Genomic DNA, 42,276 nt, shown 5'->3' with positions numbered 1-42,276 from the left:
GTTCAGAACGTCGTGAGACAGTTCGGTCCCTATCCGTCGCGGGCGTAGGAAATTTGAGAGGAGCTGTCCTTAGTACGAGAGGACCGGGATGGACTGACCTATGGTGTACCAGTTGTTTCGCCAGAAGCATAGCTGGGTAGCTAAGTCGGGAAGGGATAAACGCTGAAAGCATCTAAGTGTGAAGCCCACCTCAAGATGAGATTTCCCATAGCATAAGCTAGTAAGACCCCTTGAAGACTACAAGGTTGATAGGTCAGAGGTGTAAGTATGGTAACATATTTAGCTGACTGATACTAATAGGTCGAGGGCTTGACCAATATAGTCAAGTTGTAAATACATTAAAGAAACTGTGCGCAATTTTGAAAGAATAAAATCTTTCAAAGATATAATTACAGTAATAGATTCATGTAAATATAGTATAAGCGTAAACTAAGGGTCTTTTTTCAAAGGAAACTCGACTCACATTCGTTCGCTGAGTGCTAATTTACACGAAATCGAAGATTTCTGTAAATTATGCATCTCGTGATGATGGCATAGAGGTAACACTCCTTTCCATTCCGAACAGGAAAGTTAAGGTCTATAGCGCCGAGGGTACTGCATGGAAGACTGTGTGGCAGAGTAGGACGTTGCGAGGTAAGATGGCTCGATAGCTCAGTCGGTAGAGCAGAGGACTGAAAATCCTCGTGTCACTGGTTCGATTCCAGTTCGAGCCACCATAATAAGGCTCAGTAGCTCAGTTGGTTAGAGTGCCGGCCTGTCACGCCGGAGGTCGAGGGTTCGAGCCCCTTCTGAGTCGCCAATTTAATTTAAATATGCTGGCATGGCTCAACGGTAGAGCAGCTGACTTGTAATCAGCAGGTTGTAGGTTCGATTCCTATTGCCAGCTCCATTTTAAATAAACACAATAAAACTTAATATGGCTCCTTGGTCAAGCGGTTAAGACACCACCCTTTCACGGTGGTAACAGGGGTTCGATTCCCCTAGGAGTCACCAAGTTGAAAAATAAGTTCTAGTTTAAACTAGGGCTTATTTTTTATTCTCTAGGAAATTATATCGCTTGACAATTTGTGAATGAATTATGAAACTGGCTGACTCAGAAAGCTACGTTTTGATAGAGAATAAAAGAGAGAGTGTGAGAATTATTAAATTCTATATTATTTTTAGAAAAAAAAAATTTAGAAACTTATCAATGGAATGCTGATTGGTAAATTCATTTTGATGCAGGGTTGGAATGGTAGGGTTCACATTATTGGTCAATATATGATTTAAAATATATTCATTAATAATTAGGATTAATCAGCTTATTAATAGAGATGTTTATTAGCTTTTTCAAACAACTAAAAACTAAAAATAAAAAAATCCTCGATAGTAATTTCAAGGATTTTTTTGTTTCACTCAACATTCAATTTCAAGTTTTTTGCTGTATATGGTAAATTGATTTTTTCCATTTTCTTTAGAACTATATAATGCTATATCTGACTTATGAATTAAAGATTCTAGAGTATCACCATGTTTTGGATAAAAGGCAACACCGATGCTCGCAGATACGGCTATTTCAGTATTCTTGCCAATGTATGTAGCATTGAGATTATCGCATAAAATGCTAATTTTATCCTTTATAAATGATATAGAATGACTTGGTTTAAAGACACAAAATTCATCCCCACCAAATCGTGAAATGATAACATCTGTACCGTTAAAGACGTCACAAATTTTATTTGCAGTATCCTTTAGAACTTCATCACCAACCATATGCCCCAAATTATCATTTATAGCTTTAAAATTATCCAGGTCTATAAAAATTAACATGCAGTTATCATTTTTGTTATCTATAATATAACTTTTAACTTTTTCATAAAATGTTGATTTGTTATATACTTGTGTAAGCTGATCATACTCGGATCTTAGCTTTAGCAAAGAATGTTCTTTAACAATATGATCAATATCAGTAATTTTACCTATTACTCTGACAATCTTGTTATCTCTTTGTATATAATTTAGTTTTAGCTCACACCAAAGATAATCCCCATTGCTTTTCATTAGTCGTATTTGTTTTATAATAGACTGCTTGTTTAAGGCTTTCATGTCATCGGTAATTTTATTAATCAATATCTTATCATCAGGATGTATTTTTAACTCATTCAAAAAACTTTTATTATAATCTTGAATATTTAATGTCCATCCAAAGGTTTCTTCAAACTTAGAAGAACTTAAGATTTTTTTCTCAGTTATATCAAAATCAAAGATAATATCATTTAACTGTTCAACGACTATAGAATACCTTTCGCGTTCTAAATCTAAGTCTCTTAAATATTTTGTTTGTTCTCTTGCTTTTACAACAAGACAGTAAAAGGCATCCAATAATGATATACCAATAATACCTAAAATAATGAATATGAAAGTTTTGTAATTATTATAAATATAACTAGTAAAATTTATAAAAGTGTATAAAGGAGCATCTTCACTTATGCTATTTTTAACTGCAGCAAGAACCTTAGTATTGAAAGTGAAATTAATCAATATTATTAAACTAAATACAAGAAATAGTTTATTTTCCCCTTTCTTCAAATCGTTCACCTCTTAATTCTTAATTGAATATTGTTATCAATTAGTTTACTAATTCATTTTATATAATATTTCTATAAAAATCAATAAAAATCCAAATTATATTTAACTTGGTTTTTTGTGTAAACATATGATCTTCATCAATTATAATACATATATTGCAATTAAGTTCCTAATTTATGATTATAATTAACTGCATGGTTCAACAGCATTTTGAGTGTAAACTCATTATTGCAATCAATATGGGCGCTAAATAATATAAATCATTCTCCTATCTTTAATTTGTTTGCTATAATAATCCTATAAATAATAAAAGATTGAGTGAAAATAATATATATTTGTGTAAAAATAAGAGAAAACTAGTAATTGCCTTAAAGGGTAGTAAGAAAGATATTTTAGGCAATGCGTAGAAGAGAAGGAGGAGTTATTATGTCAGAAGAACATCTTGTATGGTTAAAAGGCTATTTAGAGGAAAATTATCATAAACCTATACTTGAAAATTTTCTTGATCCTCAAATTGTTGAAGTTACAGAGGGAAAAGTTATATATGAAATGAAAATAATTGATAGACATTGTAATATATATGGATATATACACGGAGGGACTTTGGCTTCAATTGCAGATGTGGTGATGGGAGTTTCGTGTACAACTTTAGGAAAACGTATAGTAACGACAGATTTAAGTATTAGTTATATAAAAAATGTTAATGCAGGAAGCACAGTTTCGGCAGTAGGTGAGGTTATCAGTGATGGTGAAAATATAATGAGGTGTGTATGTAAAATATTTGATGAGCATGAAAAGCTCCTTGTACAGGCTCAGGCTTCATATTTTGTTATTGGAAGTTTTGATAATATAAACCCCACCAAAAGTTAAATGATTATCTTTAATAAGCTAAATAAGAATGCTAGTTACGAAATTTTTGTTAAGTAACTAGCAGTTTTGCTTTTGTTCTTTTTTAAATACCACCTATTTCTACAGAAGTATTTATATCTGATAAATTAGGGGAAGCATTAATGAATTAAGCTTTCCATAACTTATATATAGCTAAAAAATATAAATTTGAAAGAAGTAAGAAAGTTAAACTGATTTCAATAAACATTTTTTAGAATTAAAAAAGAAAAAAAGTAAGAAATTAAAAAAGTTAAGAATATAAAAAGTTACATTGTTACCTTTTTATATTCTTAACTTTTTGTGAGAGGAATTTTAAGTTGTACGGTTGCTTGATAGTAAAATAATGGAATATAATATATGTATTAAGTTAAAATAATAAGGCACAATCAAATAAATAAAAAGCTCATTTGCAGCCTATTTTCCATCAGATGAAGCTCGACTCGAATTCGCTCGCTGAGTAAGCGAATTCACACAAAAGCATAGATTGCACTGTGTGAAAGTTCAAAGAACGAAGTATAAAATTTCGATTCTCACTTTTGGTTCACTGCTTATCGCCAAATTACTCTAATAGCCCCGCTATGAGAGTAATTGGTCGCCTTGCCTGGCGAAAAGTATTCATGGCAACTTTGGACTTGTTATTTATTTTCATGTGCCTAAAGAGTGGTGAAATTATAAATAATGAAATTTTTTAACAATATTACGAATACAATTAGATATTTTTTGAATTGGAAACGTTATAGTATAAAAGCAAAATTGTTAAGCATATTTATAATTATTTCAATTATACCAATGGTTCTTAGTCAAGTGTTTTTATATAAGCTGTCACAGCATTACTTGGAAAAGAAGATAACAAATCTTACGGATAGGAATTTATTTTACATAAAAACTAATATAGAAACTGATATGAATTATTATAAGGATATTTTATATAGGATTGCAGCAGATAATGATTGTTTGGAATTAGAGAAAATGTTTAATGATGGAAATGAGTTTGAAAAGGCATCTTCTATCAATAAAATCAGAGATGCTTTTGGATCTTATTCTTATTCAAGAAATCAAATTAGAGCTATAACCTTTGTTGGGAACAATGGAAGAAATGTATATTATGATAAAGGTAATCAAGGAATTAATAATAGAATATGGGAAGAATACAGCAATTCTGATAAAACTAAAATTTATTCTGAAATCTTAAATAGTAATACTCCTGTAATATTACCTACAACTTGTAATAGCTTTATTCATGGAAAATCTGAGTATATGTTTCATATGGGACTAAAAGTTAGAGATATCAGAACTAAAAACGAAATTGGCATAATTATTATGAGTTTTGATGAACAAATTCTATTTGATGTTTGCAATGTGCAGATGGATAAAGAAGAATTTGAAGAAGACAAGCTTAATATGTGTTCTGTAATAATTGATAATCATGGGAGAGTTATATCATTTCAAGATAAGAAGTACATTGGAACCTATGTAAAAGATTATTCTAGCAACGAGATTAATGATACGGATAACATGGAAACCCTAAATCAATTAATATATTCAATACCGAGTTTTAAGAATAGAAATATATCTGTTAGCAGTATTCCTATAGATAGTGTTGGCTGGAAGGTAATTAATGTTGTTGATAAGGATAATTTATTTTATGAGGTCAAGCTATTAAGAAATTTAACCTTTGTGTTTTTAGGACTGATACTTATAATCTTAACCTTAGTTATTATAATATTTTCAAATAAATTATATGAGTCAGTTAAAATTATTGTCAGTGGAATGAAGGAAGCTAAAAAGGGAAACTTTAATGTAAAAATAAAGCTAAGCACAGAAGATGAAATGTCATTTATAGGAGATGAGTTTAATGAAATGTTGTCTACAATAAATATTTTGATAAGTGATATAAAAGATCAAAGTAATTTTATTGTTGAATTATCAAACAAAAGAAGAGAAGCTGAAATAAAGGCAATTGTTGCTCAAATTAATCCTCACTTTTTGTATAATACTTTAGATTGCATAAACTGGATGGCGATTAAAAATGAGAATTATGAAGTTAGTGATACTATTGGAAATTTTGCGCAAATACTAAGATATAGCATAGGAGATATTAATAAGGAAGTGACTATTTATGATGAAGTTGAATGGTTGAAAAAATATGTATACTTGCAGCAACTTAGATTTAATAATAGTTTCGAATTGGATTTAGATGTAGATGAAAATGTCCTAGGGGCTAGAATCCATAAGTTAATATTACAGCCTTTAATTGAAAATTCAATTATCCATGGATTTAAAGGATATGATAGTGAAAGAATATTGAAAGTTAGTATAAATAGATTTAAAAATAATTATATGAAGATCATGGTAAAAGATAATGGATTGGGAATTGAGGATAGAAAGATTCAAGAGATAATTAATAATATAAAATCAGGAAAAGATGAAGATGAAAATATAGGTATAAAAAATGTATATGACAGGATAAAAATTTATTATGGTGAAGATGCTAAATTTAAAATTGAAAGTGCTAAAGGGCAAGGAACTACAATAACTTTGATTATTTCATTAATATTTTAGGGAGTGATATTTATGAAAATTTTAATTGTAGAAGATGAAATTAATGCCAGAGAAGGGCTGGGAAACTTATTAGGAAAGATTAATGAAAATTACATCGTTTGTGGAAAAGCATCTGACGGAGAGCAAGGATTCCTTTTAGCTAAAGAGCATATGCCGGATCTTATTTTTACAGATATTGAAATGCCGAAAATAAATGGATTAGATATGCTCCAAAAAATTAAAGATTGTGGTCAAGATCCATATATTATTATACTCAGTGGATATTCAGACTTTAAGTATGCACAAAAAGGGATAAAACTTGGAGTGAAAGAGTACTTGTTGAAACCTATAACTTACACTGCTTTAAAAAATACCATGGAGGATATTGAAAAAAAGCTTAATTTAAGTAAGGAAAAAGATGCACTTCTAGAAGAAGGGATACTTAAGGAAGAAATATTAGGACAAGTACTATTAAATAAAGGACAAAATTTAGAGCATTTTTATAAAATAATTGAAAGTAAAGTAAAGCAAAATGAAAATATATATGTTGTCAATTTACATCTTAGAGATAAATATGAAGATAAGATTGAACTTATAATAAAAGAGATTTATGAAGCTATGAAGAATTACAATATCGGAAATTTCTATTACTCTATTTTAAAAGAGTATAATTATTTTCCTATTCTAGTAATTACTAAAACAGCTTATTTAGAATTTATAAAAATGTTAAAGCATAATCTATTATTTTCACTTAGGAGGAAGGGATTCTTAAGTACTACGATTAGTATTATTAATCTAAACGAACTAGCTGAAATTAAAAGTTCGTTTAAAAAGCTACAGAGATTGTCTAAATGGCCCATTTCATTTGGAAATGATGAAGTGATTTATGAAGAACTAATATCTAAATTAAAAATAAATCATTGTAATTATCCAAGAGAGATTGAAACGGAAGTATTAAGAGCCATAAAAAACAATGATCAGAAAAAATTAGATGATATCAATAAAAAATTTGTTTCATACTTGAAAGAAAACATCTATGACCCATGCGAGATAATTAATGTTAGCTGCAAGTATATTTTTTCAATCTTAACTGTGGCTAAAAGTTGCAACAGTAATCTTTATACAGAGTTCAATAATGAAGGGGTTTTAGATTCAATTAGAAACAGCTTTACATTTGATGAGTTAAAAGAGAGGCTAAATTATATAATCAGTAAGATGTGTGAAAGAAATGATGAGGGAACTAAAGTAAATTCATTGATTGTAAGAAAAGCTATAAATTATATAAAAGAGTATTATAGTGATAAAATTTCTCTTGAGGAAATAGCAAGTGGTATGAATATAACCCCAGAATATTTAAGCAGGTTATTTACAAAGGAACTTGGAAAAAGTTTTTCGGATTATTTAAAGGAATTTAGAATTCATAAAGCAAAGGAATTATTAGGAAGTAATAAGCTAAAAATTTATGAAATTGCAGAGAAGGTCGGGTATAGTGACTCTAAATACTTTTGCAAAGTTTTTAAAGAATCAACAGGTATGTCCCCAAAGGAATATATGAAATTTTATTGAGGGATGATAAAGAAAGAATAAGTCAGTATGCTTGCTATTTTATTTAATAAGCTTAAATGCAAAGTGTAAAATTAATATCATGATTTTACACTTTTTTCATGATAATAGAATATTAGAAGTAATTTAGAAGATGTAATATTAAGTTATAGAAAACGTTATTATTCATAAGAATTTAGGAGGTAAATAAAATGAAAAAAACTAAAAAGTTACTGGCTTGTTTGACAGCTATTGCAATGTCGGCAACTATATTTATTGGATGTGGAAGCAGTGGTGGGGGCACAACTCAAACTAAAGCTGATCCGTCAGGAAAGACAACGGTTACAGTATGGCACTATTTTGATGGGCAGCAACAACAAAGTGCCATGCAAAATCTTGCTGATAAATATAACAAATCTCAAGATAAGGTAGAAGTTCAAGTGGAATTTGTACCAAGAGCTGAACTTACTAAACAGTTTACAATAGGACTTGTTGCTGACAAACTACCTGACATAGGTTTAGTTGATAATCCAGATATGGCTTCATTTTCGGCAATGGGATTATTTGCAGATATTACAGATAAGATGAATTCCTATGATGGTAAAGATCAATTTTACCCAGGACCGATTTCGTCATGTCAGTTAGATGGAAAATACTATGGAATCCCACTCGGAAGTAATGATTTAGCTTTATTTTATAATAAAGACATGTTAAGTGCTGCGGGAGTTGAGCCGCCTACAACTTTTGATGAATTAAAGACTGCAGCTAAGAAATTAACAAAAGGAGATACTTATGGTTTAGCTATAGCTGCACCAAAGAATGAGGAAGGAACATTTCAATATCTTCCATGGCTTCTTTCAACAGGCGCTAAATTTAATGAAGTTGGAAGTCAGGCGGGAATAAGTTCTCTTCAATATCTCACTGATCTTATAAAAAATGGATCGATGAGTAAAGAAGTTATAAACTGGACACAAAATGATTTAGAAAAACAATTTGTAACTAATAAAGCAGCCATGATTACAGATGGTCCATGGATTATAGATACAGTTAAGAAGGATGCACCAAACCTAAATTGGGGAGTTGTAAAAATTCCTAAGGATAAAGTATTTGCATCGGATTTAGGTGGAGAAAACTGGGGCATCATTAAAGGTCATCATGAAGCTGAAGCTTGGGATTTTATTAAATACACTCAGCAAAAAGATAATATGACTGAATATTGCGCTGATTTTGGATACATTCCACCTAGAAAGGATGTAGCAGAAAGTGATGATAAAATAACTAAAGACCAAGTTATGAGCGTGTTCTTAGATGAATTACAATATGCAATGCCAAGAGGACCACATGCAAAATGGCCAGAGATTTCCGATGCCATGTCTACTGCAATGCAGGAAAGTTTTACAAATGCAAAGACACCAGAGCAAGCAGCAAAAGATGCGCAGGTTAAGGTTGATGCAGTATTAAGATAAATTTATAGATACCAACTTTAAAACTGAATTTATGTGTTAACTTACCGAAATCATAAATATTTTGATTCCGAAAAGCTATGAAAATATCGCTGAAGGTTCTAAGCAGCAGGTTGCATCCAATTTAGCATGCTCCAACTTTCCTAGGGAAGCTCGACTCATTACATTCGCTGAGGAAGTTCGAGAACCCAAAATAAAATTTTGGACTCTCACTTCACAAGCTAAAATGGAACAACCTACAGCTAAGAACCTTTAACAGCTCATTTTCAAATGTTTTCTTCACAAATATATTTATGATTTCTAGTGAAGATATTAAATCAAAGTGTTATCAATTTTGTGAAATTCTTAAATTGTTTAACTATATAAAAAACTAAAGGTGTCTTAAAACTTAGTGAAAGACGCCTTTAAATTGAAGCAAGGTAGGTGAATATAACTTTGAAAAATAAATATAGCAGAGAATTTATTAAGGAAGAAAGAAAAGGGTACATATTTGTGCTCCCAGCATTAATATTTATGCTGGCCTTTGTGGGGTACCCGATTATATATAATTTTATTTTAAGTTTTCATGATGTAAATGTAACGACTTTTAGTCAGCCTGTTAAACCCTTTGTTGGTTTAGGAAACTATATTGAAGTATTTAAAGATCCTGCAATGCCAATAAGTATTTGGAATACTTTAGTTTTCACCATAGGAAGTATATCAATTCAATTTATTATAGGATTAGGACTAGCTTTGCTTTTCAACTTAAAGTTTAAGCTTTCTGAACCTCTTAGAGGTCTTATGGTAGTAAGTTATCTTGTACCTATGACAGTAACGGCATTATTGTTCAAATTTATGTATAGTACAAGTGGAGGAATAATAAATGAATTACTTATGAAATTCAATTTGATATCACAGCCTATAGGGTGGATTATAGATAGCAAGACTTCGATGCTATCAGTTATATTAACAAACTCATGGGTTGGAATTCCGTTTAATATGCTGTTATTAACAACTGGGTTAAGTAACATTCCATATGATTTATATGAGGCAGCTAAAGTTGATGGAGCTAATGTAATTCAGAGATTCTTTAAAATAACTCTGCCATCATTAAGACCAGCAATTTTATCCGTATTAGTTCTTGGATTTATTTATACATTTAAAGTTTTTGATTTAGTATTTGTTATGACAAATGGAGGTCCAGTTAATAGTACTGAACTAATGTCAACTTTTGCATATAAACTTTCATTTACGCAATTTTCATTTAGTAAAGGTGCTACTGTTGCCAATGTATTGTTTGCTATTTTATTCTGCGTAAGTTTAGGGTACCTCAAATTGATAAAGGAAGATGAGGTGATTGGATAATGAAGAAGGTTATTCTTAGGGATAAACAAAAAAATATAATATTATGCTGTGTATCAATTTGCATAGCTTGTATTATGCTTTTTCCAATATATTGGATTATAGTAAGTTCATTTAAAACTAATGCTGAAATCTTTGCATCACCTCCAACTTTCATACCTAAAGATTTTACATTAAGTAGTTATACAGACCAATTTACAGGAAAGAGCAGCATACTAGTAACACTAGGTAATAGCTGCAAGGTTGCATTCGCTTCAATGATCTTAGCATGTGTATTAGCTATTCCGGCTGCATATGGTTTGGCGAGGTTTAGAATGAGAGGCAAAAAGGCATTTATCTTGATATTTTTGGTAACTCAGATGCTTCCAGTAGCACTATTACTAACACCAATGTTTTTAGTCTATAAAAATTTACATCTACTAGATACTCTTTGGGCTCCAATATTATCAGATGCAACAATATCTGTTCCATTTGTAGTTCTTATTCTTAGAACTTATTTTCTTGCTTTGCCAAAAGAACTTGAAGATTCAGCAAAGATTGATGGTTGTAATACATTTACAGCATTTACAAAGATAATGCTTCCAATATCTTATCCAGGACTCATAATGACAGGAGCCTTTTCCTTCTTATATGCTTGGGGTGATTTAGCTTATTCACTAACATTTTTAACCAGTCCAGAAAAGAGAACTATGACAGCTAGTATATATAACTTTATGGGTAAGTACGGAATACAGTGGAATTCTATAATGGCTTACGGAGTACTTTTGGTTTTGCCTGTTGTTTTAATATTCATATTCCTTCAAAAATATATAATTGGAGGATTAACTAATGGTGCTGTTAAAGGCTAAGCATGAATTTAATTATTCAAAGATTGGAGGGTTCATATATGGAATCGAATAAGGAATTTAATTTAGATGATAGTGTTTTTGAAGTTTATGGAAATGTATTAATTCGCAAATATGACTGTAAAACGTTACGAATTGAGCCTTGGGGAAAAAATAGTTTACGTATACGCAGCACTAATCAAGCAGAATTTATCAATGATGATTGGGCCTTATTGCCACAAGAAAGTTGTGAAATTAAGATTAAGATTGAAAATAATGAAGCATATATAGAGAATGGAAAAATTCATGCAAGGATTGATAAAGAAGGAAAAATAACATTTTATAATGATAAAGATGATGTTCTTTTGGAAGAGTATGTAAGAAATAGGAAAAATGTAAATAGGTTTTGTAGTGCTTTAGAGATAGAAGCACGTGAATTTAAACCTATTCTTGGTGGAGATTATACATTAACCATGAGATTTGAATCAAATCCAAAGGAAAAGTTATTTGGTATGGGACAATATCAGCAGCCAAATCTAGATTTAAAAAACTGCGTACTTGAACTTGCACATAGAAATTCTCAAGCTAGTGTTCCATTTGTATTATCAAGTTTAGGATATGGAATGCTCTGGAATAACCCAGGCATTGGAAAAGTTACTTTTGGAAGAAATATTACGGAATGGATAGCGAATTCTACTAAGCAATTAGATTATTTTATAACAGCAGGTGATACGCCAGCAGAAATAGAAGAAGCTTATGCAAAGGCAACTGGAACTGTTCCAATGATGCCGGATTATGCTATGGGTTTTTGGCAATGTAAATTGAGATACCAAACCCAAGAAGAGTTATTAAGCATTGCACGTGAATATAAGAAAAGGAATTTGCCAATTTCTGTTATAGTAGTTGACTTTTTTCATTGGCCAAAACAAGGAGAATGGAAGTTTGATTTAGATTATTGGCCTGATCCTGATGCTATGATTAAAGAACTTAAAGAAATGGGCATTGAGTTAATGGTTTCTATTTGGCCAACAGTAGATAAGACAAGCGAAAATTATGATAAGATGCTTAAAAAAGGTTATTTAGTAAGAGTTGATAGGGGAATTAGAACAACTATGGACTTTTTAGGAGATACTGTTTTCTATGATCCAACAAATCCAGAGGCCCGTGAGTTTGTATGGAAAACTGCGAAGAAAAACTACTATGATAAAGGTATCAAAATATTTTGGCTTGATGAAGCTGAACCAGAATATTCGGTTTATGATTTTGATAATTATAGATATCACTTAGGTCCAAATGTACAAATAGGTAATATATATCCGGCTATGTACGCAAAAACGTTTTTTGATGGCATGAAGAAAGAAGGACAGGAAAATATAATTAATCTTCTTAGATGCGCATGGGCAGGAAGCCAACGTTATGGAGCACTTGTATGGTCTGGAGACATTGATTCAAGTTTTGAATCTTTAAGAAATCAATTTGCAGCAGGGCTTAACATGGGAATTGCAGGTATACCATGGTGGACAACTGATATAGGAGGATTCCATGGTGGGAATCCAGATGATCCAGACTTTAGAGAATGCATAATTCGATGGTTTGAATATGGAACATTCTGTCCTGTATTTAGGTTACATGGTGATCGTGAGCCACATTCAAAGCCACTTGGAACTAGTGGTGGAGGACTATGTGCAAGCGGTGCAGCTAATGAAGTATGGAGTTATGGTGACGAGGCATATGAAATATTTAAGAAATATATGCTTATTCGTGAAAGGATGAGACCTTATATTACTGAAATCATGAAGGAAGCACATGAAAAGGGAACTCCAGTTATAAGACCATTATTCTATGATTTTTCAGAAGATGAGATTTGTTGGGAGGTTACAGATGAGTATATGTTTGGACCAGATATTCTTGTAGCTCCAATACTCCATAAAGGAAAGAGATCAAGAAAAGTGTATTTGCCAAAAGGTGCAAATTGGAAAGATGTAAATTCAGGGAAGATATTTAATGGCGGACAAGTAATAGACTATAGTGCTCCATTAGAAATAATACCATTATTCCTTAAGGATGAAGCAGAAGTTTCAATTATTTAATGAGAAAGATAAGTGATAAGAGTTTATGTTAAGTAAACTCTTATTTTTGTTTAAAAACTGAATTCTATGTTTAAAATTTGCTATTTTATAACAAAATAGAAATAGTATATTAAAATTGAGGTTTCATTTTATTTGATGCACTTTGTAAGATATGGCTCAACAGTATTTTATAAATCTAAATGACACCTAAAGGAGAGCAGCATGAGGAAATTATCGAGAAATGTATTGATGTTAATTATTATTATAAATTTTTTAGGAATAATGTTTGAAGGTAGTGCTGGAAGATATGACAGTAGAGCGATAGTAACCAATGTATCAGAACAAAAGGATAGACTGCAGTTGATAAAAGAAAAAGGAGTGATAACTGTCGCTTCACCGCAAAATGATGTTTCATATTTTTATATAGATCCAAGTACAAAAAAAATAGAGGGAACTGAGGCTGATATAATAACCGAAATTGGAAGCAGGCTTGGAATCAATAAAATTGAAACTAGGAACTCACCATTTGTAAATTTATTAGATAAATTAAATACTGATGACAGCATAGATATTGCATCAGGTGGAATATTTATAACTCCGGAACGTGAAAATATAGTGGCATTTACTCAGCCAATATATAAGGCCACAGAAGCTGTTGTTGTTCCAACACTTTCAAATATAAATTTTAAAAGCGATTTAAAAAACGCAGTAGTTGGGGTAGAAAAGGGTACAGTGTATGAGAGCATGGGTGAAAGGTGGAAAAATGATAAAATAATAAAGGACATTGCACTTTTCCAAAATTCAACTGAATTATTGGATGCTATATATAAAAGAAAGATAGATGCAGGGTTAGTTGACTCCGTTATAGTGAAATATTCTTTATTAAAAAATAAAAATATACCTTTGAGAATACTAAAAGATTATACGCCTGAATTAAGTGGAAATATAGCTATAGCAGTAAGAAAAAATGACACAACGTTATTAAATGCATTAAATGAAAAAATAAGAGAGATGAAGGCAGACGGTACCTTATATGCTATTCTTGTAGAAAATGGGCTTGATAAAAATAATATGATTTCTAATTAATTGCTTACATAAGTTTACGATAGATTTCGATAAATAAATCTGGGGGACATATATATTTTTTTCTGTAATAAAGGGTCAAATGAAAGTATTATGACAAAATAACATTTATATTTATATAAATTTCCTATAAAAATCAAGAAATCGTTGCAACTTTGTCAAAAATGTATTAGTATTTAACAGTGAAAATTAAATTTTTAGAGCAATATATTGGGGAAATAATAGCTACAAAAATTCGCATGATTATAAAATACTTAGAACAAAATCGCAGGCGACTGTGGAGCCGAAGATTTTTTCACGCATCTGCCTTTTCGAACTCATGTGAGAAAAATTTGGCAGGTGAATAAGATTTCTTTTTTATTCTTTTTAAAATACAAAAACTAATCAATCAACCTTTTTTAAGTTATCCACAGATTTTATTGGAATATAAATTCCTAAAGAATAAAAGGCATTTATATAGATGCTTTAATAAAGATGGGGGAAGAAAATGGATAAATCAACATCAGAAAATCAAAATTTATCGAGAGGACTAAAAAATCGGCATGTTCAGTTACTTGCCATAGGAGGAGCAATTGGTACAGGACTGTTCCTTGGTTCAGGAAGATCAATTCACTTGGCTGGTCCAGCTATCTTATTTGCTTATATAATAACAGGTATAATTTGCTTCTTTATTATGCGTGCCCTTGGGGAATTATTACTATCTAATTTAAATTATCATTCATTTGTAGACTTTGTATATGATTATTTAGGGAACGGAGCAGCGTTTATTACTGGATGGACTTACTGGTTCTGCTGGATATCAGTTGGAATGGCTGACTTAACTGCCGCAGGGCTTTACATACAATACTGGCTTCCCAATGTACCTCAATGGATTCCAAGTCTTATTGTTCTTGTAATTTTACTAATTATGAATCTTACAGCAGTAAAACTATTTGGAGAGATGGAATTTTGGTTTGCTTTAATTAAAGTTGTTGCAATCTTGGCATTAATTATAATTGGGACAGTTATGATTATTAAAGGTTTTTCTACAGATGCTGGTACATCTAGCTTTGCAAATCTTTGGAGTCATGGAGGCTTATTTCCAAATGGAATAAATGGTTTTATTCTTTCATTCCAAATGGTAGTGTTCGCTTTTGCTGGAATTGAATTGGTTGGACTTACGGCTGGTGAAACTGAAAAACCAGAATATGTTATTCCAAAAGCTATTAACAATATTCCAATTAGAATCATTATATTCTACATAGGGGCACTTATTGTTATTATGAGCATATATCCTTGGAACTCAATTAATCCAGATAAAAGTCCATTTGTGCAGGTGTTTGCAGCAGTAGGAATTGCAGCAGCAGCAAGTATTGTAAATTTCGTTGTATTAACATCAGCAGCATCTGCTTGTAATAGTGCTATCTTCAGTACAAGTCGTATGGTTTACTCTCTTGCAAAAGAAGAAAATGCACCTGAATCGATGAAAAAGCTGACTTCTAGTCAAGTACCTTCAAATGCTACAATGTTTTCGGCAATTGTCATCTTGATTTCAGTTATTTTAAACTTTGTTATGCCTGAAGGGGTATTTGTACTTATAACAAGTATATCAACATTTTGCTTTATCTACATTTGGGCAATAATAGTTATCTGCCATATAAGATATCGTAAAACTAATCCTGAACTTGCTGCAAAGAGCAAATTTAAAATGCCGTTCTATCCAGTAATAAACTATATAATTCTAGCATTTTTTGCTTTTATCTTAGTTGTATTGGCACTTAATAATGAAACTCGTGTTGCTTTATTTGTAACACCTGTATGGTTTATAGTTCTTGGTATTATTTACAACATACTTAAAGCAAAAAAGAAAAATGGAGAAAATGCTTAGTAAGCATTTATATATAGTTCTGAAATTTTAATAGAAAGAAAAAAGCTATCGTTTACAGGATAGCTTTTTTCAGTGTAATTATTAATTATTCTATAAAAGTAGCATCTAATGGGTTTCTATCAACTAATCTATTATAATTATACTTTGGATATCCAACCATAACGGCACCTACGACTTTTTTATCTTTAGGAATATTGAATAATTTAAGCAGTGGTGAGTCTTCAATGGCTATGCAATGCTCGAAAATTCCAGCCCAGCATGATCCAAGTCCTAGGGAAGGGGCGAATAATTCAAGATAAGTTAAAAAAGAAATAGCATTATTACGACCGTTTGAAAAATTCTTATCTGATGTTGCAATTATTAAATTTGGAGCACCACGGAAGACTGAATCATATCCATCTTCTCTATAACTTTTTATAGCTTCTTCTACTAAATGTCTTAAAGGTGAATTTTCTATGATTTGGATAGTTATTTCTAAAGCTTGTTCAAGTAATTGCTTATTTTGAACTACAATAAAGGATATGCCTTGACTATTACTTGCAGTAGGAGCCAATCTTGCAATATCAATTAATTTTGCCAATTTTTCTCTTGATACAGGTTCAGTTTTGTAATTTCTTATGGAACGGCGAGATCTTAAGAAATATTCTGCCTGCTTTTCGTTTAGTTTAGTAAAATCTTTTAAATCAATTTGATCTTTTAAAGGCGATTTTTTATTATCTATCGCAGTATTAGGACATATAGCGGTGCAATGTCCACAGGCAATACAATTAGAGTTTTCCATTTCTTCGGGCCCATGTGATCCCATCTTTAGAAAAGCCACAGGACATTCTTTAATACATAACTCACATTTTATACATTTTGCTTCATTCACAGTAATAAGATTCATTTTAGTCAAATCCTTTCAAAATCATTTATTTTTGTGTATATGTGCACATTCATACACATTTACATTAAAGAAGAAAGGCATTACTGCCTTTTCTTAATAAACCTTATTTTTGATATACTCTTTTAAAGTGTTTGTAGTTGTCTCAAATTTTTCAAGAATGTACTCGCTATTAATTTCATAGAAAGTAATTCTGTTTAGCTTTTCCTTGTTTAAGATTTTATATCGATTCATTAATTCTAAATGCCTTGAAATAACAGACCTATCTTGAGTAAAGTTTTCTGCAATTTCTGTGATATTCTTCTTTCCATTTATTGCGAGAAACTTTAAGATTTCACTTCTTACAGGATCAAAAAGAGTTTTATAGAATTCAAAATCACCACATTCAAATAAATTATTTTGATTTTCCATTTGCATCACCAATTAAATTATATGTGCACACATATGCACATGTCAAGAAATTTATTTATGTAAGTTATGATTTAGTAATGAGATGAATGCGCAGTAATCTTAGTTTTGGCAATAAATATAGCTAATAAATCATGGTAATTTTATCATCAGCCTAAGTCAATATAACCTAAAATATATTCTTAAAAAAATTTTTATATTAGGGATTGAAATATTTGGTACCGTGTGTTAGAATTTACTTGTGAATTGGTAAGACCAATTTACGATATCGTATACAAAAAATGAATTAACGATAGTATTTATTTGATGGTGCTTTTTACCACCAAAACACAGACTGGTTTTATCAAAAAACAATTTAGCAATATAAAAGGATAAAGGAGAGGGAAAGTATGCAGATTCTGTTATGTGTAAAACAGGTTCCAGATGATTCTATTGAAATTCATTTGGATAATGAAATGAAAAAACCTAAATTAAATGGAGTCAGTTTGGTTGCAAATGCATTTGATACATATGCATTAGAACTAGCAGTTCGTTTTACCGAGGCTCATGGAGGAAAAGTTAGTGTATTAACAGTTGGAGCAGATGATTCTTTAAACACATTAAAAAATTGTCTTGCTGTAGGAGCTAAAGAAGCATTTTTTGTAAAAGATGATCTATATGCAGATTTAGATGCTATGGGAACAGCTGATGTTTTGGCAGATGCTATTCATAAGATAGAAAAAGACAAAGGTGAAAAATTCGATTTGATTCTTTGTGGAAAAGAATCTACAGATGAAATTACTGGTCAAGTGGGAGCTATGCTTTCAGAAAAATTAGGGACAGGCTATGTCAGCAGTGCTATTGAAATCGATTTAAAAGATGATTCCGTAGAAATTCATCAAGAAACTGAAGAAGGATATAATATAGTTTCTTTAGGATGTCCAGCAGTAGTAACAGTAAGTAAACCAGATTATGATCCACGTTACCCTACTATTAAAAGTAAGATGGCAAGCCGTAAGGCAGTCATTCCAACTTATTCAGCAGCAGAAATTGGAGAGGTAAAACAAGCAAAAGTACGCTTAATTGAATATGTTGCACCTCCTAAGAAAGAGGCTGGTATCAAGATTCAAGAGAAGGACGCTACTTTAGCAGTAAGTGCTGTTATGGAGCAAATGAAAAAAGATAAGGCAATCTAATTAAGGAGGAAACGAAAGTATGAAAGCATTATTATTCATTGAAACAGATGGAGAAAAGGCATTAGGTGGAAGTATTGAACTTATTAGTGCAGCAAAAGCACTAGATGCAGAAGGAACAGCTATTGTAGTAGGAAATAAAGCTATTGCAGATACAATAGCAACATTCGGAATTCCAGTTATTTTTACTGATATAGATACAGACTGTGATACTTTGACAGAAGTATTATCAGAAACTGTTAAGGAACAAAATCCAGATATTGTTTTATTAGCTAATACAACACTTGCTAAAGATGTCGCACCACGTATTGCAGGTCGTATGAATTTGGGATGCGTAAGTGACGTAATAGGATTGAGTAAAGCTGATGGTAAAGTTATATACACTAGACCAGCTTATGGCGGTACAATTTTAGAACATATTGAAGTAGAGGGAACAGCTGTAGTTACGGTTAGAAATGGAAGCTTTCCAAAATCAGAAGCTACTTCAAATGCGGATGTTACTGAAAAGAAAGTAGAAATTCCAGCTGATGCTGTTAAGGCAAAAATTATTGATACAGTAAAAGAAATTTCTGAATCTGTTAATTTAGAAGAAGCTGAGGTTATTGTTTCTGGTGGACGTGGAATGGGAAATGCAGAGAATTTTAAATTAGTTGAAGAATTAGCACGCGTACTTGGTGGCGTAGTAGGCGCAACAAGACCAGCAATTGAAGACGGATGGATCTCTCGTGCACACCAAGTTGGACAATCAGGAAAAATCGTAGCACCAAAACTTTATATTGCATGCGGTATTTCTGGTGCAACACAACATACATCAGGAATGACAGGCTCTAGTTATATTGTGGCAATTAATAAAGATGAAGAAGCTCCGATTTTTGAAGTTGCTAATGTAGCGATTGTTGGAAATGTAAATGAAATCCTTCCAGTTATGATTGAAGAAATGAAAAAAGCAAAATCAGAATAAATACTTTTTCCAGATAAGATAAATGGTTATCGCACTAAAGAATTAGTGTGATAACCAAAAAAATAAATCTCAATTCACAAGAAAATGAAATTATGTATAAATTTCACACTTGCATACTTGGAGAATTATTAAAAAACATAAATGAATAAGAAACGCAGCATATAAAAAACAACTAAATCCGAATATATGTAAAAATAGTACTAAATTAACAAGTGGGAAGCTATGTAATTAGGACCAAAATAGTAATAACAATTTTTAAAAGGTTATGCCATTTGAAAATTGTATAAGGAGGATAAAAGAATGTTGTTTTTTAAATTCTTAATGGCAATATTACCTATCATTTGGCTTATAGTTGCACTCAGTGGGTTAAAAATGCCAGGTTATAAAGCTTGCTCTATTGCACTTGTTCTTACAATGTTTTTAGCTATTTTTTTCTGGAAATTAAATGTGGTTTATACTGTGACAGGGGTATTTGAAGGAGTACTCAACGCATTGTGGCCAATCTGTTTAGTTATCGTTGCAGCTTTGTTTACGTACAATTTAATTTTACGTACAGGTGCGATGGATTTCATAAAAGAAATGTTGGCCGGAGTTTCTATGGATAAAAGGGTTTTAACATTAATTATTGGATGGGGATTCGGTAATTTCATGGAGGGAATGGCTGGATTTGGAACAGCAGTTGCTATTCCAGCATCTATGCTTGCTGGTGTTGGATTAAATCCATTTTCAGCAGTTCTAGCATGTTTGGTTGCTAACAGTACACCAACAGCATTTGGTTCAGTAGGAATACCACTCGTAACACTTTCGGCAGTAACCGGAGTTGGATCAAACACATTAGCAGTAAATACAGTAATGATTGAAGGAATTCTTTGTTTTATAAGTCCATTTATTATGGTATGTATCGTAGGTGGAGGAATAAAGGCATTGAAGGGAGCATTTCTTGTTACATTAGTCGCTGCATTGTCATTTACAGTACCTGCTTATATTACAGCAACAGCGGTTGGAGCAGAACTTCCAGATATAGTAGGATCTATTTCTTGTATGATATGTACAGTTGCAGCAGCAAAAATCTTTAATAAAAAGCCTCAAGATGAGTATTGCATTCAAATTAACAAGAAAAAGGAAGAAACATCCTTATCATTTGGTAAAGCAGTACAAGCATGGTGTCCATTTATTTTAATATTCGTAATGTTAATGGCTACATCAACATTATGTGCACCAGTTCATAATGCAATTGCAGTATTTAAAACTAGCACAAGCGTATATGCAGGTAAAGGTGGAAATACACTAACTTTTAGCTGGATTAATACACCAGGTATTATCATTCTCGTTGCAGCAGTTATTGGTGGCCTCGTTCAAGGTGCAAAAATATCAACAATACTTGATGTACTGCGAAGTACATTAAAAGCAAATTGGAAAACAATCGTTACAATTTGTGCAGTTATGTCAACTGCAAAGGTAATGGGGTATAGCGGAATGATTTCAGATATTGCAAGTCTTTTAGTTGTAGTAACTGGAGGAGCATACCCATTAATTTCTCCATTAATTGGAGCAATTGGAGGATTTGTAACTGGATCAGGTACATCAACCAGTGTTTTATTTGGAGGATTACAAGTACAAACCGCGCAAAACCTTGGACTTTCTGGTGCATGGATGGCAGCAGCAAATACTCTTGGAGCAGGTATAGGAAAGATGATTTGCCCTCAAAGTATTGCAATTGGCGCAAGTGCAATTAATCAATCAGGTTCGGAAAGTAAAATTTTAAAAAGCGTATTTAAATATTTTGTGTGTTATGTAGTTATAGCTGGAATAGTATGTTTTGTTGGAACACTTTAAGGCAGTTGATATATATTACAGGTGACCATTTAAAGTTAACCAGGAAAATTCAGTATTTTTTAGAAAATTAAAGAACCTTATTAAAAAGTCTACATTGTCCACGGGATATCCTAAAGGGCATAAAGTGTAAACTGAATTAGTTTGGCGTAGTAATTTGCTAATTAAAGATAAAGTGAATTTTACACTTAATATGTTGGAAAGGAATGAATATTATGGCTGAGTATAACCAATTGACAGAAGAGCTAATCTCAAAATTGCAGGAGGCAGCACCGGGGCATATTTTAACAGGAGCTGATATAAATGAGGACTATAGTCACGATGAAATGCCTATCTACGGAAAGGTAGCTCCACAAGTTGTGTTTATGGCACATTCTACAGAGGAAGTTGCTGCAGTAGTAAAAATATGTAATGAAAATAAAATACCAGTAACGCCAAGAGGAGCAGGAACAGGGCTTACAGGTGGAGCAGTTCCACTACTCGGAGGAGTTCTAATTGATATTACAAAAATGAACAAAATACTTTCTTATGATTTAGAAAATTTTGTTGTTCATGTAGAAGCAGGAGTTTTATTAAATGATCTTGCAGAGGATTGTTTAAAACAAGGATTATTATATGCTCCAGATCCAGGTGAAAAGTTTGCTTGTTTAGGTGGAAATGTTGCAACAAATGCTGGTGGAATGAGAGCTGTTAAATACGGTGCAACACGTGATTATGTACGTGCAATGACAGTTGTTCTTCCAACAGGAGAAATTACTAAATTTGGAGCTACAGTATCAAAAACAAGTTCAGGTTACAGCCTTTTAAATTTAATGATTGGTTCAGAAGGTACACTTGGTATTATTACAGAACTTACATTGAAAGTAATGCCAGCACCAAAGGTAGTAGCAAGTTTAATTATTCCTTTTGAAAATTTAGATGATTGTATTTCTACTGTTCCTAAATTTAGAATGGAACACATGAATCCACAAGCGATAGAATTCATGGAAAGAGAAATTGTTTTATCTAGTGAAAGATATATTGGAAAGAGCGTATTCCCACAAGTAATCGATGGAGTTACTGCAAATGCTTATTTACTTGTTACTATAGATGCAGGGAATGAAGATGAATTAAATAATCTTATTGAGCAAGCAAGTGAAATAGTATTAGAAGCAGGAGCAATTGATGTTCTTGTAGCTGATACACCTGCAAAAATAAAAGATGCATGGGCTGCACGTTCAAGTTTCTTAGAAGCTATTATGGCAGAAACAAAATTGTTAGATGAATGTGATGTTGTAGTTCCAGTAAATAAAATCGCTCCTTATCTTGCTTTTGTAAATAAAACTGGTGAAGAGTGTGGAATAACTATTAAGAGTTTTGGACATGCAGGAGATGGAAATCTTCACATATACCAATGTAGTAATGATTTAGAAGAAGAAGAATTCAAAACAAGAGTTGATAAATTCTTTAAGATAATTTACGAAGAAGCAATCAAATGCGGTGGACTTGTTTCAGGAGAACATGGAATTGGTAGCGGAAAGATGAGTTATTTAGCTGATAGCGTTGGAGAAATAAATATGGAATTAATGAAAGGTATTAAAGAAGTATTTGATCCAAATTCTATTATGAATCCAGGTAAGGTATGCTGTCCAATAGAAGTTTAAGCTCATAATTAAAAAATTTATATATATATTAATATCCCATGAAATAAAAAGGAAAAGATGAAAAAAAGAAAGGTAGGAAATTAAAATGGATTTTAAACAAGATGAAAATCACCAACAATTACTAGAAATGTATCGTGAATTTGCAGAAAATGAGGTAAAACCAATTGCAAAAGAAATCGATGAAAGCATGCGATTCCCAGAAGAAAATGTAGCAAAAATGGCTGAAATGGGCTTGCTTGGAATTCCATTTCCTGAAGAATACGGCGGAGCTGGAATGGATACTTTAAGTTATATACAATGTGTAGAAGAATTATCTAAATGTTGTGGAACAACAGGCGTTATTGTTTCAGCACATACAAGCCTTTGTGCAACACCAATTTACACATATGGTACAGATGCGCAAAAAGAAAAATATCTAAAGCCACTTGCTTCAGGTGAAAAATTAGGTGCATTTGGATTAACAGAACCTGTAGCTGGAACTGATGCTTCAATGCAAAAGACAACAGCAGTATTAGAGGGAGATCATTATGTATTAAATGGAAGCAAAATCTTTATTACTAATGCAGGATATGCAGAAATATATATTGTTTTTGCTATGACAGATAAGAGTAAAGGAACAAAAGGTATTTCAGCATTTATAGTTGAAAAAGACTTCCCAGGATTTTCTGTTGGAAGCCATGAATTAAAGATGGGAATTCGTGCATCTTCTACATGTGAATTATTCTTTGATAACTGTATAGTTCCAAAGGAAAATCTTTTAGGAGAAGAAGGCAAAGGATTTGGTATTGCAATGGCAACTCTTGATGGAGGTCGTATTGGTATTGCTGCACAAGCTCTTGGTATTGCAGAAGGCGCAATAGAAGAGACTGTAAAATATGTTAAAGAACGTGTTCAATTTGGAAAATCTATTTCACAATTCCAAAATACACAATTTGAACTTGCTCAAATGCGTGCAAATACAGAAGCTGCAAAACTTTTAGTATATCAAGCTGCATGTGCAAAAGATGATCATCAAAAATTTACACATTTAGCTGCCATGGCAAAATTAATTTCTGCTAGAAATGCTACTGATGTAACAAATCGTTGTTTACAATTATTTGGTGGTTATGGATATACAAGCGATTATCCAATTGAAAGAATGATGCGTGATGCTAAGATAACAGAAATCTATGAAGGAACATCAGAAGTTCAAATGATGGTACTTTCAGGATGGATGCTTAGATAATATCATAAAAAAACCAATTAAAATGCCCTCACATTAGGCACATGAGAAAATAATAAATCAAACTGCATACTGATTTATTATTTTCGGATTGTGGATTAAACCTATTTAAATAAACTATATGAAAAAGACTAATTAAAATGCCCTCACGTTAGGCACATGAGAAAATAATAAATCAACTGCATACTGATTTACTATTTTCGAATTGTGAATTAAACCTATTTAAATAAACTATATGAAGATAACAAGTTTTCTACAATTTTAGGGAACTTGTTATTTTTTCTGTCTTTATATAGATACCTCAATTTAAAACTAGATTTATGTGGTAACTTACCGAAATCATAAATATTTTGATTCCGAAAAACTATGAAAATATCGCTGAAGGTTCTAAGCACCAGGTTGTATCCACTTTAGAGTGCTCCAACTTTCAGTCGTAATTTATAGCTCATAATTTTTCAATATCATCAATAAAAACTTATAAACTAAGGTTGTGATTGAATTAATATTTTATTATAGATAAGTTTTAAATTTCTTCATAATGATCTAGAATCTTCTTAATTTTTTCATAAATAATAGATTTTAATGATTGTGGTTTAACTGACTTAATAGACGTACCGTATTTAAGAAAATAATCAGATATGAATTCTTCTTCACCCACGTTAAAAAATCCCTTTATAATTGTCTTTGTTCCTAATTCTATTTTCATAGAAGGATAATTGTCCTTATAAAAAATATCTTTTTCACTATCTAAAATTTCTATTTCAAACTGAATGCTTTTATCAGATTGGTAGAACTCTAAGGGAGAGTTTATTAATTTTTCAATTGGAAATTCCAACTTATCATCACTAAATTCTAATGAGGTTATTTTATCACATCTAAAAACTTTGTATTTATTACTCTTAAGCTCTATTCCACTGGCATACCACTGTCCAAATTTAGAGGAAATTTGAAAGAACTGTATATGATAATTTACAGTTTTGCTATTTTTCAAATACTCAATTTTACAGCTAACTTCATTAATAATGCTTTCTAAAATATTATCTAAGAATTGACTAACACTATTATGCTTAGATGCTTCAAATTTTAAGACCTTTTTCATCTTATTAATTTCTTTTATTTGTTCTCCTGATAGACAGTTTTCAAATTTTTCATTTAGTTTTTCTATACTTAAATGAAAAGGCGTAGATTCGTAGGCTTTCAGTGTGAGCATTGCAAAATATAAAGCATATACTTCATCTATGGTAAATATAATAGGTGACAATAGTCTGTTTTTCAATATAACATATCTTCCGTACCTACCTTGCTCTGCATAAATAGGCATTCCCAATTCTTCTAATGAAGCAATGTCACGTAAAGCTGTACTTTTTGAAATGTTATATTTATTTATTAAATCACTTAGATTAAAGTAATCGAAGTCGTTTAAGTACATTATCATATGGTTTAATCTTTCTGATTTTTTCATATATCCTCCGTTGAAAAACTTTTTTGAATAAAAGTTTCATATTTTGACACCTTTAAGTATTATACTCTAATTATATCAATAATATAGTCATTGATATCTAATTTATTATACGAAGGAGATTAATATTATGAGTACAACGCTAGAAATTGCTATTTTCCTTTCAATGAATGGAGAAGCACAAGATGCTATTAATTTTTACAAGAAACACTTTAATGCAGAACAGTTAATGATTGTAACATACGCAGACCTAGTAAAGATGGGGGATAAATCAATTGAAATTAATGACGAAAATAAAACTCACATCGCTCACTCTATTTTAAAGATAGGGAAAACTAAAGTTATGATTAATGAAAATCCAATGGATACTAACGAAAAGTACAAAGCGGGTAATAATACCTCTCTATGTATTCAAAGTGCTGATTTGGAGGAAATCCAACAATTCTACAATAGCTTAATTACAGATGAAAGAGTTAGAATAATTGTACCATTAGCTAGTAATATATTTAGTAAAGCATATGGTATTATTGAAGACCCATTTGGTATTAAAATTCAATTATGTTTTGATGAGAGATTAAAGTAAAAATTATTCTTGTGATAAATATAGATACCCCAACTAAGACCTGAACTTATGTGGTAACTTACCGAAATCATAAATATTTTGTTACGAAAAGCTATAAAAATATCGCTGAAGCTTCTAAGCAGTAGGTTGTATCCACTTTAGCATGCTCCAACTTTCAGTTTGACAAGCTAAAATGGAACAACCTACCACTAAGAACCTTTAACAGCTCATTTTCAAATGTTTTCTACACAAATATATTTATGATTTCTAGTGAAGATATGAACTTAAAGTTTTAGAAACTTTGTAAATATGTTCATCTAATAAGTCTAATTCTTAAGTTGTTTATCTATATTTAAAAACTCTATCAGAGTTATTAAAATATATACTAAGATAGAGCTTTTTTATAATATAACAAAGTAATAATTTTTGATCTTTATGTTTATAATAATTTACGTTTGCATTCTAATGATAAATCATTTGCAGATTGTATATAACTTTTCTAGTTTATTAGAGATAATTCTATATTTATGTGTTAATTCTATAATTTAATTACCTTTTTAGTACAATTATATTCATTAAACACTATTTTGTATAAATTATAACTTATTTTTCTAATATATTAATTTTCAATGCTAATTTAAAACATAGCCTAAATCATAAATCTAGTTCGAAGTGAGGACACTAAATAACTAAAAATATCACTAATCTCGACATATCTGCATATTTTTGCGGGTCATTTATGTCTAAAAGATGGTTATAAGGCTATTAGATGTTCTCCTGAAGTGGAACTTATTTTTTAAACAATCTTAAGCAAAAACAGGTGTACTTCTTCAGTGGCTTCTTCTGTAGTTTATCTATACATATAAAGAGTTGTTACGTTTGAATCCATGCAAGCATAGAAATTGGGTACATATTTGTGCAATAGGCATTTGAAAATAAGCTGTGTAGGTTCTTGATGGGAGGTTGTTCTATTTACTGATTGTCACGCTGAAAGCGGGAGCGTGCAGTAATGGCGGCAACCTGTCATTTTAGAACCTTTCAGCGAAATTTTCATAGTCCTATGGAACTAATATGTATTCAATTTCGGTTGTCGTACGAAACTTTAAAAGGAAACTCGACTCACATACGTTCACTGAGTAAGCGATTCACATCGAATCACAGATTCGGGTTCTCTGCTTAAAAGCCAAGATCTTCGCCAATTAGTATAACCTTTATCTTTTTTGCTGGTCTGCTTGTTCTTGTAGTTACCATTTGGGAACAGATACAATCTGGACTTAGACAGTCTCCGCAGCTGCCATTTATATAACATGGAGTTTTCATATCTTGAAAATGTTGCATGTTTGATGGTGCAGCAATTGTTCTTGCTCTTTGAATAGCATCATCAAGAGTTTTTACAACTTTATTCATTCCAGCTACAACTATGACACTTTTAGGTCCAAAAATCATTGCTGCAACACGATTTCCATTCCCATCAATGTTAAATAGCTGACCATCCTCGCTTATAGCGTTACTGCTCATTAAAAATGTATCGCATAAAAGTGCTTTTCTCATAAGTTCTGTTCGTTCTTCAGGACTTTTTGCGGTATCTCTATCGATAACTTGATAGCCTTTTTCTTTTACAAGTTCTTTTATACCAATTTCATTTAAGGTTTCGGAACCTCCCCAGGATACAACGTGATTTTCTGGAATCAAATCTAAAATTTGTTGAGCTGCTTCATCCTTGGTCTTGCAATAATAAGCATCAAAATGACGCTTTTTCAAAGCCTCAATTATTTTTGTGCTTAACTTATCATAACGTTTTATTAATAGAGATTGTCTTGTCATTTTAAAGATCCCCCTAATTCATATATTTTATGTTATTCCTTACGGAAGAAGTTAATTTGATGTTTCTATAATATATTTATAACATAATTAACCACTTTATATAAGAACGCACTTTTCTGTAACATAGTATAAAAAATGATACTAAAAGATAATCATATAAATTTTGCGATTCTTGATATTATGGAAAATGAGTATGCGTGGTAGAAGTGCTCACAAATATAAGAGATAAGAGAAGATAATTGAATATAATAATTTATTGGGAATATAATTAAGTAATAAAATTAAAGGGGATATGAGTTTGAAACTTGATTTAAATAAAAAAGATTTAATTTCTCTAGTTAAAGGAACAGATCCTAATTTAAGCGTAATGGAACATCCTAAAATAAGTTGTTGTGGGAATTACAGAGTGCAATATAGCAGCTGGGAATGGAACTGCCGTGCTTTTGAGAACTATACTGATGAAGAAATATATGAAATATATACGATATGTAAAAATAGTTGGGGCGAATGATAGCAAATAATCTAGAGGAATCCACTTTCATATAAATTGTATCTACATTGTATCAAAACAATAGTGAATACTAAAATCATAAATAACGGAATAAACGTTACAAACAAGAAGTTACTTCTTCATTTTAGAGATTCTAAATAAAATAATGCTTGACTTAGAGTTTACTTAAAGTAGTAGAATTTAGTTTGTAATAAGAATTAATTAAATATTTAATTCACTTTATGAATGAGGGCATAAAAATTGCAATCTAATTTATTATTTTAAAAGAGTTAAGGAGAAACGAAGAGATGGAAAAGAAAAAATTAGGATTTGGATTCATGCGTCTTCCGCTAAAAGATCAAGAAAATCAAGAAAGTATCGATTTTGAAATGTTAAATAAAATGGTAGATACTTTTTTGGAAAGGGGTTTTACTTATTTTGATACAGCGTATATGTATCATGCATTTAAGAGTGAAATCGCATTAAGAGAATCCTTGGTAAAACGTCATAAGAGAGATAGTTTTACAGTGGCATCAAAGCTGCCAACTATGTTTTTGAAAAAAGAGGGAGATCAAGAAAGAATTTTTGACGAGCAGCTAGAAAAATGCGGTGTTGATTATTTTGATTACTATCTTCTTCATAACTTAGGTGTGACAAATTATAAAAATGCTCAAAAGTTTGATAGCTTTGCATTTGTTGCAAAAAAGAAAGAAGAAGGAAAAGTGAAAAATATGGGCTTTTCTTATCATGATAATGCAGATTTATTAGATGAAATTTTAACTGCTCACCCAGAAGTAGATTTTGTTCAATTACAAATTAATTATATTGATTGGGACAATGAAAGCATTCAATCTAGAAAATGCTATGAGGTTGCAAGAAAACATAATAAGCAAGTTGTTGTTATGGAACCAATTAAAGGCGGGACTCTTGCAAATGTACCAGAAGAAGCAGAGAAATTGTTTAAGGAATACCATAAAGATATGTCTGTACCATCATGGGCAATAAGATTTGTAGCAAGTCATGAAGGAATAATGATGGTATTAAGTGGAATGTCAAATATGGATCAGCTTCTTGATAATACAGGTTACATGCAGGATTTTATTCCTTTAAATGATGAAGAAAAAGAAATTATAAAAAAGGCGACAGATATTATTAACAGCAGCATTGCAGTTCCATGTACTGCATGTCAGTATTGCGTAGATGGATGCCCAAAAAATATTCAAATACCAAAATATTTCTCCCTATTTAATAATTACAAACAATTTGGTCCCGGAATTTCACAGGTCTACTATAACAATTTAACTCAAGAGCATGGAAAAGCTTCTGAGTGCATAGGATGTAAGCAATGTGAAGGACATTGTCCACAACATATTGAAATTACAAAATGCTTAAACGATGTAGCGGCTGTATTTGAATAAGACTTAGAACAAGATGAAATAAATTATTTAAGAGCCAGGCAAAAAGCAATTTTAAGGATTGTTTTTGCTTGGCTCTTTATTTTTTCCCTATTGAAGAACTATAAAATTCAACATAAGTTGGTGAAAAGAGAGTTCTGTCATGATTATTTGGTAAGGTGTTCTTATGAATTAGTAATTTTGTGGTTGACAAGAATGACAGTTGATAATATAATCGTAGATATAAAGACTCTTTAATATCTTTTAGGTGGTGATTATTTGAAATATACAAAAGCTACAAATTATGCTCTACACACAGTTATGTATATGATTGAGCATGGTAAGAGTGAAAAATTAAGTGTACATACTCTTGCTAAGCATTTTGATGTATCCGATACGTATCTTTCGAAAATATTAACTCAGTTAGTAAAGGCAGGTATAATAGATTCAGCTTCGGGAGCTAATGGAGGATATTCTTTTAGTAAGAAAGTAGAAGAAATCTCTTTCATGGATATTATAAATGCAGTTGAAGGAAATTTTGCTTTATTTAGATGCGAGTTTGGAGAAAGTAAATGTTCTATTCACAAAGTAATGTTGGAAGCTGAGAAACTTATGGAAAGTTATTTGCAAAACAAAAAGATATATGAAATAGCTAATGAAGAAAACTTTGAAGCTGATGATGAATAATCATTTATATTACTTCAATTAAGCTCAAGTAGAGCTTGCTAATTTGATTAGAGATATAAAACATCTTTAATATATGTTAATGTAAAAAATAATCACTAACTAAGATATTAAAAGGTAATTAATAAATTAGAATCTAATTTAAGTAAAATAAAATTATGTTTTCAAATAATTTATAATTAAATAAAGGAGAATTTACATTATGTCAGAAAATAATTTTACAGTTGAACGTATGATTTCTATGCTAGAGGAGCGAGACAGGATATCTCCAATTAACGAAGAGTGTGACAAATTTGACATCAAATGTGGAGATATAGTAATTGATTATGGTTGTGGGTCAGGTGGATACACTAAAAAAGTATCAGAATTAATCGGAGAAAATGGTAAGGTATATGCAGTTGATATTTACGACTTAGTAATAGAATCAGTAAAAAAGAAAATTAGCAAATATCAACTTACAAATGTTGAAACAGTTTTAGCAAAAAATATTACTATGATAAAAGATAATATAGCAGATAAAATAATAGCTATAGACATGTTTCATATGGTTAAGGAGACAGATATATTTTTGAAAGAATTACACAGGCTTATTAAGAAAGATGGTACTTTATTTATTAGTATACATCATATGTCATCAGAAGATGTGCAAAGAAAAATATTAGATTCTAAGTTATGGGAAATTAAAGGTGAGATAGATTACTGCTTAAAATGTGTACCAATAATTAAATAGTTTTAAATAAACCACGTAGTTTAATTTGCATTACTTGTGCGTAAACTACGTGGTTTATTTTCAAGTAGCAAGCAATTTTTCAAAAGTGACTCAGAATACATGGTTTGTTTCAAATAGGGCTGATTTTGTAGTAGTATATGATCAATCTTTAATGAATAATATTCTAAGTCTGATTCTAGATTCTATCTGGAATGAATTTCATTGGGGGTTACAATAGCGACTGAATCTTGTTCAATAAATATTTTTTTACTTCCACACTGCAACAGTAATGTTCCTTTTACAATCTACATAAGCATGAATTGTTCATGCCAGTGGGAGGAAAAATTATTTCATTTTCTTTAGAAATATTTTCTAATAAAATTTTTTAACAATTAAAAAAGGAAAAAAGTTAAGAAGTTACAAATAAAGAAATTTAACAATATAACAATTTATATTAAGCGAGAACTTCATGGTTTAATCCAATGTAGATTCCTACGATTATAAAAAATAACAGGTTTTAAATGAAAATAGTCTGTATTTGTTTAGCTATATACATAATATTGGAATTAATATTATAATTATAATGTAGAAATATTGTAATTCAGTATACGATTGTATGCTTACAACGATATACATTGGGAGAAAAAATTGTGGTACAAGCTTCGGCTAGTATTTATATTGAGTTGTCCCCAATAATCAAACTATATGAATTTATTATATTTTGTGGTTAAAAACAGCTAAAGCAACATTTTTAGAAGCAAATAAAAAAATAGATTTTATTTGAATAAGAAGGTCCTTAATAAAGATAGTATTTTAGAATTTATAAACTTATATATTCAGGGGGAATAATATGTGGGAAATATTTAAAGAGCCAAATAAACGCAGTAAATATATTAAGAAGATAATTCAGATGTTAAATGACTCTGAGACTTTGTATTATTTAAATATGGTTACTGATAAACGTAATAGATATGATAGAGAAGCTATGACGGATCTATTCTTTTTTAAGACTAAAATGCTTATTGTGATGATTACGTTAATAGCACTTTTAAATAAGTTAGGATTGCCTGATATTATTAAGTGGTATCATAATGGAGGAGAATTTCCAATAAAATCTGCTTTTTTAGTGGGGTTAAGTTTGGTAATAATTATCATTCATATTTTAAAGCTGGATGATTATTTCATTAATAATCTTATATACAATAATGAGATGAATAAGAAAAAGAAGAAAACAGATGAATTTATAAATACAATAAAGAAAGATCCTAAAAATATTTCTTATGCTTTTCTTAGAAGCACTATAAAAGAAGCATTTTTTAAAGTAACTGATTCACTGGAACGTATGAATTTTGAAATGTGCAAAAAATATATGAGTACTGAGTTTTATGATGCGCTGCAATCACAATGTAAAAGATATTCTTTTGAGAATGTCGGAAGGATAATAGAAGAACTTGAACTTATAGAAGCAGACCCAGTTGGAATTATTCATCATCATGATAGTTATAAAGATGTTGTCTGGTTCGTCATTAAATATAATGCAAAGGATTATGTTGTAGATGAAACAGATGGAGAGATTCTCTTTGGAAGTGATAAAGTTAAGGAGTTTGTACAATACTGGAAGTTTCAAAAAGCAGAGGAAAATAGCTGGCTGCTAAGTGATGTGGTAGTAAAAGGAGAGCGGGATATAAAAAAATGTTTTAATATTATTGAAGAGTTTTAATTTTGGCTAAAATTTTAATACTATATGTTTAAGAATGGGAGCGATCAATGTAGAGTCAAAACTGTGCATAGTTTATTAAGTATAATGTTTTAGCTAAGTATATCTGCTTTATATTAATTTTTTATATTCAAATAGTACGCCTTTTGTAACCATTGTCCAAAGTATATCGAATAATTCATCTATTTCAATTTCTTGATTGTCATACCAATGGATTATGGTTGATATTACTGCAGAAAAACAAAATTCACAAAGATACTCAGCGTGAATATTATCCTTGGGTAAGTTAAATGCATTAAAGGCAATTGGAATAATTGTCTTTTTTAGTTTTCCTTTAAATTCGGGGTCACCATTTTCACTGAGTAAAATTTTCAAATGTTCACTTTTGGCAAAGAAATATAGTTCAGAAGCTTTAGGTCTTAAACCTTTAATTAAGTGGGGAAACAAGATTTTGCTTGCATTATCATGTACATAATTTAGCAGAATATTTTCTTCTTGTTCAAGTATATCACTTACACTTGTGAAATAAGCATAGAATGTACTTCGATTATAGCCGGCTATATCGGCTATTTCTTTTACTGTTATCTTATCTAATCTTTTTTGTTTTAAAATCTTCCAAAACGCATCTATAATATTTCTTTTTGTTTGTTCAGTAATTTCAGGTTGTTTATTCATATTATCTCCTTCTTTCCAACACTTGGGTGACTTTTGTTGATTGATGAAAGTTTTATATCAGTTATAATTTAATTATACAACACCGTGTTGTGTGATTAAATAGGTAATTTGATTGAAGATACAATCAAGAAAATTTAAAAGGCTAAAAGGGGTGCTTTACAATGAAAATTAAGATGATAAAAAAGTTTTTACTGGTTATCGGAATAGTGGCTATTTGTTTTTTTGTTTTTAAAGTAGTGAAAACAAATTCAAAGAAAGAGGAAACAGTTTTGCCGCCTCCTGTGGTAAAAACTCTAACGATCTCAACATCCAATAAAGATTCAGAATATGTCTATTCAGGAGTAGTCCAATCTCACTATAAAAGTCAACTGGCATTCCAAGTAGGAGGAAAGATTATTAAAAAAAATGTGTCAGTTGGAGATAAGGTAGAACAAGGAGCAGTTCTCATGGAAATTGATTCTAGAGATATTGAACAAGCAGTAAAAAATTCTGAAGCAGCAGTTTCACTAGCGGAAGCCAAATATAAACTGGCTGAAGATAATTTGAAACGATATGAACCACTTTATCAATCTAAATTTATATCTCAGGCAGAATATGATAATTATGTAAATGCCGATGAAACTGCAAAGGATGCATTAGATCAGGCCAATGCATTGCATACTCAAAGTTTGAATCAACTGGATTATTGTAAGTTATATGCTGATAAATCTGGAGTAATCAGCAGTGTTGACGCTGAAGAAGGGCAAGTTGTCACACCTGGGCAGAAGATTATAACACTAGTTCAGAATAATCAACTAGAGGTAGAAATTAATGTTCCTGAAAATAGAATTGACCAATTAAAAAGTGCTAAAGAAATCAATATAAGTTTTTCGGCTTTATCAGATGTTAAATTGAAAGGCTCATTAGGAGAAATATCTCCGGTAGCTAATGAAGCATCACGTACTTACAGAGTTAGAATAAATCTTATAGATTCACCTCCTAGCATAAAAATAGGAATGTCTTCTAGTGTATCTATTAACGAAAATAACTCATCAAGTCAAATATGGATACCACTTGGAGCCGTATATCAGACAGATTCATCTCCTGCTGTTTGGGTTGTTAAAGATAATTCAGTTACCCTAAAAAATATTACAGTAAAGGATTTCGGTAGTGATCAGGTTACAGTAAGTGATGGCTTAAGCGAAGGAGATGTAGTGGTGACAGCCGGCATTACCAAACTACGCGAAGGTCAGGAAGTAAGAGTAGGGAGTGATAATTAATGAAGGGTTTCAATCTGACAGAGTGGTGTCTTAATAGAAAACAACTGATTTATTTTTTAGCTATTACAATAATTGTGTCTGGGATTTTTGTTTATCCTAAACTTGGAAGAAATGAAGATCCTGAATTTACTATTCGTGAGATGTACATAACTGTCGTTTGGCCAGGTTCAACTGCAAGTCAGGTTGAAGAGCAGGTTACAGATAAAATAGAGAGAAGACTTCAAGATATACCTAATAAGGACTATATAAAAAGTTACTCTTTTCCTGGTAGATCAGTTATTTTCATTGATTTAAAAGATGACGTGGCTTCAGATAAAATTAGAGACACTTGGGTTGAAGTTCGTAATGACATTAATGATATGAAAGGTACCTTGCCATCAAATATAGTTGGCCCTAATTTCAATGATAGATATGATGATGTGTATGGTTGTGTTTATGCATTAACATCTGATGGCTATACTTATGAAGAAATGAGAGAAAAAGCAGAGAATATTAGAAGGACTTTATTAAATGTAAAGGATGTTAAAAAAGTTGACTTAATAGGTGTTCAAACAGAAAAAATATCTATTCAGATAGAAAATACTAAAATGGCGCAGCTTGGTATTAGTCCGAATACAATCAGCAGTGCTCTACAGACACAGAATTCTGTTATACCATCTGGAATGATTCAGACGTCAACAGATAATGTTTATCTTAGAGTAAGTGGAATGTTTGATAATGTTGATAATATCTCAAACTTACCAATCAAAGCAGGTAATCAAACCTTTCGTTTAGGAGATATAGCAAGTATTACACGAGGTTATTCTGATCCTCCAGATCCTAAAATGTTTTTTAATGGAAAGGAATCAATAGGAATTGCAGTTTCTATGGAGAAGGGAGGAAATGTTCTAAACTTAGGTAAAAATTTAGACAAAACACTAGATGAGATTAAAAACGATTTACCTCTTGGATTAAATATAGATCAGGTAGCTAATCAGCCTGAGGCTGTTACAGATTCTATTAATGATTTCTTAGAAACTTTTGTTTTAGCTCTTGTTATAGTAATGGTAGTAAGTTTTGTAAGCTTAGGTTTCAGGACAGGATTAGTAGTTGCAATATCAATTCCACTGGTTATTGCAGGAGTGTTTGTTGGAATGTACTTTTTGGGGATTCCGCTTCATAAAGTATCACTTGGAGCTTTAATAATTGCACTAGGACTATTGGTTGATGATGCAATTATAGCAATTGAAATGATGTCAGTTAAACTTGAGGAAGGATGGGATAGGTTTAGAGCAGGTTGTTTCGCTTTTACATCAACAGCTTTTCCTATGCTTACAGGTACATTGATAACTTGTTCTGCTTTTACACCAATAGGATTTTCTAAGGGAAGTGCATCTGAATATACTGGAAGCGTGTTTACTGTAGTTACCATATCATTGCTTTTCTCATGGGTTGTTTCGGTTTGCTTTGTTCCAGTATTGGGTTTTGATTTGATAAAAATTAAAAATAATGAAAATAAAAAATCTGATGTATATGACAGCAAGTTTTATAATAAATTTCGTAGCGTTTTAAATTGGTGCTTAAACCATAGAAAATTAGTCATAACAACAACAATAATATTGTTTTGTACTTCTGGTTATGCACTTTCACATTATGTTCAAAAAGAGTTCTTCCCAGCGGCAACAAGGCCTGAACTTTTAGTAGATATGACATTACCTCAAGGTTCATCAATTAGTGCAACACAGGAAGCAGCAGATCGTTTATCGGAAGCATTAAAAGGAGATAAAGACATTGTTAATTATTCTTATTATGTTGGAAGAGGTGCTCCACGATTTGTTTTGTCTTTAGAGCCTGCCTCACAAAATAGCAATGTTGCACAGTTTGTTATATTAACGAAAGATATTGCAGCAAGAGAAAGGGTAAATAAGAATGTTCAGCAATTACTTGATAGCGGGTTTGAAAATATTCAAAGTCACATAAAGGTTATCCAAAATGGTCCTCCTAGCAACTATCCTGTCATGTTTATGGTTACAGGTTATGATAATGATAAAGTACGTGAAATTGCAGCAAAAGTACGAGATGCCATGGCATCTAATCCGAAATTATACAATATCAATTTCGACTGGTTTGAAAAAACAAAAGCAATGTCTATTGAAGTTGACCAGGATAAAGCTAGGGCACTTGGTTTAGACAGTCAACAAATTTCGTTATTTTTGCAAGGACAATTGTCAGGCACTACAGTATCTCAATTTAGACAAGATGATAAGACGGTAGATATAGTAGTTAAAATGGATTCAGTTAACATTAATGATCTTGGTTATATAAAGAATATAAATATTCCAATACCAAGTGGCGGTTTTATACCAATGGATCAAATTGCTAAAATAAATTATGATGCTGAAGATGGCTATATAGTAAGAAGAGATTTAAAACCGACTATAACAGTCCAAGCAGAAGTATTACCAGGTATAACAGGAAATGATGCAGAAACAAATATATACGATCAGCTTGAAGATTTACGAAAGACCCTTCCTTCAGGATACAGCATAGATATGGGTGGAGCTCTTGAAAGAAGCAATAAAGGACTGGCTCAGGTTAGAGAGGTAGTTCCTATTATGATAGTTTTAATGGTAATTCTATTGATGCTTCAACTCCAAAACGTACCCAAAATGATAATGACATTACTTACAGCACCACTTGGAATAATAGGAGTAACATTAGCGTTACTTATGCTTAATAGTCCAATGGGGTTTGTCGTAGTGTTAGGTATTTTAGCACTAATGGGTATAATTATAAGAAATTCTGTCATCTTAGTTGATCAAATTGCAAATCATATTAAGAGTGGAGAATCTATCCGTGAAGCTATTATAGATTCAACTATCTTAAGATTTAGGCCAATTATCTTAACTGCTGTAGCTGCAATTTTAGGGATGTTACCATTAATTAAAAATACTTTCTGGGGTCCTATGGCAGTGGCAATGAGTGGAGGATTATTTGTTGCAACTATCTTAACCTTGTTTGTACTTCCTGCTATTTATGCTTCTTGGTATAAAGTAGACAAAAAGCCTGAAAATAAAATTGTTCTAGACAGTAAAGAAGTAGAAATACAGGAGGAGGAAATTATTAATGAAGGCGAGAATGAATAAGAAGATAAATAAAGTAATTGCAGCTGGTATTACAGTTAGCATGATTAATGGAGGTATTATTCCTGCTTTTGCAGCTGAAAATGCAAAAGGAGTGACAGACAAAAATAATTCTATAATATTAAATTCTAGTACATCAGGTGAAAATGCTAATACTTTGGGTGGACAAACTAGCAAAATAAAGAAGGTTATTACTTTAGATGAGCTTATAAAATCTGCTGTTGATAACAGTGATAAGTTAGCATTGAAAGAAAAAGAATTAAAACTGTATGATGATAAATTGGATCTTCAGGATGAAAAAGATGATTTTTATGAAGATAATAAATTGAAGACTGGCAATGATACAGTAGATGATTTTCAATCTGATAAGCTTAAACTTCAAAAGAAACAAACTGCTCAGTCAGAAGCTTTTTTGCAGGATCAAATAACAAATGATGTTACAAAGAGGTATAATGCAATAATCTTAAAAAAGATAGATATAGACAAATTAAAAACAGGTTCAGAAATCAAAAATAATGATTTAGATGCTTTAAAAATGAAAGTTTCAGTAGGGCTTGCGATTCCTAATCAGTTAGAGGACAAGCAGATTGAATTGAATAAGGCACAAGATGAGATAAAGGCTAAAGAAAACTCATTAAAAAATAATTTAGATTATTTAGGAGTATTAACAAATTTAAATTTATCAGATTATACATTGGATTCAAGTATTAGTTATGAAATATTAAAAATAGATGGCTCGCTAGATGAATATTTAGATGATAAAATAGATAGTTATTTAAAGTATAATGATGAAATTATTAAACTTACTGATGAGTATATGCATGGATTAAGAGAAGCGGATATGAATAAACTTAGTTACTATGAAAATAAAGTAGTGAAGGTTAATAAAAATGATTATTATGAGATTGATGGTGATGGCAACAAAACTTTCAATACTCAGGAATATTGTTTAGCCATTGTTAGCTATGTGCAGCAATACTTAAATGCATTTAATAATTATCAATCCTATTTAGAAGGTAGATACAGTTTAGCAGAAGCTAAGGTTAAATTAGATGATTCAAAGAAAAGTCTTAAAAATGTATTAAAAGAGAATTATTCAACTTTATGTGACTTGGAAAATCAGATAAAGAGGCTAAATGAGCAGATTATATCTAATAATACAAAGCTTAGGTCTCTAAAAGCGAAAGTAGATTTAGGAATAATAACTGACAATGACTACAAAGCTGAACTTCTAAAGAGTAAGGATTTAGATAATTCACTGATTAATCTTATCAATACTTATAATATATTAAAAAATAGTATTGAAAAACCTTGGGTACTTAGCAGTAACTAATTTTATGGGATAACTTGCCGAAATCATAAATATTTTGATTCCGAAAAGCTATGAAAATATCGCTGAAGGTTCTAAGCGGCAGGTTGTATCCATTTTAGCATGCTCCAACTTTCAGTTTGACAAGCTAAAATGGAACAACCTACAGCTAAGAATCTTTAACAGCTCATTTTCAAATGTTTTCTCCACAAATATATTTATGATTTCTGGTGAAGATATGAACTTAAATTAGATATCTATATGGAAATGCAACTAAATAACATAGGATTAATTTAAAAAATAGTTGGAATAACCTAAAAAATAATAGGTTATTTCAGCTTTTTTTATTTTATGTAATATATATGCTGAAATTTACAATACATATTTCACAATTACTGTTAAAATTCTTGCAATATATTACGGAAAATAACCAAGTTAATAAATTGTAATATTTTTGTTACAAATAATTAAGTATTTTGAATTAAAATAGTGATATGGCTTATGGAGGTGTTTGTTTTTGCACGTAATGAAAAAAATATTTTGGCGATTATTGTTATATGATACAATTTTCTCATATAATGATGTATAATTTTTAATAGTTAAATTATAATTATGGAATAATATTGTATATAATAGGAAATACGAGGGGATAAGGAAATGAAAAACAATTACAGATATAATAAAAATGTTCGCATAAGAAGAAAGAGGATATTAATTTTAACCATTATAATTGTAGCATTGGGAGGTTTAGTTGCCTCTATAATAGATGATAAATTTTTTGGAAAAGATAAAAATGTACAAGCACTTGCATCTAATGAAGCTGTTGGGTCAAATCAAGATGATGAAGCTAATAAAACCAAAGAAGATGATACAAACGCTGAGGTACAAAGTGATTCTAATGTTGATGATGTTGCAGATGTAGAAAAGTTTTTAAATCCAAAGATGAAAGATCAGAAAACAGAAGATACTAATGGTAAAAAAGTAGTTTACTTATCTTTTGATGACGGACCATCTGAAACTAATACTCCATCAATATTAAATACTCTTAAGGATGAAAATGTAAAAGCAACTTTTTTTGTTCTTGGAAAAGCAATAGACAAAAGCGAAACTAATAGAAATTTGCTAAAGCAGGAAGTTGAAGAAGGACATGCTATAGGAAATCATTCATATTCACATAATTACAAGTACTTATATCCTAATGGAAGTGTTAACACAAATAATTTCATGTCTGAAATTAATAAAACTAATGAGTCTTTAAAGAAAGTTTTAGGAGAAGATTTTTCTACAAGAGCAATTAGATTTCCAGGGGGACATATGTCTTGGAAGAATACTGGAGAAGTAGATAAAATAATGAAGGAAAAAGATTATCATTATGTAGATTGGAATGCATTATCAAAAGATGCAGAAGGTCCTCGTAAAAATGCGGATCAATTAACAGAAGAGGTTAAGAATACTGTTGGAAACAAGACAAAAGTAGTATTATTAATGCATGACACATATGGTAAAGAAGAAACAGCTAAAGCATTACCAGGAATAATAGAGTATTTAAAGAGCCAAGGGTATGAATTTAGGACTTTTAAATAAAACTTAATAGTGCAGTTATGAAAGTTTTTTGTTATTTATTTAGGATTTAAAATTTATAAGGTTTTGATTCTCAGTATTTTATAAATTATGTGAAGTTAAGTTATGATAAATTAAGAAGAATAGCAGAAAATAAAAATATATGATAAAATACCTTTGAAAGTATTCCATAATATTTTCAAAGGTATTTAAATTAATTTTAATAAGAGGATAGAAGCAAAGATGGAAAAAAAAATAAGAATAGTTAGTCCTGTTTATCAACAGATTGCCACAGATATTGCTTCAAAAATAGCAAGTGGACATTATCAAGTTGGTGAAAAAATATATGCACGTTCTGTACTTGCAAGTCAATATGGAGTTTCAGCAGAAACGGCTAGAAGAGCCATAGCAATACTTGCGGATGTTGATATTGTAGATGCCAATAAGGGCAGTGGTGTAATAATAAAATCAACTGAAAATGCCATGAAATTTATCAAGCAGTATAATGATGTTAAGACGGTTAATGATTTAAGAAATGATATATTAGATAAATTAGAAGAGCAGAAAAAAGAAAATGATTTATTAAGAGAACAAATAATTGATTTGTTAGATAGGACTGATAGATTTAAGTCCATAAATCCATTCATACCATTTGAGATACGTATAACTAAGGAAACCCCATACATAGATAAAAATGTAGCTGAAATTAATTTTTGGCATAATACCTCTGCAACAATTGTATGTATCAAAAGAAATGGATGCCTAGAAATGTCACCAGGGCCATATGCTGTGCTACGCGATAATGATATCTTTTATTTTGTCGGTGATGAAAGCTGCTATGAGAGAGTAAATAAATTCTTATATCCATAATATATCTCTGAATTAATTTGTAACGGGTAATATATTAATCATTTAGATTATAAAAATGGTTAATATATTACCCGTTATAATTTTATCGTTAAAAAGCTGAATCCAAATCAAAATTAAGTATATAACAGCTCACTTCCAATGCCTATTGAATGTTATGATTCAAGAGCTTATCAATATTTAGCTAATTTCGCTCTTTATAGTATCTCAAATTTTCAATGTGAAACTCTATAACACAAAAAGCAAAAGAGTTCAAATTTGACAAAAGTAACAACCTTATATTACAATTAAGTTGTTACTAAAACTATAAAAAGTAACAACTTGTATATAGATAAAA

At 30.8% G+C, this 42,276-nt stretch carries 31 protein-coding genes, 4 tRNA genes and 2 rRNA genes; 31 read left to right on the top strand and 6 right to left on the bottom strand.

Annotated features, from left to right (window positions below; translation table 11 throughout):
• From T483_RS0111160 to T483_RS0111135, 6 genes are all read left to right on the top strand, one after another.
• A 23S ribosomal RNA gene (locus tag T483_RS0111160) occupies positions 1 to 317 on the top strand; the annotation flags it as partial.
• Between the two features lie 201 nt (positions 318 to 518).
• A 5S ribosomal RNA gene (gene rrf / locus T483_RS0111155) occupies positions 519 to 635 on the top strand.
• 5 nt (positions 636 to 640) lie between these two features.
• A tRNA-Phe gene (locus tag T483_RS0111150) sits at positions 641 to 716 on the top strand.
• A 6-nt stretch (positions 717 to 722) separates the two neighbouring features.
• Positions 723 to 799 (top strand) — tRNA-Asp (locus T483_RS0111145).
• 15 nt (positions 800 to 814) lie between these two features.
• Positions 815 to 889: transfer RNA gene (locus T483_RS0111140), tRNA-Thr, on the top strand.
• Positions 890 to 918: 29 nt separating this feature from the next.
• Positions 919 to 993 (top strand) — tRNA-Glu (locus tag T483_RS0111135).
• Positions 994 to 1,395: 402 nt separating this feature from the next.
• Here the strand turns inward: T483_RS0111135 and T483_RS0111130 are convergent.
• Complete coding sequence (locus T483_RS0111130) at positions 1,396 to 2,568, bottom strand: sensor domain-containing diguanylate cyclase (protein WP_196244867.1); 1,173 nt, start codon at positions 2,566 to 2,568, stop codon at positions 1,396 to 1,398.
• Positions 2,569 to 2,994: 426 nt separating this feature from the next.
• On the opposite strand from T483_RS0111130, the gene T483_RS0111125 reads away from it, so the two are divergent.
• From T483_RS0111125 to T483_RS0111085, 9 genes are all read left to right on the top strand, one after another.
• Positions 2,995 to 3,438, top strand: coding sequence for a PaaI family thioesterase (locus tag T483_RS0111125; RefSeq protein WP_026886917.1), 444 nt, complete (start codon positions 2,995 to 2,997; stop codon positions 3,436 to 3,438).
• A gap of 696 nt (positions 3,439 to 4,134) precedes the next feature.
• On the top strand, positions 4,135 to 6,018 hold the full coding sequence (locus T483_RS0111120; RefSeq protein WP_026886916.1) for a cache domain-containing sensor histidine kinase: 1,884 nt from the start codon (positions 4,135 to 4,137) through the stop codon (positions 6,016 to 6,018).
• Positions 6,019 to 6,030: 12 nt separating this feature from the next.
• Positions 6,031 to 7,563 carry a response regulator transcription factor gene (locus T483_RS0111115; RefSeq protein ID WP_026886915.1) on the top strand — a complete coding sequence of 511 codons (1,533 nt, stop codon included), beginning with the start codon at positions 6,031 to 6,033 and terminating at the stop codon, positions 7,561 to 7,563.
• 188 nt (positions 7,564 to 7,751) lie between these two features.
• Entirely contained in the window at positions 7,752 to 9,005 is a 1,254-nt protein-coding gene (locus T483_RS0111110) for an ABC transporter substrate-binding protein (RefSeq protein WP_026886914.1), read from the top strand.
• 432 nt (positions 9,006 to 9,437) lie between these two features.
• The gene (locus tag T483_RS0111105; RefSeq protein WP_026886913.1) at positions 9,438 to 10,346 is read left to right on the top strand and encodes a carbohydrate ABC transporter permease; all 909 of its coding nucleotides are present in this window, start codon (positions 9,438 to 9,440) and stop codon (positions 10,344 to 10,346) included.
• The gene (locus T483_RS0111100; RefSeq protein ID WP_026886912.1) at positions 10,346 to 11,191 is read left to right on the top strand and encodes a carbohydrate ABC transporter permease; all 846 of its coding nucleotides are present in this window, start codon (positions 10,346 to 10,348) and stop codon (positions 11,189 to 11,191) included. The genes T483_RS0111105 and T483_RS0111100 overlap by 1 nt, the downstream gene beginning before the upstream one ends.
• Positions 11,192 to 11,229: 38 nt before the next feature.
• Positions 11,230 to 13,257, top strand: a complete 2,028-nt coding sequence (locus T483_RS0111095; RefSeq protein ID WP_026886911.1) for a glycoside hydrolase family 31 protein — start codon at positions 11,230 to 11,232, stop codon at positions 13,255 to 13,257.
• A gap of 201 nt (positions 13,258 to 13,458) precedes the next feature.
• The gene (locus T483_RS0111090; RefSeq protein ID WP_026886910.1) at positions 13,459 to 14,322 is read left to right on the top strand and encodes an ABC transporter substrate-binding protein; all 864 of its coding nucleotides are present in this window, start codon (positions 13,459 to 13,461) and stop codon (positions 14,320 to 14,322) included.
• 484 nt (positions 14,323 to 14,806) lie between these two features.
• Positions 14,807 to 16,186 carry an amino acid permease gene (locus T483_RS0111085; RefSeq protein WP_026886909.1) on the top strand — a complete coding sequence of 460 codons (1,380 nt, stop codon included), beginning with the start codon at positions 14,807 to 14,809 and terminating at the stop codon, positions 16,184 to 16,186.
• Positions 16,187 to 16,271: 85 nt separating this feature from the next.
• Here T483_RS0111085 and T483_RS0111080 read toward each other — a convergent pair whose 3' ends face one another.
• Both T483_RS0111080 and T483_RS0111075 read right to left on the bottom strand, forming a co-directional pair.
• Positions 16,272 to 17,072: a nitroreductase family protein gene (locus T483_RS0111080; protein WP_026886908.1), complete on the bottom strand. Its 801-nt coding sequence runs from the start codon at positions 17,070 to 17,072 to the stop codon at positions 16,272 to 16,274.
• 93 nt (positions 17,073 to 17,165) lie between these two features.
• Positions 17,166 to 17,480 carry an ArsR/SmtB family transcription factor gene (locus T483_RS0111075; RefSeq protein ID WP_026886907.1) on the bottom strand — a complete coding sequence of 105 codons (315 nt, stop codon included), beginning with the start codon at positions 17,478 to 17,480 and terminating at the stop codon, positions 17,166 to 17,168.
• Positions 17,481 to 17,866: 386 nt separating this feature from the next.
• Here T483_RS0111075 and T483_RS0111070 point away from each other — a divergent pair, with 386 nt between their 5' ends.
• From T483_RS0111070 to T483_RS0111050, 5 genes are all read left to right on the top strand, one after another.
• Entirely contained in the window at positions 17,867 to 18,652 is a 786-nt protein-coding gene (locus tag T483_RS0111070; protein ID WP_026886906.1) for an electron transfer flavoprotein subunit beta/FixA family protein, read from the top strand.
• A gap of 19 nt (positions 18,653 to 18,671) precedes the next feature.
• Positions 18,672 to 19,610, top strand: coding sequence for an electron transfer flavoprotein subunit alpha/FixB family protein (locus T483_RS0111065; RefSeq protein WP_026886905.1), 939 nt, complete (start codon positions 18,672 to 18,674; stop codon positions 19,608 to 19,610).
• A 300-nt stretch (positions 19,611 to 19,910) separates the two neighbouring features.
• A complete protein-coding gene (locus tag T483_RS0111060) occupies positions 19,911 to 21,446 on the top strand; it encodes an L-lactate permease (RefSeq protein WP_026886904.1) in 1,536 nt (511 codons plus the stop codon).
• A 212-nt stretch (positions 21,447 to 21,658) separates the two neighbouring features.
• Positions 21,659 to 23,086, top strand: coding sequence for an FAD-binding oxidoreductase (locus tag T483_RS0111055; protein WP_026886903.1), 1,428 nt, complete (start codon positions 21,659 to 21,661; stop codon positions 23,084 to 23,086).
• Between the two features lie 85 nt (positions 23,087 to 23,171).
• Entirely contained in the window at positions 23,172 to 24,311 is a 1,140-nt protein-coding gene (locus T483_RS0111050; protein ID WP_026886902.1) for an acyl-CoA dehydrogenase, read from the top strand.
• A 520-nt stretch (positions 24,312 to 24,831) separates the two neighbouring features.
• Here the strand turns inward: T483_RS0111050 and T483_RS0111045 are convergent.
• The gene (locus tag T483_RS0111045) at positions 24,832 to 25,770 is read right to left on the bottom strand and encodes a helix-turn-helix transcriptional regulator (protein WP_026886901.1); all 939 of its coding nucleotides are present in this window, start codon (positions 25,768 to 25,770) and stop codon (positions 24,832 to 24,834) included.
• 127 nt (positions 25,771 to 25,897) lie between these two features.
• Here T483_RS0111045 and T483_RS0111040 point away from each other — a divergent pair, with 127 nt between their 5' ends.
• Complete coding sequence (locus T483_RS0111040) at positions 25,898 to 26,350, top strand: VOC family protein (RefSeq protein ID WP_026886900.1); 453 nt, start codon at positions 25,898 to 25,900, stop codon at positions 26,348 to 26,350.
• A 1,155-nt stretch (positions 26,351 to 27,505) separates the two neighbouring features.
• Here T483_RS0111040 and T483_RS0111035 read toward each other — a convergent pair.
• Positions 27,506 to 28,153 carry a lactate utilization protein gene (locus T483_RS0111035; RefSeq protein ID WP_026886899.1) on the bottom strand — a complete coding sequence of 216 codons (648 nt, stop codon included), beginning with the start codon at positions 28,151 to 28,153 and terminating at the stop codon, positions 27,506 to 27,508.
• Between the two features lie 298 nt (positions 28,154 to 28,451).
• Between T483_RS0111035 and T483_RS0111030 the strand changes: the two genes are divergently transcribed.
• From T483_RS0111030 to T483_RS0111010, 5 genes are all read left to right on the top strand, one after another.
• A complete protein-coding gene (locus T483_RS0111030) occupies positions 28,452 to 28,664 on the top strand; it encodes a hypothetical protein (protein WP_026886898.1) in 213 nt (70 codons plus the stop codon).
• Between the two features lie 287 nt (positions 28,665 to 28,951).
• Positions 28,952 to 30,061 (top strand): aldo/keto reductase, encoded by a 1,110-nt coding sequence (locus T483_RS0111025; RefSeq protein WP_026886897.1) that lies wholly within the window; start codon positions 28,952 to 28,954, stop codon positions 30,059 to 30,061.
• A 255-nt stretch (positions 30,062 to 30,316) separates the two neighbouring features.
• Complete coding sequence (locus tag T483_RS0111020) at positions 30,317 to 30,724, top strand: RrF2 family transcriptional regulator (protein WP_026886896.1); 408 nt, start codon at positions 30,317 to 30,319, stop codon at positions 30,722 to 30,724.
• A gap of 199 nt (positions 30,725 to 30,923) precedes the next feature.
• Positions 30,924 to 31,451: a class I SAM-dependent methyltransferase gene (locus T483_RS0111015; protein WP_035790103.1), complete on the top strand. Its 528-nt coding sequence runs from the start codon at positions 30,924 to 30,926 to the stop codon at positions 31,449 to 31,451.
• Positions 31,452 to 32,280: 829 nt separating this feature from the next.
• Positions 32,281 to 33,150 carry a Tim44 domain-containing protein gene (locus T483_RS0111010; RefSeq protein WP_026886894.1) on the top strand — a complete coding sequence of 290 codons (870 nt, stop codon included), beginning with the start codon at positions 32,281 to 32,283 and terminating at the stop codon, positions 33,148 to 33,150.
• Positions 33,151 to 33,258: 108 nt separating this feature from the next.
• Here the strand turns inward: T483_RS0111010 and T483_RS0111005 are convergent, their stop codons facing one another.
• Positions 33,259 to 33,822, bottom strand: a complete 564-nt coding sequence (locus T483_RS0111005; RefSeq protein ID WP_026886893.1) for a TetR/AcrR family transcriptional regulator — start codon at positions 33,820 to 33,822, stop codon at positions 33,259 to 33,261.
• 161 nt (positions 33,823 to 33,983) lie between these two features.
• Here T483_RS0111005 and T483_RS0111000 point away from each other — a divergent pair, with 161 nt between their 5' ends.
• The 5 genes from T483_RS0111000 (at position 33,984) to T483_RS0110980 (ending at position 41,942) form a co-directional block, all read left to right on the top strand.
• Positions 33,984 to 35,081 (top strand): efflux RND transporter periplasmic adaptor subunit, encoded by a 1,098-nt coding sequence (locus T483_RS0111000; RefSeq protein WP_026886892.1) that lies wholly within the window; start codon positions 33,984 to 33,986, stop codon positions 35,079 to 35,081.
• The gene (locus tag T483_RS0110995; RefSeq protein ID WP_026886891.1) at positions 35,081 to 38,206 is read left to right on the top strand and encodes an efflux RND transporter permease subunit; all 3,126 of its coding nucleotides are present in this window, start codon (positions 35,081 to 35,083) and stop codon (positions 38,204 to 38,206) included. The genes T483_RS0111000 and T483_RS0110995 overlap by 1 nt, the downstream gene beginning before the upstream one ends.
• Entirely contained in the window at positions 38,187 to 39,536 is a 1,350-nt protein-coding gene (locus tag T483_RS0110990) for a hypothetical protein (protein WP_242841840.1), read from the top strand. The genes T483_RS0110995 and T483_RS0110990 overlap by 20 nt, the downstream gene beginning before the upstream one ends.
• 633 nt (positions 39,537 to 40,169) lie before the next feature.
• A complete protein-coding gene (locus T483_RS0110985) occupies positions 40,170 to 41,096 on the top strand; it encodes a polysaccharide deacetylase family protein (RefSeq protein WP_026886889.1) in 927 nt (308 codons plus the stop codon).
• A 219-nt stretch (positions 41,097 to 41,315) separates the two neighbouring features.
• Positions 41,316 to 41,942 carry a GntR family transcriptional regulator gene (locus T483_RS0110980; protein ID WP_017212945.1) on the top strand — a complete coding sequence of 209 codons (627 nt, stop codon included), beginning with the start codon at positions 41,316 to 41,318 and terminating at the stop codon, positions 41,940 to 41,942.
• Positions 41,943 to 42,276: the final 334 nt, after the last annotated feature.

The sequence above is a fragment of the Clostridium beijerinckii HUN142 genome (genome assembly GCF_000621745.1).
Classification (GTDB): Bacteria; Bacillota; Clostridia; order Clostridiales; family Clostridiaceae; genus Clostridium; species Clostridium beijerinckii_A.
This window is presented reverse-complemented; position numbering and strand designations above follow the sequence as displayed.

Excerpts from the sequence above, each read along its gene's own strand:
- T483_RS0111100 (WP_026886912.1), top strand. The coding sequence starts at position 10,346 with ATGAAGAAGGTTATTCTTAGGGATAAACAAAAAAATATAATATTATGC.
- T483_RS0111120 (WP_026886916.1), top strand. The coding sequence starts at position 4,135 with ATGAAATTTTTTAACAATATTACGAATACAATTAGATATTTTTTGAAT.
- T483_RS0110990 (WP_242841840.1), top strand. The coding sequence starts at position 38,187 with ATGAAGGCGAGAATGAATAAGAAGATAAATAAAGTAATTGCAGCTGGT.
- T483_RS0110985 (WP_026886889.1), top strand. The coding sequence starts at position 40,170 with ATGAAAAACAATTACAGATATAATAAAAATGTTCGCATAAGAAGAAAG.
- T483_RS0111015 (WP_035790103.1), top strand. The coding sequence starts at position 30,924 with ATGTCAGAAAATAATTTTACAGTTGAACGTATGATTTCTATGCTAGAG.
- T483_RS0111005 (WP_026886893.1), bottom strand. The coding sequence starts at position 33,822 with ATGAATAAACAACCTGAAATTACTGAACAAACAAAAAGAAATATTATA.
- T483_RS0110995 (WP_026886891.1), top strand. The coding sequence starts at position 35,081 with ATGAAGGGTTTCAATCTGACAGAGTGGTGTCTTAATAGAAAACAACTG.
- T483_RS0111040 (WP_026886900.1), top strand. The coding sequence starts at position 25,898 with ATGAGTACAACGCTAGAAATTGCTATTTTCCTTTCAATGAATGGAGAA.
- T483_RS0111055 (WP_026886903.1), top strand. The coding sequence starts at position 21,659 with ATGGCTGAGTATAACCAATTGACAGAAGAGCTAATCTCAAAATTGCAG.
- T483_RS0111115 (WP_026886915.1), top strand. The coding sequence starts at position 6,031 with ATGAAAATTTTAATTGTAGAAGATGAAATTAATGCCAGAGAAGGGCTG.
- T483_RS0111075 (WP_026886907.1), bottom strand. The coding sequence starts at position 17,480 with ATGGAAAATCAAAATAATTTATTTGAATGTGGTGATTTTGAATTCTAT.
- T483_RS0110980 (WP_017212945.1), top strand. The coding sequence starts at position 41,316 with ATGGAAAAAAAAATAAGAATAGTTAGTCCTGTTTATCAACAGATTGCC.
- T483_RS0111045 (WP_026886901.1), bottom strand. The coding sequence starts at position 25,770 with ATGAAAAAATCAGAAAGATTAAACCATATGATAATGTACTTAAACGAC.
- T483_RS0111125 (WP_026886917.1), top strand. The coding sequence starts at position 2,995 with ATGTCAGAAGAACATCTTGTATGGTTAAAAGGCTATTTAGAGGAAAAT.
- T483_RS0111080 (WP_026886908.1), bottom strand. The coding sequence starts at position 17,072 with ATGAATCTTATTACTGTGAATGAAGCAAAATGTATAAAATGTGAGTTA.
- T483_RS0111095 (WP_026886911.1), top strand. The coding sequence starts at position 11,230 with ATGGAATCGAATAAGGAATTTAATTTAGATGATAGTGTTTTTGAAGTT.
- T483_RS0111000 (WP_026886892.1), top strand. The coding sequence starts at position 33,984 with ATGAAAATTAAGATGATAAAAAAGTTTTTACTGGTTATCGGAATAGTG.
- T483_RS0111110 (WP_026886914.1), top strand. The coding sequence starts at position 7,752 with ATGAAAAAAACTAAAAAGTTACTGGCTTGTTTGACAGCTATTGCAATG.
- T483_RS0111085 (WP_026886909.1), top strand. The coding sequence starts at position 14,807 with ATGGATAAATCAACATCAGAAAATCAAAATTTATCGAGAGGACTAAAA.
- T483_RS0111035 (WP_026886899.1), bottom strand. The coding sequence starts at position 28,153 with ATGACAAGACAATCTCTATTAATAAAACGTTATGATAAGTTAAGCACA.
- T483_RS0111090 (WP_026886910.1), top strand. The coding sequence starts at position 13,459 with ATGAGGAAATTATCGAGAAATGTATTGATGTTAATTATTATTATAAAT.
- T483_RS0111025 (WP_026886897.1), top strand. The coding sequence starts at position 28,952 with ATGGAAAAGAAAAAATTAGGATTTGGATTCATGCGTCTTCCGCTAAAA.
- T483_RS0111050 (WP_026886902.1), top strand. The coding sequence starts at position 23,172 with ATGGATTTTAAACAAGATGAAAATCACCAACAATTACTAGAAATGTAT.
- T483_RS0111070 (WP_026886906.1), top strand. The coding sequence starts at position 17,867 with ATGCAGATTCTGTTATGTGTAAAACAGGTTCCAGATGATTCTATTGAA.
- T483_RS0111060 (WP_026886904.1), top strand. The coding sequence starts at position 19,911 with ATGTTGTTTTTTAAATTCTTAATGGCAATATTACCTATCATTTGGCTT.
- T483_RS0111010 (WP_026886894.1), top strand. The coding sequence starts at position 32,281 with ATGTGGGAAATATTTAAAGAGCCAAATAAACGCAGTAAATATATTAAG.
- T483_RS0111065 (WP_026886905.1), top strand. The coding sequence starts at position 18,672 with ATGAAAGCATTATTATTCATTGAAACAGATGGAGAAAAGGCATTAGGT.